The sequence below is a fragment of the Rhodococcus gannanensis genome (genome assembly GCF_042681175.1).
Lineage (GTDB): Bacteria > Actinomycetota > Actinomycetes > Mycobacteriales > Mycobacteriaceae > Rhodococcus_G > Rhodococcus_G gannanensis.
On record NZ_JBHUFB010000019.1, the window covers coordinates 205,589 to 261,200 of the forward strand.

Consider the following 55,612-nt stretch of genomic DNA (forward strand, 5'->3'; position numbering starts at 1 on the left):
CGCCGAGACCTTCCAGGTTCCGTCCTGCTCGACCGCCTGGCCGGTCTGGTCCGGGAGGACCGGGTTCCCGCCCATGAGGATCGTGTAGGTGACGTCGGCGTTGGTGTCGTCGACGGTTGTCACCTTCGCAACCGTGGCAGTGGTCGCCGAGGCCTGGGGATCGGCAGCCATTCCCTCCAGTGCGGCCTGGAAACTGGGGCCGTTCTCGACGAGTCCGACCCGGACGTCGACCGGCGACGTGCCGTTGAAGAAGGTGACGTACGCATTGGTGATCTCGTCGGTCACCGCCGGATCCGCGGCGGCTGCCGCGGCACTGGTCGTCGTCGCCACAGCGGCGGTCGTGGTGGTGGCATCCGCGCTGTCGTCGGAGTCGTCGCTGCTGCATCCGGTGAGTCCCGCGACAAGGACTGCAACGAAGCCGGAGGCGACAAGCGCCCGACGGGAGGCCGTAACTCGCATGACCAATCTCCTATCCGGTGAGCGGACCGTCCGCTCACCACTCGTGCCGAAAAATGGCGGAACACTTGTTCTTTCACCATCCGGGTACTACCGGAGCTTTTCCTTCATCTGTTCGAGGTTCACCAGGATCGGGTAGCCGCTCACGCTCAGCGCATTGCCGTGCCCGGTCTGGTGGACGTCGAAGACGGACTGGATCGCGGCGTAGAAGCCCTGCACGTCCAGCGTCTGGTTGACCGCCCGCTTGGCCTGCCGGAGACCGAACGGCGGCATCGACGCGATGCGCTCGGCGAGCGCCCGCGTCTCCGTGTCCAGCGCCTCGCGCGGAACCACCTTGTTCACCATGCCGACCTTCTCCGCCTCGTCGGCGGTGACGGGCCGGCCGGTGAACAGGATCTCCTTCGCCTTGCGGGCCCCGAGTTCCCATGTGTGACCGTGGTATTCGACTCCTCCGATGCCCATCATGACCACCGGGTCGGAGAAGGACGCATCCTCGGAGGCGACGATGAGGTCGCACGGCCAGCAGAGCAGCAACCCGCCTGCGATGCACTTGCCCTGCACCGCGGCGATGGACGGCTTCGGGACGTTTCGCCACCGCAGCGAGTACTCGAGGTAGCGGCGGCTCTCGGCCGCGATGATCCACTCGAGCGTGATCTCGTCCGATCCGGGCCAGTCGCCGTCGTTCAGATCGTGACCGGACGAGAAGTGCTTGCCCTCGGCGCGCAGCACGATCACCGAGACGTCGGGATCCTGTGCGGCCTGCATCCAGGCGGCGTCCAATTCGTCGAGGAGCGCACCGTTCTGGGCGTTCGCCGCCTCCGGCCGGTTCAGGGTGATGGTCGCGATCCGGTCGGCGACCTCGTAGAGAATGTACACGTCGGCTCCTCAGTGTCGGGGGAGGCCGAGCACCCGCTCGGCGATGATGGTGCGCTGGATCTCCGAGGTGCCGCCGGCGATGGTGCCGGCGAAACTCCGCACATAGCGCTCGAACCAGCTGGACGAGAAGTTGTCGAGATTCCACGGTGTGTAGGGCGCCGTTGTCGTCGGATGCACGAGCCCGTCCTCGCCCTCCGCCGACAACGCGTGCTCGGCGGCGGTCTGCACGGATTCCGACCCCAGCAGCTTCAGCACCGACAGCGCGGCGACGTCCTGCTCGCCCCGAGCTTCCCGCGCCAGTGCGCGCGAGCCCAGCAGGCGCAGCGCCTGGGCGTCCATCACCAGGGTCGCGTACCGGTCCCGATCCAGTTGGGTGACGGGACGGAAGTCCTCGATCAGGTCACCCAACCTGTCGGCGAAGCTGAGCCACAACAGTGTTCGCTCGTGCCCGAGGGACCCGGTCGCCACCTGCCAGCCCTTGTTCACCTCTCCGACGACGTTCTCGACGGGCACCCGCACGTCGTTGAAGAAGACCTCGTTGAAGTCCAGATCGTCGGGGGCGCACACGGACGGGAAGGGCCGGCGCGTCACACCCGGGGTGTCGGTCGGAATCAGCAGCACGCTGATCCCCTGGTGCTTCGGCGCGACCGGATCGGTGCGCACGAACGTCAGCAGCACGTCAGCGTCGTGCGCACCCGACGTCCACACCTTCTGACCGTTCACCACGAAGTGGTCGCCGTCGAGTACGGCGCGGGTCCGCAACCCGGCGAGGTCCGACCCCGCACCCGGCTCGCTCATGCCGAGTGCGGCCGTGATCTCGGCCCGCAGTATCCGTGCCGCCCACCGCGACTTCTGCTCCTCCGTACCGAAGGACAGCAGCGACGCCGCGATGATGCCGAGTCCCTGTGGGTTGAAGCTGTGGTAGATCCGCCGCTTGGACAACTCCTCGAGGTGCACGTACTGCTGCAGGATGGTCGCGTTGCGGCCCCCGAACTCGGGCGGGTTTCCCGGCAGCAGCCACCCGTTGTCGAACTGCACCCGCTGCCAGCGCCTGGCCCACTCGGGGACGTGTGCGCTCGACCGCGGTCGCTCGTCGGCTTCGGCGGCGTCCGGCAGGTGTTCGTCGAGGAAGGCCACGAACTCGGCGCGGAACGTCTCCACATCGGAGTCGAAGGTCAGTTGCACGCGTACTCCTCAGATCTCGTGCGCGTCGCGCGCGGCGGCGATCAGCGCCCGGTGCTCTGCCGCGCCGCCGAGCATCAGCTCGCCGGCCTTGGCGCGCTTGAGCGCGAATTGAAGGTCGTTTTCCCAGGTGAAACCCATTGCACCGAAGAGCTGTAGTCCGTTGCGGAACACCAGCGACTGGCACTCCCCGGCGGCGGCCTTCGCCATCGACGCGGCCACCCGACGCCGCGGGTCGTCGGCCGAGATCGCCAGCGCGGCGAAGTAGGCGAGTGCGCGTGCCCGTTCGATCGCGACGTGCATGTCGACCGCCTTGTGCTGCACGGCCTGGAACGATCCGATCGGCTGCCCGAACTGCTCCCGACCACGGATGTGTTCGATGGCGAGGTCGAGGATGCGCTGGCACGCCCCGACAGTGGTCATCGCGACACCGGTCAGCGCGATGTCGCGCGCTCGGGCCGGGTCGACGTCACTGCGCGCACCGTCCTCCACCACGACGCCGTTCAGCCGAACCTCGGCGAGGTGCAGCGTCGGATCGAAGGTCGGGCTCCGGACCGCATCGACGCGGTCGGCGGGCACCACGAACACACCGGCACCGGTGACCACCGCCAACCGCTCGGCACGGTCACCGTCGAGCACGTACTTCGCGCTGCCGTCGAGCACCCAGTCACCCCCGACCCGGTGTGCGGCGATGCCCTCGTGGACCGCGGTTCCGGACCGTTCGGGGTCGACGAACGCGGGCGCCAGCGGCGCGAACTGCGTCATCGTGGCGAGGTACGGGGTCGGGTCGGTCGCGCGTCCGAGTTCCTCCAGGACGATCGCCAGCTCGACGGCGGACTCGGCGTCGGTCAGCTCCGTCCACCCGAGTTCGACGTATCTGAGCCACGGTTGCCCCGGATCCGCGCCCGCGTCGACGACGTTCCTGACGAACGTGGGCGCGCACTCCTTCGCCACCACCTCGCGGACCGTGTCCTGCCACAACCGCTGATCGGCGTCGAACTCGAACAGCATCCCGACCTGCCTTCCCGCACCTGGGTCGAACAACTGGATCGCGGCCGGACGATGTCCCGGCCACCGCGCGAGAATAACATTCTCTGTTCAGGAAAGTAGCAATCTCTGGAAGGGAACACGGAACCGAGCTGGCTGCGCAATCGCGCGTCACGCTCCGGTACAGTGCATCCATGTTCGCCACCAACGAGTCAGCGCGGATCCGGCCATGACCGGCGTAAACGAAGAACCCGCCTGGAAGCAGCGCGCGGTCGAACGGTCCATCAAGACGGCCAAGCTCCGCGCCGAACAGCGCGTGCAGCGCTTTCTCGATGCCGCGCAGGCGATCATCACCGAGAAGGGGACCACCGACTTCACGGTCCAGGAAGTGGTCGACCGGTCGAAGCAGTCGCTTCGCAGCTTCTACCTCCAGTTCGACGGCAAGCACGAACTGCTGCTCGCACTGTTCGAGGACGCCCTCAGTCGGTCGGCCGACCAGATCCGAGCGGCCGCGGCGGGCCAGGACGAGCCGATCGAGCAGCTTCGGGTGTCGGTGGAACTGCTTTTCGAGTTCTGCCGCCCGGACCCGACCGCGCAGCGCCCGCTGTTCACCGACTTCGCGCCCCAGCTGCTCGTGTCCCACCCCGCCGAGGTCAAGGTTGCTCACGCTCCGCTGCTCGCGCTGTTCACCGAACTCATGGAGAAGGCGTACGAGGCCGGCGAGCTGCGCAAGGACGTCAACCCGCGACGCGCAGCGGCGATGACCATGCAGACGATCATGTTCATCGCGCAGTCGACGGGTGCGCCGGACGATGCGACAGCGAAGCCCATCACCGCCGACGAGGCGTGGCAGTTCTGCTCCACCGGCTTCGCCGGAAAGTAGCGCGAGAATAGTATTCTCATCTCGGGAGAGTAGTGATTACACTCGGGACATGTCCGAGTTGTGGAACGACCTCGTCTCCTGCCTCGCCCTGCACGCCGTCGCCGGTGACACTGCCGCCGACGGCGTGTACGAGGGCGGCAACCAGCGCCTCGAGTACCACCGCCTGTTCGGTGGGCAGATCCTCGGACAGTTGGTCCGAGCGGCGGCTCTCACCTGCCCCGACAAGGCACTGAAGTCGCTGCACACGACCTTCCCTCGGGAGGGTCGGGCCGACGAACCGGTGCGCTACGAGGCGATTCGGCACCACGAGGGACGCTCGTTCGCTACCCTGTCCGTCGTCGCGCGCCAGTCCAAGGGCCCCATCGCCGTCGCGACGGTGTCCATGCATGCTCCCGAGGCCGGCCCGGTGCACCAGTTCACGCCGACGGTTCCGTCGGTGCTGTCCGACGAGCATCGCGTCCAGTTCGACCTGATTCCCTGGGAGACGCGCACGACCACCGACCTCGACTCGCTCGGAACTGCATCGCCCGAGTTCGAGATGTGGATGCGCACACCGGAAGTCGACCCGGACTTCGGAACCGCCCTCGTCGCCTACGCGACCGACCTGAATCTGATCGGCACCGCGTTGCTCTCGGTCGAGGGTCTCTGCCAGCGCGGCAACGGCACCGCCTTCACCTCCGCGGTCACGTCGCACAGCCTCTGGTTCCACCGGCCCCTGCGCTCCGACGACTGGCTCCTCCTGCGCCAGCACAGCCCGCTGATCGCAGGAGGCCGCACCTTCGGCCGCGGCGACGTGTTCACCGCGAACGGCGATCTCGTCGCCTCGTTCGCCCAGGAAGCGCTCCTCCGCCTCCCATGACCGCGACGGACACGACCACCCCCGAGGACCAGCGCGACAGTCGCAATCTCCGTGTCGCGCAGTGGGCCACCGGCAACATCGGCACGCGTGCGCTGCGAGCGGTGATCGAGCACCCGTCGCTCGATCTCCGTGCCGTCCACGTCCACAGCGACGACAAGGACGGCGCCGACGCGGGTGCCCTGTGCGGACTGGAACCGACCGGGATGGCGGCGACCCGGAGCATCGAGGCGGTCGTGGAGGCCGACGTCGACTGCGTCCTCTACATGCCGCGCGCGTGCGACATCGACGAGGTGTGCCGGCTCCTCGCCTCCGGCGCCAACGTGGTGACCACCCGAGGCGAGTTCCACCATCCCGCAAGCATGGACCCCGAAGTACGCGCTCGCGTCGAGGCGGCCTGCGAGATCGGTGGCACCTCGATCCACAGCACCGGCAGCAGCCCCGGATTCGTCACCGAGGCGCTGCCGCTCGTCCTCACGTCCATCCAGCGTCGCCTGGACCACCTGGCGATCGACGAGTACGCCGATCTGTCACAACGTGATTCGCCGGGCCTGCTGTTCGACGTCATGGGCTTCGGCGGCGACCCGGCCGCGGTCGCGCAGCAGCGGGTCGACCACCTCCGAGCGAGTTTCGGCCCGTCACTGCGACTCCTCGCGGACGGACTCGGTGTCCCCCTCGACGACGTCACCGCCACCGGCGACCTCGCCCCCGCCCGCCGTACGATCACCATCGCCGCGGGCACCATCGACCAGGGCGCCGTGGCAGCTCAGCGGGTGACCGTATCCGGCGTGCGCGAGGGCCGGGAACTGTTGCGGTTCAGCGCAACCTGGTACTGCACCACCGACATCGACTGGGATGTCCGGGACACCGGCTGGCACGTCACCGTCGACGGGGACGCACCCCTCGACATCGACCTCCGCTTCCCCGTCCCTCTGGAACGAATGGCTGCGGTATCGCCCGGCTACACCGCGAACCGCGCCGTCAACGCGATCGCGGCGGTCTGCGCAGCGGAGCCGGGGATCCGCACGACACTCGACCTACCGCAGGTGGTCGCAGCCCTCTGACGGAGAGCACACGTCACTGTCGGAAGAACCCCACCTGGTAGTCGCAGGACTCGTCCACGATCACGGGCCCCTCGGCATACTTCCCGATCTGGGCGACGAGAGAGTCCGGCACGTCGTAGCCGAACACCTCCAGTTCAGGATCGATGCCGAGAAGTAGCTTCAGATCCGCGAGCTCGATACCGGTGAGTCGATACTCGTGTACTCGGTAACCGGATTCCTTGTCGTACGCCTCCAAGTAGTTCATTGTCATCTCCCTGGTTTCCGGCCTGGTTCTGGTGGCTTCGTCTGGGCACCCGTGTTCGCGTCAAACTCACCGAGATGCTTGCCGTTCTTGCTGTACTTCTCGACCGCACCGTGCTGATAGTCCCACTCATACGTCGTTCCGTCAGCGTCCTGCCACCGCTCCCTGTAGCGTGGGGCCATCTTCTTCAGAGGTTTCGCGTTCGGGAATCCTGGTAGGTCCTTCGGCGGTTTCACGTAGTGGTGGGCGCCACCGCCACCGCCGCTGGTATTTGCCCCGAACACAGTTGGATTCGCGTCGAGCAAGGGCTGCAATTCGGTTGCAACTCCCCCGACCGCCACACCTGCGGCCACCGTGGCTCCCACTGCCGCCGCGGCTGCGGTGTCGAATGCGACGAGGACGCCGACAATCGACGCTCCTGCCGCGCTACCCGTCGCACCCGTGACCGCAACCGTCCCGGTCCCAGCGGTGAAGAATCCGGCGATACCGCCGGCGATCAGACCGACACCGAGCGCGCCGGCCAGGATCGCGAGGACCTTGCCGTGAGCGTCCTCGATCTGGCCTGCCCACTCGTCACATGACGAGGCAAGGTTCTCGTACTGAGTTGCGACATGCTCTGCGTCGCTGAAGACGAGATCCATCTGGGCAAGGATCTGGGGAACCTCGCCCGACTCGATGTCCTCGAACTTCGCGAACAGGGATCCCGTGCCGTCGACCGAGGCCCGCAGCCCAGTCGCGGCTCCGCGCCATGCCGAGGCGAGTGCGCGAAGTTTGTCCGGGTCGCCGTTGGGCCAGGTATGGCCCTGCAACCAGCTGCTGATCAGACCCCAGCCGAAGGGCTCGTCTGCATCACCACCGAACGCGCCTTTGAAGGCTGGCGCTCCCATCGTCGGGAGCTCCGCTGGTGGCGATTCTGGAGGCTCTGGTGGATTGGTGTTGGCCCGCTCTGTGTTCGCGTGGTTGACAGCAGTGACCGCCAGGAGGTCGTGCATCTTGCCGAAGGCGTTGACGATGACGGTTCCCCCGGCGACGGCGTCGTATGCGGCCGGGTCGTATCCCTCGGCCCATGTCGCTCCGGCACTGTCGCTTCCGGCGCATCCCCAGTTCGAGTCCAGCGCTGCTGCCAGATCGTCGACAACTTTGTCAGCGGATGCCCGAGCCGTCTCGTACGTCACGGCTGCGTCGGTGAGTACGGCGGGATCCATGGAGATCGGTGCCATCAGGGCCACATTTTCACGTTGTGCTCGACGTTCGCGAGATACCCGTCGTGTGCATTCTGCGTGGATGCCTCGAGCGCCGCCAGGGCGGTCTTCATATCGCCCATCTCGCGTTGCCACGTGTCCGTGTGAGAGCGATGCGCCTCGGCTGCATCACCGTCCCATTCGACGTGCAGCGTGGCAACTTCCCTTTCCACCTGCGATATTCGCGTGTTGATCTGTTCACCGATCCGACGTGCCTTGTCGATGAGCGCAAGAATCTGCTCGGTATTCGCGACGTAACCTGCCATCAGGAATCGATACCCAGGCGAAGGCTTGACGTAGCCCCTGCATTGCGCTTGTCGGTGTTCGTGTACTCGTCGGCGGCCTGATGGAGGAGCCCGGCATCGTTGGTCAGCGCGGCAGCAACCCGGCGGGCCGAATCAACCCATTCCTCCCACAGTCGCGCGTGCGACTTGGCAGCGACACCGAGCCAGTCGCCCGACATCAGGTTCTCCACCTCCTTGCGGAGGTCCTCGATATCGTCCCAGAATTCTTCGGCCAACACGCTGATTCGATCGGCCGTCGAGTGCATCCGTTGCGGATCAACCCTCATCGTCGCCCCCTCGTACACGCACGCGCTCACTCCACCCCGCGGGCGAGGGTATCAGGGCCGAGCGATACAGATTCCGCCGGCGCGTGTGCCACCGTGCCAAGCGGCATCCGCAACAACACGCTGCTGACGAAGGAACTCCGCCTGGCACGTGCGGCTCAGGTGAGTCGCGCAGACCTGGCGAGCAGGTCCGCCGCCGCGGTGTAGACGTCCGTGTCGCCGGTGACGACCCTCTCCGCGAGGTCACCAAGGCCGGTGGCCCCACGCAGCCGGGACATGGCCAACGACAGGATCTGCGCCTGCGCCTTGGCGATTCGGCGCTCGCGCGTGTCGGCTTGATCGTGGGCGTCGATCGCGGCGACGACGTCGTCGAGGCCGTCGCCGCGCGACGCAACCAGCTTGAGGATCGGCACCCGTACCTCGGCGCGCAGGTCTCGCACCGTCTGGTCGGCGCCCTCACGATCCGCCTTGTTCACGACGACGATGTCGGCGACCTCGAGCAGGCCCGCCTTCGCCGCCTGAACGGCATCGCCCGCACCGGGGTTGAGGACGACGACCGTCGGCTCGGCGACCGCGGCGATCTCGATCTCCGACTGCCCGACACCGACGGTCTCCAGCAGGATCAGGTCGTAGCCGAGCGCGGCGAGGAGGCGGATCGCCGCGGGCACCGCGGCGGCCAGACCGCCGAGATGCCCGCGGGTGGCGACCGACCGGATCAGCACGTCCGGGTCGTTGATGTGCTGCGCCATGCGAATCCGGTCGCCGAGCAGCGCGCCGCCGCTGTACGGCGACGACGGGTCGACGGCGAGCACCGCGACCCGACTCCCCCGCTCCCGGTACGCGCCGACGAGTGCCGCGACCGTCGTCGACTTGCCTGCTCCGGGCGGGCCGGTCAGCCCGACGACCCGAGCCGTCGCCGGGCCGAGCACCGCGAGCACCTCGTCGCGTCGCGGGCTCTCGACCAGGCTCAGCAGCCGGCCCACCGCCCGCATCGAGCCGCTCCGCGCGGCCTCGACGAGGTCGGTGACGCCGACCGTCGTCGTCACGGTGCGGGCACCTCGATGACGGTCGCCGATCCCATGCCGCCGCCGGCGCACATCGCCGCCACGCCGACGCCCCCACCGCGTCGGCGCAGTTCGTGCACGAGGCTGACGAGCATCCGCGCCCCGGATGCGGCCACGGGATGACCGAGCGAGCATCCGCTACCGCTGACGTTGACGCGATCCGGGTCGATGTCGAGAAGTTTGACGGTGGCCACGCACATCGCGGCGAACGCCTCGTTGATCTCGAACACGTCGACGTCCGCGACGGACATGCCGGCCCGTGCCAGGGCCTTCGGGATCGCCTCGACGGGCGCGAGTCCGGTCCGCGCCGGATCGACCGCCACCGACGCCCAGGAACGGACGGTGGCGAGCGCGGGCAGTCCGAGTTCCGAACTCGCGACCGTCAGCGCCGCAGCGGCATCGTTGGCACCGCAGGCATTTCCGGCCGTGATGCTGAAACCTTCGATCTCGGGGTGCAGCGGCTTGAGGGATGCGAGCTTCTCCATGCTGGTCTCCCGCCGCGGATGCTCGTCCACCGCGAACACGCCGTGCGGGGTGTCGACGGGGACGATCTCCTCCTTGAACCGTCCCTCCTCGATGGCCGCGATCGCGTTGAGGTGCGAGCGGAGCGCCCACGCGTCCATCTCCTCGCGGGTGACGCCCGCCTCGACGGCGGCGTTCCACCCGACGGTGATGGACATGTCCCGGTTCGGGGCGTCCGGCCGGTCGGGATGGCTCGGAGACATCCACGGCACCCACTCCTCCCCGACCCGGGTCAGCGCCCGCGGCGCCGTGGACGCCGAGTTGACACCGCCCGCGATCACGAGTGAGTCCATTCCGGCGCGCACGCTCGCGGCCGCCGTCTGCACCGCACCCTGTCCTGCGGCGCAGTGCCGGTTGAGCGCGAGACCGGGCACCGAGAGCAGGCCGGCGGTGACCGCCGCATGGCGCGCGATGACGCCACCGCCGTGCAGACCCTCGGCGAGAATCAGGTCGTCGATGCGGGCGGGGTCGACATCGAGGCGTCCGAGTTCGTCGACGGTCGCCGTGACGATCTGGTGTGCGAGCTCGAACGCGGTGGTGTCGCGCAGGGAACCCTTGCCCGCGGTGCCGATGGGGGTGCGCAGCGCGGACACGATGACGGCTTCAGGCATTGGCATTCTCCAGTTCGGTGATCAGAGTGCGACGCAACAGTTTTCCGGTCTCGGTCTTGGGGAGTTCGGAGCGGAGGACGACGGTGTCCGGGGTCTTCGACGAACGCAGCCGCTCCCGGACCCAGTCCTTGACCGCGGCCGGATCGACGTCTCCGACGAGCACGGCGACGATCCGCTGCCCCCATTCGGCGTCGGCGACGCCGATGACGGCAGCCTCCACCACACCGGGATGAGCGAGCAGGACGTCCTCGATCTCGGCCGGCGCGATGTTCTCGCCGCCTCGGATGATCGTGTCGTCGGCGCGGCCGTCGATGTAGAGGTAGCCGTCGGGGTCTAGCCGACCGAGGTCACGGGTCGCGAACCAGCCGTTCTCGTCGAGGACGCTGCGGTTGCCGTACTCGCCCGAGATCTGTTCACCCCGAACGAAGACCAGTCCCGTCTCTCCGGTGGCTACGGGATCGTCGGACTCCGTGCGGATCTCGATCTCGATACCCGGCAGCGGCCGCCCGACGGAGCCGAGCCGGTCGCGCACGACGGCGTCGGTCGACCCGAACGCCTCGCGGTGGTCGTCGGGGGACAGCACGGCCACCGACGACGCCGTCTCGGTCAGTCCGTAGGCGTTGACGAACCCGGTGTCGGGGAAGGCGCGCAGGGCGTGCTCGAGAACCGTTCGGGGCGTTCGTGATCCGCCGTAGGCGAGCGACTGCAGGGTCGGGGTGCCGGCGTCCCCGTCCCCCAGCTCGGCCACGATCCGCGCGAGCATCGTCGGGACGAGCATCGCGTGGGTGACACGTTCGGCGCGGACGGTGTCGAGCCATTCGGCGGGATCGAAGGCGGGCAGGTAGACCACCCGGCGGCCCGTGTACAGGTTCGACATCAGGTTGGTCAGGCCCGCGATGTGGTACGGCGGCACGGCCACCAGTGCGGCGTCCGTCGGTTCGGACGCACCGAACTCCAGCGTGTTGAGGACGTAGGCGAGCAGGTGCCGGTGCCTCAGCACGGCCGGCTTCGGATCCGAGGTGGTGCCGCTCGTGTAGATGATCACGGCGACGGCGTCACCGTCCCAGTCCGGAAGGTCGACCGCCGGTTCCCCGTCGGGCAGGGCGCCGGCCACGAGTGCGTCGAGGTCGTCCTGTTCGAGAACGAGTGCGCCCTCGTGCCGTTCGCGCAGCGCCGTCAGCTGGGCGTCACCCAACCGGTAGTTGAGTGGCACGAACGGCACTCCGGCGAGGGCGGCCCCGAAGAGTGCGACCGGGTAGGCGGGATGGTTGGTGCCGAGATAGAGCACGGCGGGACGGTCCCGGAACCGGGCAGCGGCGAACCGGGCGCGCTCCAGCAGCTCTGCGGCGGACAGCGAACGTCCGGCACCCGTCACGACGATCCGATCGCCATCCGATGCGGCCATTTCTAGAATCATGCTGATGTTCATGAGAACATGATTCTCTCAGTAGGAGAGAGACGTTTCAAGAAGGGATTTTTCGCATGCAGATCACTGGCACGTCCGCCCTCGTCGTCGGCGGCACCGGAGGCCTCGGTGAGGCCACCGTCCGGCGCCTGCACGCGGGTGGCGCGAAGGTCGTCGTCGCCGACGTCGCCGACGACAAGGGCAAGGCACTCGAAGAGGAGCTCGGCGTGCGCTACGTGCACGTCGACGCCGGTGACGAGGACTCGGTGAACGCGGCCATCGCCGAGGCGGAATCCCTGGGTCCGCTGCGCATCTCCGTCGACTGCCACGGCGGCCCGGCGGGCGGTGGCCGGCTCGTCGGCAAAGACGGCAGCCCGATGCCGCTCGACGCCTTCCGCACCACGATCGACTCGTACCTCGTCTCGGTGTTCAACGTGATGCGACTGTCCGCCGCCGCCATAGCACGCACCGAACCACTCGAGGAGGGAGGCCGTGGCGTCATCGTGAACACCGCATCCATCGCGGCCTACGAGGGCCAGATCGGGCAGCTGCCGTACTCGGCAGCCAAGGGCGGCGTCGTCGGCATGACCCTCGTCGCGGCCCGCGACCTGTCACCGCTCGGGATCCGGGTGTGCACCATCGCGCCCGGTACCTTCCTCACGCCTGCCTACGGTCAGGCCGGGGAGAAGCTCGAGGCGTACTGGGGCCCGCAGGTTCCGCACCCGAAGCGGATGGGACGGTCCCCGGAGTACGCAACGCTCGTCGCGTCGATCGTCGAGAACGACTATCTCAACGGCGAGGTCATTCGACTCGACGGCGCACTGCGCTTCCCACCGAAGTGACCAGGCTCGACGGCAGGGTCGCCTTCGTCGCAGGCGCAAGCCGCGGCATCGGCGCGGCCGTCGCCGCCGCACTCGCCCAGGCGGGTGCGGCGGTCGCCGTGGCCGCACGGTCGGAGCACGAGGGCAGGGTCCCCGGCACGATCGGCGCGGTCGCGGACCGGATCACCGCAGCAGGCGGCCGCGCCCTCGCCGTACCCTGCGACGTCACCGACGAGCAGTCCGTCCAGTCGGCGGTGGACGCCACCGTCGCCGAGTTCGGCGGCATCGACATCCTCGTCGCCAACGCAGGCGTGCTGTGGCAGGGGCCGATCGAGTCGACACCGCTCAAGCGGTGGCAGCTCTGCCTGGATGTCAACCTCACCGGCGTGTTCCAGGTGACCAAGGCCGTCATCCCGCACGTGCGGGCTCGCGGCGGGGGATCGCTGATCGCGGTCACCACCATCGGCGTCACGATGACCGACCGCGGCTCGAACGCCTACTGGGTGTCGAAGGCGGCGGTCGAACGGCTCTACCTCGGACTGGCGTCGGACCTGCGCGACGACAACATCGCCGTGAACTGCCTCAGCCCGTCACGAGTCGTGCTCACCGAGGGCTGGCAAGCAGGAGGCAGCGGGATCGAGATCCCTCCGGAGATGGTCGAACCACCCGAGACGATGGGCGAGGCCGCGGTCCTCCTGGCTGTGCAGGACGCGAGCGGTGTCACCGGAACGGTGCAGCGATCGGAAACCCTCGTTCCTGTGCGCTGACCCGACGGGCCGTGGTTCGCCGCGGCCCGTCAGTCCGGGAAGTTCACCGGTACCCAGTTCGGTGGCCGCTTCTCCATGAAGGCCCGCATTCCCTCGCGGGGCTCGGGCGACGTCTCCAAAGCCGCGTTCATCGTCTGGTAGTCGACGAGTCCGTAGCGCTCGTTGAGCATCCGTTTGACCTGCACCCTCGCCTCGGGCGCGGTCTGCAGGATCTCCCGCGCCGCGGTCACCGCGGCAGCGCGCAGGTCGTCGTGCGGCACGACGCGCGAGATCACCCCGAGTCGCTGCGCCTCGGCGGCGTCGAAACGCCGCGCCGTGAGCAGCAGGTCCCGCGCGACCGCGATTCCCACGTGCGCGGGCAGCGCTGCCGCGAACGTCGCGTCGGGGATGCCGCGCAGCAGTTCGGGCACCCGGAACGTGGCGCGGTTGCTGGCGACGGCGACGTCGGCCATCATCGCGACGAGCAGCCCTCCGGCCTGGCAGATTCCGTTCACCGCCGCGATCACCGGCGCCCTGCTGTCCCGGATCGTCAGGAACGGCAGGATGTCGTGGCCGAGGCCGTCCGGCAGGCGGTCACCGGGCTCGGCGCGGCCACCGAGGTCACCGCCGGGGGCGAAGACGTCGTCGACGCCGGTGATGATCAACGCCGCCAGGTCGGGATCCGAATTGACGAGCCGGACAGCACGTCTGAGCCCGTAGTACATCGCCGGGGTGAACGCGTTGCGGGCGGCCGGGCGATCGATCACACACCAGCCGATCGGCCCCTCACGCTCGAAACGGAGGCCGGCGGCCCCCAGGTCGTCCGCGTCGACACGCGGAATCGGTTCCTCGATCTCGGCCACCTCACGACCTCCGTTGCGTGTCAGACACTCTCGGCTCGACTGGAAGAAACCGACCATACGGGTAACACTCGGGAAGTTCGCAGCGATTCACCAGCAACACCATGTGTTGCCCACGACCTCGAGGAGCGAGCATGAAACAGAAGCTGATTCGCGCCGTCGCCGCCGGAGCCGCTGCCGTCGGTATCGCCGCCGGAAGTGTTGTCACCGCGGCTCCCGCGCAGGCAGCGCCGGTCGGCCCCGTCGATCTCGATCTGGTCGGCGGCGTCTACTGCTCGTTCGGCAAGCCCGGCGATCCGTGGGTCGACTCCTGGTACATGGTCCGCTGGATGGAGGTCACCGCGTACGGGCGGGACTGGCCGAACGTGACCCTGCAGGAGTTCGGCGGCCAACAGCAGTTCAGCCCGCTCCTCAAGGCCGGTCAGAAGCTCCGGATCGAGACGAAGTGGTTCGGCTGCTTCCCCAGCTCGATCTCCGGATACACCATCTCCAGTGACGTCGACCCGTTGCAGAACAACATCGGATTCTGGGCGAACGTCGAGCGGCGCTGAATCCCCACCCCCGCGGCGGAATGCCGCGGGGGTTCGGCCCGTCATGCGGACGCGACCTGCATCAGCGCGTCCGCCACGGCGCGAGGCTCGGTGATCATCAGATCGTGACCGGTGTCGATCTCGAAGAATCGCCCTGCGGTCCGGGCTGCCGCCACCAGCTCCGGGTCTCGTGACGGCACAGTGGAACTGCAGACGATGTGCGACTGCGGTAACGCCCACAGCTCCGCCTCGTTCCGCAGGTCGAGAGCCTGCTCGAAGCATCGCCACGGATGCGGCGTCAACCGGTCCGCCATCCACGCGAGCACCTCGGGGTCGGTTACGCCATAGAACATCCCGGCCTCGGCGAAGGGATGAAGGACGAGTTCGACACCGTCGACGACCCGGCTGTCGAGGCGGGCCGCCGCCATGATGTCGCCTGCCACATCCACGAGCGACTGCCCATTCACCGGGGTCGCCGCGTCCAGATAGACGAGTTGACCGACCCGGTTCGGAGCGCGGTCCGCGGCACCCGTGATCACCATGCCGCCGTAGCTGTGTCCGACCAGGATCACGTCGGTCAGGTCCTCGTATCGCAGCACCCCGTCAATGTCACCGATGTGGGTGTCGAGGTCGACACCCGGGTGCAGGAGATGGGCACGTTCCCCTAGCCCGGTCAAGGTCGGCGTGTGGACCTCGTGCCCGGCTCCGCGCAGGATCTGCGCCACCGAGCGATAGCACCACCCGCCGTGCCCGCCACCGTGGACCAGCACGAAGGTAGCCATGCAGGTCAGGCCTTGACCGCGGTCAGACGTGCGATGTTGGCACGGAAGTCCTCGGTCTGGAAGGACTGGTCCTCGGCGGCGTTCGCGTAGTCGAGGGAGGCGAGGACGGCGCGTTCGATGTGCAGGTTCAGCATCCGCTTCGTGGCCTCGACCGCCTGCTGCGGGTGAGAGGCGATCTTCTCGGCGCAGGCGAGTGCCTCGGCGAACGGATCGGCCACCACGTGGTTCGCCAGCCCGAGCTCCCTGGCCCGTTCCGAGGAGATCCGGGTACCGGTGAGCGCGAACTCCTTTGCCAGCAGCAGGCTGATCTGCAGCGGCCATGTCAGGGGTCCACCGTCCGCCGCGACGAGCCCGACCTGCACGTGCGGATCGGCGAGGTACGCGGATTCGGCCATGTAGACGATGTCGCTGAGCGCGACGAGGCTGCAGCCGAGTCCGACGGCCGGTCCGTTCACGGCGGCGATCACCGGGACGCGGCAGCGTGCCATCCCCAGCACGATGTCGCGGCCGTGCGCGATCGTCTTCGCTCGCAGGTCCGGGTCCTCCGCGAGTTCGGCGAGGTAGGTGAAGTCCCCGCCGGCGGAGAACGCCTTGCCCGCGCCCGTCAGCACCGCGGCGCGGGCACCGCGGTCCGCGCTCAGTTGCGGCCACAGTCGCGCCAGCCCACTGTGCAGGTCGTCGTTGACGGCATTGAGCGCGTCGGGACGGTTCAATGTGATGATCCGCAGCGATCCCTCGGCGCGGACGTCGACTTCTTCGGGCATGTCGTACATGTCAGACTCCCAATCCGAGGATTCGTGAGGCGATGATGTTCTTCTGAATCTGCGAGGTCCCGCCCATGACGGACTGCGCCCGGCTGTACAGGTACGAGCCGAACATCTCCTCGTCGCGGGAACCGCCGACAGTGAGGGCCGCGTGCCCGACCGACTGGTCGACCCAGGTCATGAGGAGCTTGTCGAGCGAGCCCTCGGAGCCGTGCGTGACGCCGTCGAGTTGCTCGGACAACCTGCGTCGCACGTGCAGCCGCAGCATCTCCGACTGCACCGCCGCCCACGCCAGTTCCTCCGGCGCCTTGCCGTCCACGCGGGAGGCCAACTGACGCACCAGCTTTCCGTAGCGCGCGGCGTACCCGAGGGTGGACGGCTCTCGCTCGTGCCCGACGACGGTCATCGCGAGCTTCCAGCCCTCACCGGGCGCCCCGACCATCTGGTCGGCGGGCACACGCGCCCCGTCGAACAGCACCTGGCCGAACTCCTTGGTGACGCCGCTGATCATCTTGAGCGGCCGCTGCTCCACGCCGGGCTGCTTCATCGGCACGACGAATGCGGAGATGCCCTTGTGTCGAGGCACGGTCGAGTCGGTGCGAGCGAGCAGCAGGCACCAGTCCGCGACGTCCGAGTAGCTGGTCCAGATCTTGTGCCCGTTGACGACGTACTCGTCACCGTCGCGGACGGCCGTCGTGGTGAGCGATGCCAGATCCGATCCGGCTCCGGGCTCGCTGAAGCCCTGGCACCAGCGCTCGGTGCCGTTGATCATGCCGGGCAGGAAGCGGGCCGCGAGTTCCTTGCTGCCGTGGTGACCGAGGCCGGTCACCAGGTAGCCGAGGCTGGGACGCGGCGGAGCTCCCGCGATCGCGAGTTCCTCGTCGAGGATCACGTCGTAGACGGGGGGCAGTTCCTGGCCGCCGTACTCCTTCGGCCACGACAGGCCGAAGAACCCCGCGCCGTACAGCGCCTGGTGCCACTCCCCCTGCCGAGCCCAGTACTCGTCGCCGGAGGTCGGGAACTTCTTCGCATTGTCGGTCAGCCAGGCGCGCAACCGTTCCCGGAAGGCCGCCTCGTCCGGCGAGTCACGAAAGTCCAAGATCGATCTCCTCCAGGCTCACGGGGAACAGTTCGGTGGACGTCAGCGCCCGCCGCAGATAGGCATGCTCGAGACACTCCCAGGTGTTGCCGATGCCGCCGTGCACCTGAATGGCGTTCTCGCACACGGTGCGGGCGGCGCGACCGGCGTACAGCTTGGCGATCCGGCCGGCCCGGATCGCCGCGTCGACGGCCAGTTCGTCGACCGCCCAGGCCGCGTGCCGCAGGACGCTGATCGACCCCTCGATCAGGGCCTGGTTGTCGGCGAGCAGGTGTGCGACGGCCTGGTACGACCCGATCGTGTTGCCGTACTGCTCCCGGACCTTCACGTAGTCGAGGGCCGTGGCCTGCGCGCCGCGCATGACGCCGACCAGGTCCGCGCAGGTGGCCGCCAGCGCCAGCGCGTACCAGCGCTCGGCAGCGTCGCCCGGCAGGTCGCCCAGGGATTCCCGGGGACCGTCGAGTTCCGCGAACCAGCGCGTCAGGTCGGCGGTGGGTACCACCGCACCGACTCCGGCCGACTCGATCACCCTGTCCTGCAGGACGACCGCTCGGTCCAGGCCGCGGGAGTCGACGGCCTCCCCGGCGACGGCGACCGCCCACGACTGCTGCGTGTCGACGACGTGCCGGGTGAGGTCGTCGGCGAGCACCGGACCGAGGAAGGGGACGTCGACGAGCCCGCGGCCGAACTCCTCCGCGACGATCGCGACCTCCACACCGGAGGCGCCGTCTGAGCGCAGCGACCGCCAGCCGGTGGTCTCGACGGTCTTCTCCAGCCGGGCGACGCGGGCCTCGTCGTCGAGGTCCTGAACGGATCCGGGACCGAGGTCGTCGGCCAGTTTCGCGGCGGCGTCCCGCAGCTGCCGCTGCTCACTCGTCAGACGTACGTCCATGGCGCTCCTTGAGTTCTCGGCGCAGCACCTTGCCCGACGGCAGGCGCGGAATCTCGGGTACGAACACGACTCGTCCGAGCCGCTTGTAGGTGGCGAGCCGCTCCCCGACGTACTCGGTGAGCGCCTCCGCGGTGACGGGGTTCGCGGTGAGGACGGCGGCGACGACGGTTTCGCCGGAGGTCGGGTCGGGCTCCCCGAAAACCGCGCAGTCCGCGACGTCGGGGTGGCCGTGCAGGACCGCCTCGATCTCCGCGGGCGCGACCTGGAATCCCTTGACCTTGATCATTTCCTTGAGCCGGTCGGTGATCCGAAGCCAGTTGTCGGCGTCGAGGTAGCCGACGTCGCCGGTGCGGTACCAGCCGTCGACGAAGGCGTCCGCGGTCGCGTCCTCGGGGAGGTATCCGGTCATGAGCGATGCCGACCTGGTCTGGATCTCTCCGACCTCCCCGGCGCCGACCGGCTCGCCCGTGCCGAGGGAGGTGATCCGAACCTCCACTCCGGGAACGGGTTTCCCGACGCTGTCGAGTCGGGCGCCCTCGATCGGGTTACACGCGATGACGGGCAGTTCGCTGGCGCCGTAGGCGGGCATCCAGCCGACACCGGTTCGCTCGGTGACCCGCTCCGCGACACTCGGGGTCACCGGGGTGGCGCCCCACATGATGTATCGCAGCGACGACAGGTCGTAGGACTCCAGCTCGGGATGCGAGGCGATGGCCAGCGCGATCGGAGCGACCGCCATCTCGACGGTGATCCGGTCGGCCTGGATGTGGTGCAGCATCGCATCGAGGTCGAACCGGCGGTGCAGCCTGATCCAGGCGCCGCAGTCCAGCGCGGTGGCGATGTTGAGCAGGCCGAGGATGTGCGAGGGCGGTGTCACGATCTGCATGCGGTCGGCGGCGGTGAGGTCCAGCGCGACCTTCCAGTGCTCGACAGCCGCGGCGAACGAGCCGTGGGTGTGGCGGACGGCCTTGGGCAGCCCGGTCGTGCCCGAACTGAACACGAGAACGGCCTCGGCATCGGGATCCACCGCCCGCCGTGTCCCGGACCCGGGCGCGACGTGATCGTCGAGATGCAACATCGGCATCAGGTCGGCCAGTACCGGACTGTCACCGATCGCGAACACCGGTTTCGTCACGTCGAGCGCGTGCGCGACCTCGTCGCGCTTCCACGCCGGACTGACCAGCACGACCGCTGCGCCCAGCTGCCAGATCGCCCGGACTGCGACGACGAACTCGGGGCGGTTGGACGACATCAGCGCGACACGGTCGCCTGCGCCGACTCCGGACCGCTCCAGCACGCCGGACACACCGTGCGCGAGCGCGTCGATCTCCGCGAGCGTGAACTCGCGGTCCTCGAAGGCGAGCACGACGGAAGAAGGCGCCGGCGCCGTGTCCGCATCCTGTTCGGCGATCTCGGGGTTCCCCATTGAGAAGGTCCCATCTCTTCGCGAGAATAGTATTCTCTGTTTGATAGAACCTTAATACCAGGAGGTGCCGGTCCATGGCGAGACCCCCGTTGTTCCAGCGCGCGACAGTCAGCAGGATCGTGAAGGAGTCGGCCGACGCCCGTACGTACGTGCTCGCTCCGCACGACGGGCCGCTGCCCTACCGGGCCGGCCAGTTCTGCACGTTCAAGGTGACCGTCGACGGGCACGACCTGTACCGCTCGTACTCGATGTCGAGCGCACCCGAGGTCGACGGCGAGCTGATGACGACCGTCAAGCGCGTCCCCGGCGGCCGGGTCTCCAACTGGCTGCACGACAACCTCGTCGAAGGCGACGTCGTCGAGATGACGAGACCGGCAGGCACCTTCGTCCTGCGACCCGACACCACCCCGATCCTCGGATTCAGCGGGGGCAGTGGGATCACCCCGATCCTGTCGCTCACGAAGAGCGCGCTGGCCACCACCGATCGTCCCGTTCGTCTGCTGTGCGCGGACCGCGACGCGGACTCGATCATCTTCGGCGACGCGCTCGCCGACCTGCAGGCCCGCTACGACGGGCGGCTGACCGTGATCCGGCACCTCGACGACCACGCCGGGTTTCTCAGCGCCGACGCGGTCCGGGACTTCGTCGGCGAGGACGTCACCGCCGACAGCTACCTGTGCGGACCCGCCGCATTCATGGCCCTCGTCGAAGCGGCACTGCCCGACACCGGCCGCGTGGTCGCGGAGGACTTCGGTGCGGTGTCGACCCCGGAGGCCGAGACCGTCGAGGAAGCCGGCGCCGGGCCCGCCGACGCCGCGACGGACGAGTGCACGGTGAACGTCGTCCTGCGCAAGAGCAAGGCGACCGTGACGGCGAAGGCGGGTGACACGATCCTGGAGAGCGCCCGACGCGCGGGGATGACGCCGCCTTTCTCCTGCGAGGCAGGGAACTGCGGAACCTGCATCGCGACCCTCACCGAGGGCACCGCGGAGATGCGGGTGAACGACGTGCTCACCGACGACGAGGTGGCGGACGGATACGTCCTGACCTGCCAGGCGGTCCCCACCTCCGCCTCGGTGACCGCGAACTACGACGACGCCTGACGCCGGGACGCCGTCCGACTGTCGCTGCGACGGTCGGACGGCGTCCCGGATCAGTCCTCGGGCAGGGTCCCCTTGACGCGTGGTCGTCCCGCGCTTCGGCCTGCCGCCTTCTCCGCAGCGTCGACGGCCTGCCAGCGCGCCTTGTCCACGAACCCCGGCACCCGCTCGGCGACCAACGCGGTCAGCGCCTCACGATCACCCGTCGGCTCGGACAGTCGGCCGGCCTCGAAGTCCTCGAGCAGGGCGGCGACCGTCTCCGCGGAGTCGACACGGTTCGTCCCGATCACTCCGCGCGGTCCGCGCTTGATCCAGCCGGTCGTGTAGACGCCGTCGAGCCCCTCCACGCGACCGCTCTCGTTGGGAAGGACACCCCTGGCCTCGTCGAAGGGCAGACCGGCGACCGGAAGTCCGCGGTAGCCGACGGACCGGAACACCAGCGACGTCTCCACCACCTCGGTGCGGCCGGTGGGTACCGCGGCCAGATCGTTGCCCAGGGTGTTCGCCACCAGGGTGACCGACTCGACGCGACCGTCGCCGTCCAGCGACACCGGAGAGGAGAGGTAGCGGAACACGATTCGCTTGTCCGCGCCGCCGGAGGGGGCGTCGGCGTACTCGCGGGCGAGATCGACCTTCAACCGAACCGACGGGGCCGCGTCCGGATCGTCCGAACCCGTTGCCCCCGAGGCGCCGAATGCCGACTCCGGATCGTCGACGACGACGTCGATACCGGTGAGGCCACCGAGCGCGAGGAACTCCGAGGTCGAATAGGCGGCCTGCGCCGGGCCGCGCCGTCCGACGACGACGACCTCACGGATGGCGCTGTCGCGCAACGCCTTCAAGGCGTGATCAGCGATATCGGTCTTGGCCAGGACATCCGGGTCGAGCAGCAGGACCCGCGCGACGTCGAGCGCGACGTTGCCGTTTCCGACGATCACGGCCCGGTCGCCGGACAGGTCGAACTGCCGGTCCGCATGGTCGGGGTGCCCGTTGTACCAGGCGACGAACTCGGTGGCCGAGTGGCTACCCGCGAGGTCCTCACCGGGTACATCCATGCGCCTGTCACCGGAGGCCCCGGTGGCGTAGACGACCGCGTGATGGTGGGCGCGCAGTTCGTCGAGCGTGACGTCCGCTCCGACGTCCACCCCCAGGTACATGCGGGTGGCGTCGGCACGGAAGGCGGAGCCGAAGCGGTCGACGACCTTCTTCGTCTCGTGGTGGTCGGGCGCGACCCCGTTGCGGATCAGTCCCCACGGCGTGGGCAGCCGATCGAAGATCTCGACCTGGACGTTGCCGAGGCGCAACAACTGTTCCGCCGCATAGCATCCCGCGGGACCGGACCCGACGACGGCGACACGCAGCGGACTCCTGTCCGTCGGCAGCCGGCGCGGCGCGGAGGGCGGTGTCACCGCGGAGTTGTCGAGAGGATTCCGCTCGAAGTAGGCCTGGTTGATGTCGACGTACCGCTCCAGTTCCGGCGGGAGGTCGAAGTCCGAGTAGATCGCGTCCACCGGACACGCCTCGGTGCAGGCCCCGCAGTCGATGCACGTCGCCGCGTCGATGTAGAGCATCTCGGTGGTCGCGAAGTCCGGATCGTCCGGCCTCGGCCGAATGCAGTCGACGGGACACTCGGGGATGCAGCTGGCATCGTTGCAGCATCGCTGCGTGATGACGAAAGTCATGGTGGTCCTGTACATCTCGGGCGGCGGGCGGCCACGTTCCCCGACCACGGCGACACCCCCCGAGGACTCCACCCGAAAGATCACCGAGCTCGCGAGAATCATGTTTCCAGAAGGATAGAATACTGTTTCCATAGACGCAATGAATCGACTACGCTCTCCGCAACGTCCTTCTCGAGAGCGTGACCGACCACAGGGCGACATGCCAGGAACCGCCCGACCGTGCCGACGAATCGCGACAGCCAATCAACAGCGACAGCGCCGGATCGGGGAATCGAAACTTCAGCGGGAGGCTGCAGTGACCGACTTCGACACGATCGACTACTTCACGGACCCGACCCTCGTCGACGATCCGCACCCCTACTACGACCACCTGCGGCAGCAGTGCCCGGTCACGAAGATGCCGGTGTACGGCGTCGTCGCCGTCACCGGCTACGACGAGGCATCGGAGGTCTTCCGGGACGCCGACACCTACTCCAACGCCATCACCCCGACCGGCCCGTTCCCGGGCCTGCCGTTCGAGCCCGAGGGTGACGACATCAGCGAGCAGCTCGAGGCCCATCGCGATCAGCTGCCGCTGTCGGAACACCTCGTGACCTTCGACCCGCCGCAGCACCAGCGCACCCGCGCACTGCTCGGCAAGCTCTTCACGCCGCGCCGGATCAAGGAGAGCGAGGACTTCCTCTGGGGTCTCGCCGACCGTCAGATCGACGAGTTCCTCGCCGACGGCAAGTGCGAGCTCACTCAGGCCTACGCGCAGCCGTTCGCGATGCTGACCGTCGCCAACCTGCTCGGCGTCCCGGAGGAGGACTTCGACGTCTTCCGCACGCATCTCGGTGCGCAGAAGCCCGGCGCGATGAGCGCCGACGAGGCGATGGTGGCCAACCCCCTCGAATTCCTCGACAGCAAGTTCTCCGTGTACATCCAGGATCGCCGGGACAACCCCCGAGACGACGTCCTCACCGCGCTCGCGGAGTCGACCTACCCGGACGGTGAGGTTCCCGAGGTCCTCGCGCTGTGCCACCTGGCCACCTTCCTGTTCGGCGCAGGCCAGGACACCACCGCACGACTGATCACCTCCTCCCTGCGGCACATCGCGGACAATCCCGAGTTGCAGAAGCAGCTTCGTGAGGACCGGTCGCTGATCCCCAACTTCGTCGAGGAGGCCCTGCGCATGGAAGGGCCCGTGAAGAGCGACTTCCGGCTCGCGCGCCGCACGACGAATCTCGCCGGGGTCGAGATCCCCGCCGGCACCACGATCATGATCAATCCCGGTGCCATCAACCGGGATCCGCGCCGATTCGAGGACCCGCACGAGTTCGACCTGCACCGCCACAACGCCCGCGAACACCTCGCGTTCGGCAAGGGCATCCACTCCTGCCCGGGCGGTCCGCTCAGCCGCGCCGAGGCCCGGGTCACCATCGAGCGACTCCTCGACCGCACCGAGAACATCACCATCTCGGAGGAGCACCACGGACCGCAGGGCAACCGTCACTTCAGCTACGAGCCGACCTACATCCTGCGCGCGCTCGCCGAACTCCATCTGGAGTTCACACCGGCCGACTGACCGGACCGGCACACGATCTGCGGTGGCGCTCGTCCTGACCGGACGGCCTCGATGTCGCGAGGACAGGACGAGCCCGCCTGCACCCGATCCCTACCCGACGACTTCACAGGCGGTAGGTGATCCCGACACGGCCTGACGCGGGGAGCGGCATGCCAGTGCAGGGCACCCAGCCCGATCCGGTCGCCGACGGCGGTCGACCGACGAGATGTCCGAAAAACCTTGGGGGGCGTGGAGGATGGCGGTGACGACTCGATGTCGGATCTGAGCACCGGGACGGATCGTACGGGCGGATCGTCCGAGCCGCCCGAATCGTCGACAGCCGATCACGACGAGCGGCGCCCCACGGACGAGATCACCGGCTGGATGCGGGGATACGTACGGCGGCATCCGGTCGCCTCGCTCGAGACCGTGGGTGGTCAGTTCGCACTCGCGGTGCGCGCGATCCAGTACCTGGTCCTCGACATCGCGACGCTGCGATTCCCGTTCCAGGAGTTCGTGCGGCAGGCCGCGTTCATGGCCTCGGCATCGGCGATCCCGACGCTCTGCGTCGCCATCCCGATCGGTGTCACCATGTCCATCCAGTTCGGGCTGCTGGCCGGCCAGGTCGGCGCGACGTCACTCGCGGGCGCCGCGAGCGGCCTGGCCGTCATCCGCCAGGGCGCTCCGATGGTCGCCGCACTGCTGATGGCGTCCGCCGCGGGTTCCGCGGTGTGCGCGGACCTCGGCTCACGCAAGATCCGCGACGAGATCGACGCGCTGGAGGTCATGGGCATCTCGGTCGTCCGGCGTCTGGTGGTACCGCGACTGGCCGCCGCGATCGTCGTCGGCCTGGCCCTCACCGGCCTGGTGTGCTTCGTCGGATTCCTCGCCGGCTACCTCTTCAACACGTACGTCCAGAACGGAACGCCGGGAAGCTTCGTGACGACCTTCGCGTCGTTCGCCACGGTCGGGGACTTCGTGCTCACGATGATCAAGGCCGTCATCTACGGCGCGATCGTCGCCATCGTGGCCTGCCACAAGGGGCTGAGTACCCGGGGCGGCTCGGAAGGCGTCGCGAACTCGGTCAACGCGACCGTGGTCGCCTCGATCCTGCTGCTGATGATCGTCAACGTCGCCCTCACCCAGCTGTACGTGATCCTCTTCCCAAGGACAGGCTTCTGATGGCCTCCGGACACTTCCCGATCCCGGGAACAAGGGCTGTTCGCAACGCGAGCGCGTCTGTCGGCACCGTGTTCATGCGCCTCGGGCACATGGCCACGTTCCTGGCGCGCGCCGTCGCGGCGATTCCGTTGACGCTCCGCCACTACCGCAAGGAGTTCTTCCGACTCCTGTCGGATGTGGTGTGGGGCAACGGTTCACTCGTCGTCGGCGGCGGCACCGCGGGCGTGATCATCGTGCTCGGTGCGGCGGCAGGGGCGATCGTCGGCATCGAGGGCTACAACGCGCTGCACCTCCTGGGTCTGGAGCCGGCGACCGGCATGATCTCGGCGACCGCGACGACACGCGAGCTGGCACCGATCATGGCGTCGCTGGCGTTCGCCTCGCAGGCCGGATGCCGGTTCACGGCCCAACTCGGCGCCATGCGGATCTCCGAGGAGATCGACGCGATGGAAGCGCTCGGCATCCGGTCGATCCCCTACCTGGTGACCACACGGCTCATGGCCTCCGTGATCGCCGTCATTCCGCTCTACATCGTCTGTCTGGCAGTGAACTACCTGGCGGTCCGCATGGTGATCGGGGTGGCGAGCGGAATGTCCCAGGGCACCTACGACCACTACTTCACACTCGTCCTGAGTGGCACCGACGTCCTGTACTCGCTGCTGAAGACCGTCGTGTTCGTCGTCATCACGACCACCATCCAGTGCTACTACGGCTACTACGCGAGCGGCGGACCGCAGGGCGTCGGTGTCGCCGCGGGCCGGGCGATGCGCGCGAGCATCTCCACCATGATCGTCGTCAACCTGCTGCTCACCGTGGCGCTGTGGGGAATCGGAACCAGCGCAAGGCTGGGTGGCTGACCGATGCCCAACCGATTCGAGACCGACGGCCGTGGGCCGTCCGAGAGACGACTGATCGTCACGGGACTCGTCGCGACGGCTGTTGCCGTCGCACTGACCTTCGCCTCGATCGCGAAGATGAACGGCCGGTTCGACGAGGACGTTCCGGCGACCGCCCTCCTCACGGACGTCGGCGACGGTCTCCCCGCTCGCTCCGACGTGAAGTTCCGCGGAATCATCGTCGGCGAGGTGACGGCGGTCGAGCCGGGAACGGGCGGCGAACCGAACCGGGTACACCTGGCACTGGATCCGGAACACGCAGGGGGCGTTCCGGCTTCGGTGACCGCACGGGTGGTCCCCAGCAATGTGTTCGCCGTCTCCTCGGTGCAGCTCCTCGACAACGGTTCCGCTCCCCCGCTGACACCGGGAGCGGAGATCCCGCAGGACGAGAGCCAGCAGACCATCCAGCTGCAGACGGCCCTGACCAAGCTCCGTCAGGTCGTCGCGGCGACCGGCCGCATCGGATCCGAACGGACCGTCGGTGTGCTCGCGGCCGTCGCGGCGGCCACCGACCGCCGCGGCGACGACATCGTCGAGGCGGGAAGGCAACTGGATCGCATCACCCGCGAACTGGGTGCCGTCATCACCCCGACCGGAGGCCCGTCGACGATGTCCGCACTGAGCACCGCGGTACACGGGCTGCAGAACTCGGCGCCGGACCTGCTCGACGCGCTGCACCACGCGGTGGTTCCGATGCGGACGGTCGCCGAGAAGGAGGCCGCGTTGAACTCGCTGCTCTCCGCGGGGTCGGGCACCCTGTCCACACTCGGAACGGCACTCGAGAACAACACGGACCAGATCATCGGGATCACCACGAAACTCGCACCCGTGCTCGACGTGGTTGCTGCCGGATCCCCGTCGTTCACCCCGATCACCACCCGGTTCACCATCATGGGCCACAAGTGGTTCGACGAGTTCTGGCCGGAGAACGTCCAGCACGGCCGGGGCAAGTTCATGTTCCAGCTGACCCCGCACCGCATGTACACCCGGGCGGACTGTCCCCGCTACGGCGATGTCGAGGGACCGAGCTGCGCCACGGCACCGGAGTCGTCCACCGAGCCGTGGATCAAGGAAAACGCACCCGCACCGGCCACCGGCACCGGGGCGCCGGTGTCGGGAGGCAACGTGGGTCCCGTCGGCGGACCGGCGGAGAAGGAAGTTCTGTCGCAGATCCTCGGAGGCGACCTGACCAGTGCCGGCGAGCTCATCCTCGGGCCCCTGGCGCGGGGCGCGATCGTCGGAGTCACACCCGCTCCCGAGGAGGGTCCGTGAGTATCCGCAAACCCCTGATCGGGGTCAGCCTGTTCCTCGCGGTGTCGTTCCTCCTCGCCTCCACGGTCCTCGTCACCCTGGAGCGCGGAATCGGCGGGGACACCAAGTCCTACACCGCGGTGTTCACCGATGCGTCGGGACTGGGCACCGGTGACGACGTCCGGATGGCCGGGGTGCGGGTGGGCCGTGTGGACTCGGTGACCCTCGACGGCACCGTGGCACGGGTCGGGTTCCGAGTCGATTCCGACCAGCTGCTCTTCGGAAACACCAAGGCATCCATCACCTATCAGAACGTGATCGGTCAGCGCTATCTCGGGCTGTCCCTGGGCGACTACGGACAACCGCAGATCCTCGAGGAGGGCGGCGAGATCCCCGTCGAGCGGACGGAGCCGTCGTTCGACATCTCCGCGCTGCTCAACGGTTTCGAACCGCTGTTCCGGGTACTCGACCCGGAACAGGTGGACAACGTGACGAGCGCCCTGGTCAGCGCCTTCCAGGGCGACACCGGTTCGGTCGCCACCCTGGTGGCCCAGACCTCGAGTCTCGCCGAGTCCCTTGCCGGACCGGACAAGGTGCTCGGCGACATCATCGTCAACCTCGACCAGGTCGTCGGCTCGCTCGCCGCCAGGCACTCCGATCTCGACACCGTGATCAGCCGGTCGCAGTCGATAGTGTCCACACTGTCGGCGCGCCGCGACGAGCTCGGCACCCAGCTCGCTCGCCTCTCGACGACGGCGAACCGGATGTCCGAGCTGGCCGGTCAGGCGCAACCGGAGATCGACGAACTGGTCACGCGGAACCCGGGATTCGTGGACCACTTCCTTGCCAACAAGGACGAATTCGCCTTCTTCTCCTACAACCTGCCCCCGCTGTTGAAGGGACTCGCCCGGGTGAGCCAGGAGGGCTCCTACCTGAACACCTATCTCTGCAGCATCAACATGACCCTCATCCCCTCCCTGTCCACCGTGATCCCCACCGTCGTCGCCAACGCGACCCCCGGCGGCAAGGTCACCTACTCGCCGATCTGCAGGTGACCGACGTGGCCCGTCCCACCCAGTCCGGATTTCAGCGCACCCTTCGCCGCCCCATCGAGGAGCGAAGCCCGCTGGCGCTCGGGATCGCCGCCGTCGCCCTCATCGTCCTGACCCTGGCCGTGCTCCTCGGCATCTCCCGCTTCGGCGCCGGAACCGTCCGATACGAGGGCGAATTCGCGCAGGCTGCCGGTATCTCCCCGGGGGACATGGTCAGCGTCGCCGGAGTGCAGGTCGGTTCGGTCGCGGCGACCCGGTTGGAAGGCGACCGCGTCGTCGTCGCGTTCGACGTCGACGGGAACGTCGCGGTTGGCCCGCAGTCCCAGGCGTCGATCAAACTGACCACCCTGCTCGGCACCCGGTACGTGGAGCTGCGCCCGGCTGGCGCGGGCGAGCTGCCCGATCGACTGATCCCGTTGTCCAACACAGCTGTTCCCTATGACCTCCAACAGGTGCTGGCCGACTCGACGACCACCTTCGAGGAGGTCGACGCGGCCGGCATCGGTGACGCGATGACGACGCTCGCAACCCAACTCGAGGGCACCCCCGAACTCGTCCCACAGGTACTGGCGAACATGGAGAGTCTCTCTGCGATCCTCGCGGACCGGCGAGCGCAGATCGGAACCCTGCTCCAGAGCACCCAGACCCTGACCGATGCCGTCCACTCCCAGCAGGGTCAGCTCGGTGCGCTGATCCGCGACGGCAACGCGCTCGTCGAGGAGGTCGCCCTGCGGCAGAACACCCTCGAACGACTTCTGTCGTCCACGACAACCCTCGTGGACCGGCTGTCCACCACCCTCGTCGAGCACCGTCCCGAGGTGGATGCCCTGCTGGCCAGCCTGCAGAACCTGCTCGGCACCCTGAGCGCCAACGACGCACTGCTGCGGAACACCTTGGAGGTCCTGCCCGTGGGAATCCGGAACTTCACCAACGCCTCCGGCACCGCCAACGAGATCGACTTCACGGCGCCGTCGGGGCCCCTCATCGACTCGTGGATGTGCGCGATCAGCGGACACGCCGAATTGCGGGGACTGCCGCCCTACTTCCAGGATTGCCGTTGAGAGCGCGGAAGGCCGTCATCGGATTCGTCGTCGCCGGCACCGTGCTGGCCCTCGGGTCGTGGTGTGTCGGGAGCGCCGTGGCCTCCGAGGACTCGATCGAGGTGACCGCCCTGTTCGACAGCGGCGCCGGCCTGTACCTCGGCAACGACGTGTCGGTACTGGGCATGCCGGTCGGCTCGGTCACCCGAATCGAGCCGCAGGGAACACAGGTCGCCGTCACGATGTCGATCGACGGCGGTACCGACATCCCGGCGGACGCGACCGCGGTGACGGTGTCCACGTCGGTCCTCACCGACCGGCACGTCGAGTTCACGCCGCCCTACACGGGCGGTCCGACCCTCGCGGACGGTGACGTCATCGGGCTCGACCACACACGCACCCCGATCGAGTTCGATCGCCTGATCGCGATGGCCGACAACATGGCCGTCGAACTCCAGGGCGACGGGCAGGGCAGCGGCCCCGTCGCCGACCTGCTCGGTGTCAGCGCCGCGATGACCGTCGGCAACGGGCCCGCCATGTCCTCCGCGCTCTCCCGGCTCTCCGAGGCCCTGCGCCTCGGCGACGACCAGGGCGAGGCGACGGCGAACGCGGTCACCGACATCGTGGACAACCTGGCCTCGCTGAGCAGCGCATCGGCCGCGAACGAGCAGACGATCAGCGAGTTCGGTTCCACGATCGGACGACTCACCGACGTATTGGCCGCGTCGGAGCTCGGTGCGGGTGACACGGGCGCCAAACTCAACGAGGTCATCGCCCAGGCCACCGATCTCCTCCAGAAGAACCGGGACGGACTGCGCAGCACGGCGACCGATGCGACGACGGTGACGACGTCACTGGTCGACTACCAGCGCCAGATCGCGGAGTTCCTCGACCTCGCCCCGCTGCTGATGGACAACGCGTACAACGCGATCGATCGGCAGAACCGCACCGCGCGCGTGCACGCGCAGCTGGAGAAGGTGTTCTTCGACGGGCAGCTGGTCAAGGAGGTGTGCAACCTGCTCGGCATGCGGCAGTTGGGTTGCAGCACCGGAACACTCGCCGACTTCGGACCGGACTTCGGAATCAGCGGAATGCTGGAAGGGATTGCGGGGTTGCCGCGATGAGCACTCGACGCCTTCGACTTGCCGGTCTCGCCACCCTCACGGTGGTGTCGACCTCCGCCTGTTCGGTGGGCCTGGAAGATCTGCCGCTCCCGGCGCCCGGGGTCGACGGGCCCTCGTACACCCTCACCGCCACCTTCTCCAACGCGCTCAACCTGCCCGCCTCGGCGAAGGTGAAGCGGTCGGGCGTCGACATCGGCGAGGTGGAGTCGATGGCCGTGGACAACTACTCGGCGGTGGTCACCATGAGCATCCTGGACGACGTGCAACTCCCGGTCGGAACCACGGCCGAACTGCGTTCGGCGACCCCACTGGGCGACATCTTCGTCGCGCTCTCACCGCCCGCCGACGCTCCCCCCGACGCCGAGATGCTGGCGGACGGCGCCAACATCCCCGAGGAGTCGACCTCCGCCGCGGCCACCATCGAGGACGTGCTGACGACGGCCGCACTGCTGGTGAACGGCGGTGTCCTGCGGGACACCACGAAGATCGTCAACGGGCTCGGAGCCGCCGTCGGTGACCGCGGCGACGGCCTCACCCGCATCATCGACCAGTCGACGCAGTTGATCGGAAATCTCGCGGCCCGCAACGGCGAGTTGCAGAACGTGCTCGGCGAAACCGCCACCCTGACATCGACGTTGGCGGGTCAGCAGCAGACGATCGACGACGTACTGAGCGCAGCCGCACCCGCCGCCGGTGCGGTGGCCGTGAACACGGACCAGACCCTCGCGCTGGTCGCCGAACTGGACCGGATCACAACACAGCTCGAGCGGTACCCGTCGATCGCCGGAACCGCGCCGGGCGGACTCGTCGCGGACCTGAACACCATCGCCGACGAACTCGCCCGGGCCGCGAACAATCCCGACGCGGACCTGACGGCGGTGAACAAGATGCTCGCCCCGATCATCAAGATCACCAACTCGACGTCGGCGCATCCCCACGCCGATCTCGAGGACCTCGCGATCGGCGCCCTCGCCGACCCGAACCATCCGGGCGATCCCGGCAGCCGCGTTCCCGACGCCACCGATTCCGCCGCCTTCGCCGGAACCATCGCCTACACCCTGCAACGGCTGCGGGACCGAGTGTTCGGACCCGGCCGATGATCGGCCGCATGGGGAACGCCGCCGCAGGGGCCGTGGTGTCCTCGGTCCGGTTCGTCCACGCCCGGCGCCTCGCGGCGTCGGCGTGGGGTCTGGCCCTGATCCTCGTACTCGGACTCGGCTACCTGACGCTGGGCGTCTTCGGTGTTCGCCCGACCGAGTCCACGATGACCGTCCGGGTGCACCTCGCGGACAGCGGTGGTCTGCTGCCGAACCAGAACGTCACCCTCCGCGGTGTACCGATCGGCCGCGTGAACTCACTGGAACTGGCCGACGACGGTGTCGTCGCGGTGGCGACGATCGACGACTCGACCCAGATACCCGTCGGCGGCGAGGTTCGCGTCGCGGGCCTGTCGCTCGCCGGCGAGCAGTACCTCGACTTCCGGCCGACCACCGACGAGGCGCCGTACCTGACGGACGGAGCGGAGGTGGCGATGGAGGACACGGCCACGCCGGTTCCGTTGTCGCAGATGATGGGCAACCTCGACGGCATGCTCGCCCAGATCGATCCCGCCGACGTCGAGGCGATCGTCGACGAGCTCGGTATGAGCCCGGCGGGTCCGGAGAAGCTCGCCGACATCATCGACGGCGGCACCTTCCTCCTGAACACCCTCGACGCTGTGCTCCCGCAGACGGTCGATCTGCTGAACACGAGCAAGGTCGCCCTCGGAACCCTGGGTGACGGCAGCCGTATGCAGGAGTCGGCCGCGAACCTGCGGCAGGTGCTGGGTGGAATCGAGGCCAAGGACTCCGGTCTGCGCACCCTGCTCGACCGCACGCCCGGCGCCCTGCAGACCATCGACGCCGTCATCGCCGACAACTCACCGACCATGGTGAAGCTGCTCGGGAACCTCGCCACCGTCGCGCAACTCACCACCGTTCGGGTGCCGGCACTCCAGGAGTTCTTCTTCCCGAAGTACCGCGACGGCTCGACGCTCGAGGCATTGTCCGAGGTGTTCCGCGACGGCGGTGTCTGGGCTGCCGTCAACTTCTACCCGCGCGTCTCCTGCGACTACGACGTGCCGCGGCTGCCCCCGTGGCAGGCCGACTTTCCGGAGCCCTATCTGAATGTGGACTGCCAGAACCCGGATCAGTCCCTGCTGGTCCGTGGGGCCCGGAACGCCCCTCGCCCCGACGACGGGTTCGCGGGCCCCGATCCGAACGCGGACCGGCTCCAGAAGGCCAGTCCGAGTCCCGTCGGCCCGTACTCGATCCCCCTGCCCTACGCCGGACCCGACCTCGCCACCGTGCCTCTGCCCGGCACCACCGGAGAATGACCAAGGAGAGCGCCATGAGCACCGAAACCGACACGAACGCACCGACCACCGGACCCGACCCGGTCGAGCCCGACACCACCGAGACCGACGACATCAAGGCCGCCACCGACGTGGGAGGGGACGACGGTCCGGACGCCGACGACGTCGATTCGGCGGAGGCCGCGCGGGACCGAGGATGGTCCAGGAGGATCGGGATCATCGCGCTGATCGTGGTGACGGTCGCGTCGCTGGCCTGCGCGGTCGTCATCGGCTGGATGCTGAAGAACGCCCACGACGTCGACTCGGCCGCCGAGCAGGCGAGAGCGACCGCCCGCAACTACGCGGTGACGCTGACCAGTGTGGACTCGGGTGACCTCGACAAGAACTTCGACGACGTTCTGGCAGGCGCGACCGGCGAGTTCAAGGACATGTACAGCGAATCCAGTGAGCAGCTCAAGCAGCTGCTGGTGGACAACTCCGCCTCGGCCACGGGAACCGTCGTCGACGACGGCATCAAGTCCGCGACGAAGACCAAGGTCGAGGTACTCCTGTTCGTCGACCAGACCGTCACCAACTCGGTGACCCCGGAACCGCGCCTCGACCGGAGCCGGGTCGTGATGACGATGGAACTGGTCGACGGCCAATGGCTGGCCTCGAAGGTCGACCTGCCCTGACGACGGTGCGGTGCGGGCAGATCCGAATCGAGCCCTGCGGCGGCCGGCGGATCCACGGGACCCGACCGGCCGCCAGGGCGTTCACTTCCCGGACGACTCGCGGAGCGCAGCACGCGGGCACTGCAGGATGGCGTCACGCACCCGATCCTCCATCTCCGCCGGCACCGGTCCCGGCGTCAGGATCAGCTCCTCGTCGTCGTTCAGGTCGAACACCTGCGGGGCCAGGCCCACGCAGATCGCGTTCGACTCGCACAGGTCGTAGTCGGCCTCGACGTACATCACCCACTCCATCCTTGGATCGCGGTCGGCGACGGCTGCGCCGAGTCCGATGTTCTGATCGCGCGGTGTGCGCCGATGCTCACTGCTGCACCGGCTCCCGGTCCGGTTCACGATCGTGTCCGTGCTCGCCGAGGGCCGGCGGCGGTCCGTACCGGGGTTCGTATCCGGCGATCCTGATCGGGCTGGCGACCAACTCGTAGTCGCCCGCTCGCACCACCGCCCCCGGGGTCCGGCGCAGCGCCTCGGGAAGCGTGCGCACCGCCGCCGCCGGGACTCCCCGCGGCCTCAGTCGCGCTTCCCAGTTCTCCGCGGTGTCCGTCGTCAGCACCGAACCGACCACCGCCAGCAGTTCCTCGCGCCGGCTCACCCGTTCGGCCATGGTCTCGAACCCGTCGATCCCGGCCTCCGTCGCGAAGGCCCGCCAGAACCCGTCGTGGGTGACGAACAGGGCCAGGTGTCCGGCTTCCGTCGGGAACAACTGCGCGGGAACGTAATAGGAATGCGCACCGTTCTCCGCGCGACGGGGCTCGACACCGTCGTTGAGATAAGCGGCGGCACGGTAGTTCAGCTGCGACAGCATGACGTCGCGGAGGGAGACGTCGACCTGCCCGCCACGCCCCGACAGCAGGTGCGCGACCAGCCCGAGTGCCGCGGTCAGCCCCGTCGAGTTGTCCGCGGCGGAGTACCCCGGCAGCGTCGGCGGGCCGTCCGGAGCACCGGTGAGGGCGGCGACCCCGGTTTCCGCCTGCAGCACGTAGTCGAACGCGGGGTGGTCGCCGTCGTCCAGTCCGTACCCGGTGAGCGCCACGCACACGATCCGCTCGTTCCACTGCCGCATCGACTCGTAGTCGAGGCCGTACTTGCGGATGGCCGACGGCTTGAGGTTGACGATCAGCCCGTGTGCCTCCGACGCCAGCTCACCCAGCCGCGCACGTCCGTCGGCAGTACCGAGATCGAGACAGATGCTGCGCTTCCCCCGGTTGAGGCTCGCGAAGTACGAGTCGCTCACCTGCCGGGACAGGTCGCCGGTCGGGGGTTCGATCTTGGTCACCTCGGCACCGAGATCGGCGAGCATCATCGTGGCGTACGGGCCGGCGAGAATGTGTCCGACCTCGAGGATCCTGATACCCGCCAGGGGCCCCGACGACTGCGGACCGTCCGTCACCGCAGCTCCTTCACCAACTCGGCGACGACTTCCCGGGTCCGGTACTTCGACGCCACCAGTTCGTCCCGGGTGTCGCCGATCGGCAGCAGGCGCATCGAGATGTCGGTGGCCCCGGCCTCGGCGTACCGCCGGAAGCCCGCCATGATCGCCTCCTCGTCGCCCGCGATGCACAGGTCACCGACGTTGCGGACGTTCCCATGTTCGAGCAGTCGCTGGTAGTTGGGGGATACCTCGGCCTCCGCGAGGATGCGATTGGCCCGCTCGCGCGCCGTGTCGACCTCCGACGGCCGGCACAGGCACACCGGCAGACCCGCAACGATCCGCGGAGCGGGCTTGCCTGCGTTGGCCGCCGCCTTCCTGATGCGCGGCGCGATGTGCTCGGCGATGTTGCGGTCGTCGGCCATCCACAGCACCGTGCCGTCCGCCCGCTCCCCCGCGATGCTCAGCATCACGGGACCGAGCGCGGCCACGAAGACGGGCATGGGGCCGACCGGGGGCAGGTCGAGCGGGTTGTGCACCGTGAACGTGTCGTTCTCGACATCCACGCCGCCCGTCCCCGCGAGCGCCGCGTTCAACACGTCCAGGTAGTCGCGGGTGTACTTGGCCGGCTTCTCGTAGGGCAGGCCCAACATGTCCTGCACGATCCAGTGGTGAGAGGGGCCGACGCCGAGCGCGAGCCGTCCTCCGATCGCGGCGTGCACCGACAGCGCCTGCCGCGACAACGCGATCGGGTGCTGCGCCTGCAGCGGCACGACCGCGGTGCCGATCTCGATCGTCGACGTCCGCTGCCCCATCAGCGCGACCGCCGTCAGGGCGTCGAAGTCGTTGGGCACCTGCGGAACCCACACGCTGTCCAGGCCCGCGGACTCCGCCCACTCGACATCCGCCATCATCCGGGACACCTTCTTGGCGGAGTCCCCCCGCTCCGGCCCCACCATCACACCGATCCGCACGCTACCTCCAGATTGACGAGTTGAGTTGTCCTGCGCTTCGATTCACGACTCGCCGTCGCCGGTGAGCTTGCGCACCTCGGTGACCAGGACGTCGAGGGGAGTGCTCGTCGGGAACACCGCGGCGGCACCCGCGTCGAGCAGCTTCGGGACGTCGGCCAGCGGGATGGTCCCGCCGACGATCACGGCGATGTCACCGGCGTCGGCCTCCCGAAGGGCGTCGATCACCCGGGTGGTGAGCGCGACGTGCGCACCGGAGAGAATGCTCAGCCCGACGACGGCGACGTCCTCCTGCAGTGCGATGGAGACGATGTCCTCGATCCGCTGGCGGATACCGGTGTAGACGACCTCGAAGCCGGCGTCGCGCAGGGCTCGGGCGACGATCTTGGCGCCCCGGTCGTGTCCGTCGAGTCCGGGCTTGGCGACGAGGATGCGGGCGGTCATCAGAACACCACCGGCTGCTGGAACTCGCCCCACACGGCCTTGAGCGACGACACCATCTCGCCGACCGTGCAGTAGGCGTTGGCGCAGTCGATCAGTGAGTGCATCAGGTTGTCCGTTCCTTCCGCCGCGCGGGACAGGGCGGCGAGGGTGCTGCGGACCTGGTCCGGATCGCGTTCCGCCTTGACCTTCGCCAGCCGCTTGAGTTGGAGTTCGCGCCCCTCGGCGTCGAGTTCGTAGGTACCGATCTCGGGGGCGGGTTCGTTGGAGGTGAACTTGTTGACGCCGACGACGGGACGCTCACCGGATTCGATCTGCTTGTGCAGGGTGTACGCCTCGTCGGCGATCAGACCCTGGAGGTAGCCGTCCTCGATGGCGCGGACCATGCCGCCGTGCTGCTCGAGGTCGGCCATGATCTCGATGATCTTCTCCTCGGTGGCGTCGGTGAGCGCCTCGACGAAGTAGGAACCGCCGAGTGGGTCGGCGACGCGGGTGACCCCGGTCTCGTACGCGAGGATCTGCTGCGTCCGCAGGGCGAGCGTCGCCGACTCCTCACTCGGGAGGGCGAACGGTTCGTCCCAGGCCGCGGTGAACATCGACTGCACGCCACCGAGAACCGAGGCCATCGCCTCGTAGGCGACCCGGACCAGGTTGTTCTGGGCCTGCGGCGCGTAGAGCGAGGCGCCGCCCGCGACGCATCCGAAGCGGAACATCGCCGCCTTGTCGGTGGTGGCGCCGTACCGTTCGCGCACGATGGTGGCCCACCGGCGTCGTCCGGCACGGTACTTCGCGATCTCCTCGAAGAAGTCGCCGTGTGTGTAGAAGAAGAAAGAGATCTGCGGCGCGAACTCGTCGATGGTCATGCGGCCACGCTCGACCACGGTGTCGCAGTATGTGACGCCGTCCGCGAGCGTGAACGCCATTTCCTGCACGGCACTGGCACCTGCGTCCCGGAAGTGCGCTCCCGCAACGGAGATCGCGTTGAACCGCGGAACCTCGGCGGCGCAGAACTCGATCGTGTCCGCGATGAGTCGCAGTGACGGTTCCGGCGGCCAGATCCAGGTGCCGCGCGAGGCGTACTCCTTGAGGATGTCGTTCTGGATCGTCCCGGTCAGCTTCTCGCGCGGCACGCCCTTGCGTTCCGCGGCGGCGACGTAGAAGGCGAGCAGGATCGCCGCCGTGCCGTTGATGGTGAAGCTGGTGCTGATCTTGTCGAGCGGGATCCCGTCGAACAGCACCTCGGCGTCGGCAAGGGTGTCGACCGCGGCGCCCACCCGCCCGACCTCCTCGGTGACCTCCGGATCGTCCGAGTCGTACCCACACTGGGTCGGGAGGTCGAGGGCGACCGACAGTCCGGTTCCACCCTGTTCGAGGAGGTAGCGGTAGCGCCGATTCGACTCCTCGGCGGTACCGAATCCGGAGTACTGGCGGAACGTCCACAGCCGGCCTCGATAGCCGGAGGAGAAGTTGCCGCGGGTGAACGGGAAGGCACCCGGGGCGGGCGGGTCGACACCGATGTCGGTCGGCCCGTAGACCGCCTCCAGGGGGATCCCCGACGAGGTCTCAACGTTGTTGTCCACGACGGATACGATACTTGCAGAAAATGAGAATGCCAATATCATGCGTGAGAACGAGAGCTCAGCACGTGACAGGAGAACGATGTCCGGCCCACAGAACACCCTCGCCGACCGCACCCTGGTCGTCTCCGGCGCGAGCCGCGGAATCGGATTGGCGATCGCCGTCGCCGCAGGCAGGCAGGGAGCGAACGTCGTCCTGCTCGCGAAAACCGCCGAGCCGCACCCGAAACTGCAGGGCACCGTGCACACCGCGGTCGCCGAGATCGAAGCCGCAGGCGGCAAGGCCGTCGCCGTCGTCGGCGACGTCCGGAACGACGAGGACGTCGCTCGCACCGCCGCCACCGCCGTCGAGCGCTTCGGGGGCGTCGACATCTGCGTGAACAACGCCAGCGCGATCGCCCTCGACCCGACGGAAACCCTGTCCGGCAAGAAGTACGACCTCATGCAGGACATCAACTGCAAGGGCACCTTCCAGCTCACCCAGGCGTGCCTGCCGTGCCTGCGAGAGTCGTCGAATCCGCACGTGCTGACGATCGCCCCTCCGGTCAACATGAACCCGTACTGGCTCGGTGCGCATCCCGCGTACACCCTGTCCAAGTACGGAATGACCTTGCTGACACTGGGTTTCGCAGCCGAGTTCGCCGAGGCCGGAATCGCCGCGAACTGCCTCTGGCCGCAGACCTACATCGCCACCTCCGCCGTGGCCAACATGCGGGACGGGGAGACCCTGCTGTCCTCGTCGCGCAGCCCGGAGATCATGGCCGACGCCGCCGTCACGGTCCTGTCCCGGCCCGCACGAACGGCGACCGGACAGTGCTTCATCGATGCCGACGTGCTCACCGAGGCCGGCGTCGAAGATCTCTCGCGCTACGGCGGCGGCGACAACCCACAGCTCGACCTGTTCCTCGACTGACCACCCGGGGGTTTTCCATGTACATCTGCGTGTGCCGCGGCGTGACGCACGACATGGTGGACGACGCCGTGTCCGGCGGCGCCCGGACCTCCGGCGAGGTCGCCGCGGCGTGCGGCGCGGGGGCGGACTGCGGCCGGTGCCGACGGACTGTCCAGGCGATCATCGCCGCCGCATCCGCCGATTCCGAGGCCCGGTCGGCGCACGTCGTCGCCACCTTCGTGACGTCCCGGGTCCGGCACCGACAGGCCGCAGTCCGCACCTGAACCGGGCGGTACCCGTCGCACGCACGTGGGGTTGCCACGACGGGTACCGCCCTTCCACTCCGGTCAGCGGGTTCTGCTCAACACCCGGTCCGCGGCGGCCCAGTGCTCGTCGGCGACCCACAGTCGCGCGAACTCCGCGACAGCCTCTTCCTTCGACGCACCGCCGACGACACGCTTGATCGGCCCCGACGAGGGATTGGCGAGCGAGCGGGCGAGCTGACGCCAGCCGTCGGCGAACGACTCCCGGGGCAACACCCGATCGAGCAGTCCGAGCCGAGCCGCCTCGGCCGCGTCCAGCACATGCCCGGAGCCGGCGAGCATCAGCGCCCGACCCCGACCGACGATGGCCGCCAGCCGCTCGGCACCACCCCAGGCCGGCATGATCGCCAGTGCCACCTGGTTGAATCCGATCCTGATGTCGTCGGCCGCGATGCGGATGTCGGCGGCCACCGCGACCTCCGCCCCGCCACCGAGCGCGTGCCCGTTGAGGGCGGCGATCGTCGGCGCCGGGAAGTGCGCGATGCGGTCGCAGATCGACCGCATCCGCCACGCCATGTCCGCGGCCTGCTCCTCGGTCCGCAGCAGGCTCAACTCCTTGAGGTCGCCCCCGGAGACGAAGGCCTTGTCGCCGCCGCCGGTGATGACGAGCGCCTGTGCACCGGCGGCCTCGTCGAGCGCCTGGTCGAGTTGGTCCATGGTCTCCGGGGCGATGGCGTTGCGGGCGTGCGGGCGGTTGATGGTGACGACCGCCAACCCCTGATCCAACTCGAGATCGACCATGCTCTTTTTCTCCCAACTGATATTGGCATTCTCTTGCTGAGAGAATAATGTATCCGCTGCTGACACAGGGTCGGTCGGACGACCGCGTCGAGGCCGCCCCGGCCCGGCGCCGCGCCGTGACGGGAATTGGAGCATTCGGCATGCGGAACATCCCCCACGAACTGGTCACGCGGTACGAGACGGAAGGGTGGTGGACCGGGGACACGATCGGGGACATGCTCGCCCGCGGCCTCGCCGCCGCCCCGGACGCCGAGTTCAGGGTGCACTCGGCGACGCGACCGTGGTCCGGAACCGTCCGCGACGTCGAACTCGTCGCCCGCAGGCTCGCCGCCGGACTGCGGTCACGCGGCGTCGGCCCCCGCGACGTGATCGCCTTCCAGCTCCCCAACTGGATGGAGGCAGCCGCCGTCTTCTGGGCGTCGTCCCTGCTCGGCGCCACCGTGGTCCCGATCGTTCACTTCTACGGACGCAAGGAACTCGAGTACATCTTCGGCGCCACGGAACCGAAGGTGTTCATCGGCGCAGACGGGTTCGGCCGCACCGAGTTCCACGCCGACCTGTGCGCGGCGGTCCCCGTCGTCGGTGTCGTCGGCGGTTCCGCGGATGCGCCCGCCTTCGATGACCTGCTCGCACCCGAGCCGATGCCGGGACTGCTTCCGGTCGACCCCGCCGAGCCTGCGCTGATCGCCTTCACGTCCGGGACGACCAGCGCGCCCAAGGGTGTCGTCCACGACCACCGGACCCTCGGGTTCGAGACCCGCCAACTCGCCGGCAACTATCCGTCCGACCGAGGCCGCCAGCTCACCGCCGCTCCGGTCGGGCACTTCATCGGCATGGTGAACGCCTTCCTGATTCCGATCCTCGAAGGGTCCGACATCAATCTCGCCGACGTCTGGGACCCCGGAAATGCACTGGCGCTCATGCTGAGTGACGGACTGACCGTCGGCGGAGGCGCCACCTACTTCGTCACCAGCCTGCTCGACCATCCGGACTTCACCGCCGACCACCTGCCGCACATGAAGTACGCCGGCCTCGGCGGATCATCGGTACCGGCGGCGGTGACCACCCGCCTCGACAGCCTCGGCGTGACGGTGTTCCGCTCCTACGGCAGCACCGAGCATCCCTCGATCACGGGTTCGCTGCCGTCCGCACCCCGCGCCAAACGCCTCTTCACCGACGGCAACCCGCGCCCGGGCGTCGAGATCCGGCTCGCGGAGGACGGCGAGATCCTCAGCCGCGGACCGGACCTGTGCCGCGGCTACACCGACCCGGCCCTGACCGAGGCCGCGTTCGACGCGGACGGGTGGTATCACACCGGCGACATCGGAGTGCTCGACGAGGACGGCTACCTCGCCATCACGGATCGCAAGTCCGACATCATCATTCGGGGCGGCGAGAACGTCAGCGCACTCGAGGTGGAGGAGGTACTGCTCACCCTCGCAGGCGTCGCGGAGGCCATCGCCGTCGCCGTGCCCGACGACCGTCTCGGTGAACGCACCGCCGCGGTCGTCCGACTACGCCCCGGAGCGTCCGAGCCCACCCTCGGCGACCTTCGCGACCACTTCGCGCAGGCGGGTCTCGCCAAGCAGAAGTGGCCGGAGGAACTGCACGTCGTCTCCGACTTCCCCCGGACCGCGAGCGGCAAGGTCCAGAAGTTCGTGGTCCGCCGCACCCTGGCCGCGGAACGCCGCGAAACGATTGCCATACTCCCCTGAAGAGAATACGATTCTCTCAATTCGACAAGGAGGATTCCATGAGCAATGTCGATCTGCCGTATCAGCTCTTCGACGCCGACAACCACCTGTACGAGACCAAGGAAGCGCTGACCCGTCACCTGCCGAAGCAGTACGAGGGCGCGATCCAGTACGTCGAGATCAACGGCCGCACCAAGATCGCGGTGCTCGGCCAGATCAGCGAGTACATCCCGAACCCCACCTTCGAGGTGGTGGCCCGGCCGGGTGCGATGGAGGAGTACTTCAAGCACGGCAACCCCGAGGGGAAGAGCCGGCGCGAGATCTTCGGCAAGTCGATGAAGGCGATCGACGCCTTCCGTGACCCGATCGCCCGCCTGAAGGTCATGGACGACCTGCAGCTGCAGCGCGCACTCATGTTCCCGACCCTGGCGAGCCTGGTCGAGGAGCGCATGCGGCACCACCCCGAACTCATCCACGCGGTGGTCCACTCACTGAACCAGTGGATGCTCGAGGACTGGGGCCAGGACGGCAGTTTCGTGCACTCCGGCCGCATCTTCACCGTTCCGGTGATCACCCTGCCGATCGTCGAGAAGGCCATCGAGGAACTGAACTGGGCGGTCGTCGAGCACGGCGCCAAGGCGATCCTCGTCCGCCCCGCCCCGGTTCCCGGCTTGCACGGCATGCGCTCGTTCGCGCTCCCCGAGTTCGATCCGTTCTGGAAGCGGGTCGTCGAGCTCGACGTGCTCGTCACCATGCACTCGTCCGACAGCGGATACTCCCGCTTCGACGCGGAATGGGACGGCAACTCGCTCGAGATGCTGCCGTTCCAGACCAACACGTTCGCCATGACCAACCAGTGGCGTCCCGTCACCGACGCCGTCGCCTCCTGGGTGTGCCACGGCGCTCTGAACAGATTTCCGGACCTGAAGATCGCGGTCATCGAGAACGGCTGCGTCTGGCTCGAGCCGCTGATGCAGCAGCTCTCGGACGTCTACAAGAAGGCCCCGGAGGGCTTCGGCTTCCGGGACCCGATCGAGGCGATCAAGCAGAGCCTCTACGTCAGCCCGTTCTGGGAGGAGGATCTGCAGCGACTGTCCGACACCATCGGCGTCGACCATGTTCTCTTCGGATCCGACTACCCGCACCCCGAGGGCCTCGCCGAGCCGGCACGCTACATCCACGAGATCAAGGACATGCCGCTCGAGAACCAGGCGAAGATCATGGGCGGCAACCTCGCTCGACTGCTCAAGGTATGACCTGGCGGACCATTCCGCAGATGGTGCTCAGTACGGCGGACCGCTTCGGCGATGCCGAAGCGGTCGTCGACGGCCCCCTGCGGATCACCTACATCGAACTCGCCGACCGGATCCGCCGTGCCGCAGGAGCTTTCGCTGCGGCCGGCGTCCGGAAGGGCGACCGGGTGGCGATCTGGGCACCCAACTCCGCCGAATGGATCGTCGCCGCGTTCGGCCTGCTCACCGCAGGCGGAGTACTCGTCCCCGTCAACACCCGATACAAGGCGGACGAGGCCACCGACATCGTCCGGCGCAGCGGCGCGAAACTCGTCCTGGTCCAGAAGGGCTTCCTCGACCTCGACCACACGCTGGACGTGGACGTACCGACCATCGACGTCAAGTCCGACTTCCTCTCCAGCGGTGAGCCGTTCGAGTGCGAGATCGACGGCGAGGACATCGCCGACATCATGTACACCTCCGGGACCACCGGGCGCCCCAAGGGCGTGATGATGAACCACCTCCAGACGCTGAGGATGTTCTCGGAGTGGTGCGATCTCGCCGACCTGCGTCAAGGCGACCGGTACCTGATCGTCAACCCGTTCTTCCACATGTTCGGCTACAAGGCGGGACTGGTCGCATCGATGATCCGCGGCGCCACGGTGCTCCCCGTCGCCGTGCTCGATGTCGAGGACGTGCTGGACCTCGTCGAGCGGGAGAAGGTCACGATGCTGCCCGGCCCGCCGACCCTGTACCAGTCGCTGCTGTCCGCGCCGCGTGACCGGGACCTGTCCTCGCTTCGCGCGGCGGTCACCGGATCGGCGGACATCCCCGTCGAACTGATCAAACGGATCAAGAGCGATCTTCCGTTCGAGACGATCATGACCGGGTACGGGCTCAGCGAGGGCGGCACGGCCACCGCGTCCCGACCCGGCGACACCTTCGAACAGATCGCAACGACCGTCGGAACACCCTGCGACGGAATCGAAGTGCGCATCGCCGACGACGGCGAGGTGCTGATCCGCGGCTACAACGTCATGCAGGGCTACCTCGACGATCCCGTCGCGACGGCGGAGGCGATCGACGCGGACGGCTGGTTGCACACCGGCGACCTCGGTGAACTCGACTCGGGTGGCCGGCTGCGCATCATCGGCCGTAAGAAGGACATGTTCATCGTCGGCGGGTTCAATGCCTACCCCGCCGAGATCGAGGGGTTCTACCTGGAGCACCCGGACGTCGACCAGGTGGCCGTGATCGGTGTTCCCGACGAGCGGCTCGGGCAGGTCGGCAAGGCGTTCGTCGTGCCGAAGCGGCCGGTCTCCGCCGACGAGCTGATCGCCTGGGGGCGCGAACGCATGGCCGGGTTCAAAGCACCCCGGTACGTCGAGTTCCTCGACGCACTCCCACTGAACGCAACGGGAAAAGTCGTGAAAGACCAATTGCGGTAAACAATCTCCACTACAGTTCCGGACACCCGCCACACGAAGGAGGAACCCATGTCGACAGACGCGGCAATGCTCGAGCATGCAATGAAGTGGCGGCACTGGAACGGCGGGCCGGACGAGGACATCTTCGTCGCGTTCGGCATCCCCCCACAGCAGTACTTCCACCGCGTGCGCCGGATCCTCACCGGATCCGGTCGCGGCACCCTCGACCCCGCCGTCGTCGCGGAGTTGATGGACGTGTGCAACCGCCGCATTCACCCGCCGATGGCACAGGCCAGCTGACCACCGGCGCGACGCCACTCCCTCCAGCCACCCGTGCCGAGCACCGCACATGCGCTCGGCACGGGTCGCCGCACGGCTCCTCTGCTCGACACCGTGTCCGTCGACACGACGCCTACCGGGCCGGAGTGAACTCGATGTGGAGTTCGACGAGACCACGCAACAGGAACGTGGGCTCGTAGGTGTATCGGCGATTTCCCGCCGGGCCGTGCACCGACTCGCTGATACCGATGTCGCTCATCCGGTCGAGGAGCCGGTTCAGCGTCACGTGACCCTCCATGCGGGCCAGCGGCGCTCCCGCACAGGTGTGCAGCCCCCTGCCGAACGCAACATGATCGTGCGCGTTCCTCCGGTCGAGCCGGAACTCGTTCGGATCCTCGAACTTGCGCGGATCACGGTTCGCGGCAGCGAGACCCAGCATCACCACGGTTCCGGCCGGAACGTCGAGATCGCCGATCCTGGTGGACGTGCGGGCGAGCCGGAAGTCGACCTTCGTCGGGCTGTCGAAGCGAAGCGATTCCTCGACGAAGGCTCGGATGAGACCGCGATCCTCACGCAGGATCGATTGGTACTCCGGTCGGTCACCGAGAACCCGCAGTGCCGAACTGAGAAGCTTCGTCACCGTTTCCTGGCCTGCGGCGAACAGGAAGGTTGCGGGTCGCACCAGTTCCATCAGCTCCGGGGTGGATCCGTCCGGGTACGTTGCCGTGGCCAGTCCGCTGAGGATGTCGCCGACCGGTTCACGTCGGCGCTCGGCGAGGTAGCCGCGGAACCGGTCGTCCAGATAGTCGAGAGGGTTCGTCCCCACCGGCTCGTGGTCGAGCGCCCCGACCCGGGTGCCGGGCCGCTCACCCGCCCCCAGCACCCGGCGGAACTCCTCGCGATCCTGCGCCGGAACCCCGAGCAGGTCGGTGATCGCCAATGTGGCAAACGGTTTGGCGAACTCGCCGAGGAACTCGCACCTGCCGTTGTCGATGAACTCGTCGATCTGCTGGTTCGCCAGATCCCACAGGTACTCTTCGTTCTCCTTCAGTCGCTTCGGTGTGAGCATCCGGCCCAGCAGTGACCGCGCACGGGTGTGGTCGGGTGGATCCATCGTCACGATGTGTTCAAAGATCGGAAACCGGTGGCGGTGCGATTCGATCTGGGCGGTGATGTCGTCTCCCTCCGGTACGAACGGCAACGGAGGGAACGGTCCACCGATCGAGTTGACGGCCGAGAGTGCTTCGGTGTTCTTGAACGCCTCGATCACCTCCTGGTGGCCGGTGACCGCCACCACGCCGTAGTGCGGCTCACGGAAGACCGGGTTACGGCCCCGGAGGTGGTCGAAGTACTCGAAGGGATCCTGTGCGACGTTCCCGTCGGAGAAGAAGTCGACTGTGTCGAGATCGGTCATCTTGTCACTGCCTTTCGGATGACGGGGCTGACGTGGCGGGCGGGTCGACGATGCTGATGGCCTGGCGTGGGCATGCGCCGATCGCCGACTCCGCCAGAGGCCACGACGCGGCCGGCGGGTTCTCGTCGCACGTCGCGATCTCGTCGTCGCCGAGGCGGAAGATCTCGGGTGCGATCTCGACGCACAGTGCATGCGCCTCGCACGCGGCGCGATCGACATGTAGGCGTGTGGGCGATCCCGTCATCGGGCGCTCCCCAATCGTGGATTCGGATTCGACCGGCTGTACGTCCGCGCGTGCGGACCGCCGGCGACTCGAGGGTGAGTAACACAGTTACTGCCGGTACGATAACTGGGTTACTCCAATGCGGCAAGGGAATTGACACGAATGGACAGCAACACTCGAGCGCCGGTCGGCGTGAACCGGACCGGAGATCGGCTTCTCGACTCAGTCGTGGACCTCCTGGAGACCGACGGCTACGACGCGGTACAGCTACGCGAGGTCGCACGTCGTGCCCGCACGTCACTGACCACCATCTACAAGCGGTACGCAACGCGCGAGGAGCTGATCGTCGCCGCGATCGAACACTGGATGACGCAGAACCACTCCGGACTCGTCGCGCAGCCACGTGACCCGGACGAGCCACTGCACTCGGCGATGATGCGAGTGATGCGGGCGATCTTCGACCCCTGGGAGCGGCACCCGGCCATGCTTCTCGCGTACTTCCGGGTGCGAACCTCGGCGTCCGGCGGAGATCTCGCCTTCCGCAGCTTCGACCCTGTCGTTGCCGTCGGCATGGCAGTGCTGTCCGATCTGGACCCCGACTTCGTCGCGGATCTCGAATCGATCCTCTCGAGCCTCGTCTACGGCCTGGCGGGGCGCTACCGTGAAGGGCACATCGCGATCACCGACATCATGCCGACACTCGATCGAACCGTCTTCCTGCTGACGACCGGTTACGAGGCATCGCGCCGAGACGAGGAGGCGAGGTCGACGTCCCGACAGGTATGACCGGATGCGCTACGGCAACAGGCCCTGTCGGCGCGCCGCGAACACTGCTTCCTGCCTGCTGCTCACCTCGAGTTTCGCCATCAGGTTCCGCATGTAGGTCTTCACGGTCTCCACGCTGAGCGAGAGCCGGTCGGCGATCTCGGCGTTGCGGCATCCGAGCGCAACATGGGACAGGACGTCGAACTCCCTCGGAGACAACGCGATCCGACTCTCGGTGGGCGGGGAATCCGTCAGCGAGCGCAGCGTCTGTTCGACCGTACGCAGCTGCGCGGCGACGGACTCGTCGTCCACCCTGGCCGCCAGCTCACGCAGGGCCAGATAGCTTTCGGTGATCCGCTCGGACTCCGCCGTCGCTCGTTCCGACCGGGACGACGTGTTGGTCAGCAACCCGACGCGACGGTCGACCTCGTCGCGGATCTCGATCTCGCGAGCCAGCCGGGACGACGCCCGCAGCACCGGGGCGATCGTCACGTCGCCGATCGGCCGGCGGGCGCGCAACCCGCCGTACAGGGCGGCCCGCGTCACCCCACGCACCACCACCGGAACGGCGAGCAAGGACTCGATGCCCTCGCCCGCGACCTGGACGTCGTACTCGTGGGTGATGTGCTGGGAGGCGAAGTAGTCCGGCGCCACCTCGGGGCGCTGCTCGGCGACCGCCCGGCCCCCGAGACCGCAGTCGAAGTCGATGGTCAGTCCACGAAGAATCGTGCTCCGGGTGCCCGCGAATCCGGACAGCCGCGTCGCCCCGTCCGTGACCGCGCCGCCGAACAGCACCGGGAACGCACTCGACGTGCTCAGTGTCCGCAGTTCGGCACGCAGCGCGTCCTCGTCGCTCGGCCTCAGCACATCGTTCGTCGTCTCGTTCATGGCATACCCACTTCTTAGGGTAGCGACCGCGGCTGGGTGACCCCTAGCGTCGGTAGCACCCTTCGTAATGCCCGTCACACCCGGCGGACACCGCCCACCTGGAGATTCATCCGATGACGTCCCCTGTCGCCCAGCACCCGGCCGCCAACCACTCCGAACTGAGCCCCCTGCGGTTCCTGGAGCGGTCAGCCTCGGTGTTTCCCGACCGCACCGCGATCGTGCACGGCGACCGCCGGTACACCTACCGCGAGTTCGGTGACGAGGTGCAGCGGCTCGCACAGGTGTTGCGGTCACGCATCGAACCCGGAGACCGGGTCGCCTACCTGTGCCCGAACACCCCCGAGATGCTCATGGCGCATTTCGCGGTTCCGCTGGCCGGCGGCGTGCTCATCGCGCTGAACTCGCGCCTGGCGGGCCCGGAGCTGGAGTACATCCTCGACCACTCGGGCGCCACCATCCTGTTCGTCGACACTGAACTCCTCGGGTCCGCCGCCACCATCCAGTCCGCTGTCCCCACGGTCCGCGAGATCGTCGAGATCCCGGACTCCACGATCACGGTCGGCGAGCCCGTCACCGGCGTCGCGACCACGACCTACGCGGACCTGCTCGCCACCGCGGTCGACACGACTCCACTGCCGTGGACGGTCGCCGACGAGCAGACCCCGATCGCGATCAACTACACCTCCGGAACCACCGGCAAGCCCAAGGGCGTCATGTACTCGCACCGCGGCGCCTACCTGAACTCGCTCGGAGAGACCTTCCACAACGGCTTCACCGGCGACACCAAGTACCTGTGGACGTTGCCGATGTTCCACTGCAACGGCTGGTGCACACCGTGGGCGGTGACGGCCGCCGGCGGCACCCACGTCTGCCTGCGCGCGGTCCGCGCCGAACCGATCTGGGAGGCGATCGACACCCTCGGCATCACCAACCTGTGCGGCGCCCCGACCGTGTGCTCGACCATCGCCGACGCCGCCGAGGCGCACGAACTGACGACGCCGCTGCGCATCACCACCGCGGGCGCGCCGCCGTCACCGACGATCATCGGGAAGCTGGAGGCACTCGGCGTCAGCGTCGTGCACGTGTACGGCCTGACCGAGGTCTACGGGCCGTACACGATCTGCGAGCCGCAGGAGTCGTGGGCCGAACTCGACCCGGCGGAGCGGGCGGTACTGATCTCCCGGCAGGGCGTCGGCATGCTGCAGGCGGAGACCGCGAGGGTGGTGGACCCCCAGATGAGGGACGTCCCGGCGGACGGGATCAGCCTCGGCGAGATCGTCCTGCGCGGCAACAACGTGATGCTGGGCTACTACCGGGACGAGGCGGCCACCGCGGAGGCCTTCGCCGGCGGCTGGTTCCACACCGGCGACCTCGGCGTCATGCACCCGGACGGATACATCCAGCTCAAGGACCGTGCGAAGGACATCATCATCTCCGGTGGCGAGAACATCTCGACCGTCGAGGTCGAGCAGGCGATCGTCGCGCATCCGGCGGTCGCGGACGTCGCCGTCGTGGGTGTCCCCGACGAGAGGTGGGGCGAGCGGCCGAAGGCGTTCGTACTGGTCAGGGCCGGTGCGACGGTCACCGCGGAGGAGCTGATCGCACACACCCGCGGACTGCTCGCCGGCTACAAGGTCCCCCGCGACATCGCGTTCGCGTCGGACCTGCCCCGCACCCCCACCGGCAAGATCCGGAAGAACGAGCTGCGGGCGGGCGGCAGCGAAGTTACCGGCTCGTAGCAGAATGACCTACGACAACACGACAAAATCCCAGGTTTGGAGATGACTGTGCAGCTGATCGGAGTGATCGGTGGCGGCACCATGGGTGCCGGAATCGCCGAGGTGTGCGCGAAGGCCGGGAGCGACGTCCTGGTACTCGAGACCAAGCAGGAGTTCGCGGACGCCGCGACCGCGCGGATCACGTCGTCGATCTCCCGCGGCGTCGCCAAGGGCAAGATCTCCCAGGAAGACGCCGACGCCGCCATCGCCCGCGTCCGGGTCACCCTCGACATCGAGGAATTCGCCGACCGCGACCTGGTCATCGAGGCCGCCCCCGAGATCGAGTCCTTGAAGTACGAGATCTTCGGCAAGCTCGACAAGATCGTGAAGCCGTCCGGCATCCTCGCGACCAACACCTCGTCGATCCCGGTGATCAAGGTCGCGGGCGCCACCGAGCGCCCCGAGCAGGTCGTCGGCGTGCACTTCTTCAACCCCGTCCCGGTGATGCCGCTGGTCGAGATCATCTCGACGCTGGTCACCTCCCCGGAGACCGCCGCCGCCGTCACCGACTACGCGAAGAACACCCTCCGCAAGACCACGGTGCAGGCCGGTGACCGCTCCGGGTTCATCGTCAACGCGCTGCTGATCCCGTACCTGTGCCAGTCGGTGCGGATGCTGGAGTCGGGCTACGCGTCGAAGGAAGACATCGACGCCGCGATGAAGGGCGGCTGCGGCTACCCGATGGGCCCGCTGACGCTGCTCGACACCGTCGGCCTGGATGTCGCGCTGGCCGCGGCGGAGTCGCTGTACGCCGAGTTCGCCGAGCCGCACTACGCGCCACCGGCGCTGCTGCGCCGCATGGTCGACGCGGGCCGGCTGGGCCGCAAGACCGGCCGCGGCTTCTACGACTACAAGTAGGCAGCTGCGCTGCCTGTGCGCGTTTTTGGTAGTTCCCACTACCAAAAACGCGCACAGGCGCGACAGGCGCTCAGCTGAGCGCCGAGACTGCGCCGACGACGGTCAGGACTGCGCCGAGGCCGCCGACGATGGCGCCGACACCGGTCACGATCGGCTGGATCTGCTTGATCAGCGCGAGGTCCTCGTCGGAAATCGAACCGGCGCGGGTTGCACGTGCTACTGCCATGGGGGTTTCTCCTTGTGTGAGTGGGTGAGCGGGGACGATGTAACCGCACGATTCACACCGGATTTCGCCGTCGTGACCTGACGGAGACCGAATCCGCTGGCAGCGAATTTGAATCCCACTGCCCCGAACGTCGAGGCGTAGCGTCACACCCATGACTGTCGCGCTGCGGTCGCAGACAGGTCGGGCGGTGGTGCTCACCACCGTCCTCGGCTCCTCGCTGGCGATGCTCGACTCGACGGTCGTCAACATCGCCCTCCCCCGCATCGGCGAGGACCTCGGCGCCTCCGTCGCGGATCTGCAGTGGGTGGTCAGCGGATACACCCTCACCCTCGCCTCGCTGATCCTGCTCGCGGGCGCACTCGGAGACCGGCTGGGTCGCCGTCGCGTGTTCGTCTGGGGGACAGTCTGGTTCACCGTCGCATCGGCGGTCTGCGCACTCGCACCGAACGTCGAACTACTGATCGCCGCCCGCGTCGTGCAGGGCGTGGGCGCGGCGCTGCTCACCCCCGGCAGCCTCGCGTTGCTGTCCGCGACCATCGACTCCGACGACCGCGGCGCCGCGATCGGACTGTGGTCCGGACTGGGCGGCGTCGCGTCGGCGGTGGGCCCGTTCCTCGGCGGCTGGCTCGTCGAGATCGCGAGCTGGCGGGCGGTGTTCTGGCTCAACGTCCCCCTTGCGGCCGCGGTGGTGTGGGTCGCGGTGCGCCATGTCCCCGAGAGCCGTGACCCGGACGCACACGGCCGACTCGACCTGCCCGGCACGGGCCTCGGCGTCGTCGCACTCGCCGCCCTGACCTACGGACTCATCGCCGGGGTGACGGTCCCTGTCGTGGTGGGAATCGTCGCGTTCGCCGCCTTCGTCGTCACCGAACGGCGTTCCGCGAATCCTCTGGTGCCGCCGGCGCTGTTCCGGTCGAGGGTGTTCACGGCGGCGAATCTGGTGACTGCGGTCGTGTACGCGGCCCTGGGCGGCGTGTTCTTCCTGCTGGTACTCCAGCTCCAGCTCGTCGCCGGGTACTCGCCCATCGCGGCAGGGGTGGCGACGCTGCCCATCACGGTCCTGATGCTGGTGCTGTCGTCCCGGGCCGGCCGCTGGGCCCAGCATCACGGTGCACGGTTGCCGATGACGGTCGGGCCCCTGGTCGGTGCGGTCGGCCTGCTGTTGATGCGCCGGATCGGGCCCGACGCTCCCTACCTCACCGTCGTGCTGCCCGCCGTCGTGGTGTTCGGACTCGGACTGTCCGCACTGGTCGCACCGCTGACCGGGGCCGTGCTGGGATCGGTGTCCACGGATCGCGCCGGCATCGCGTCCGGGGTGAACAACGCCGTCGCACGCACCGCGCAGCTGCTCGCCGTCGCCGCGCTTCCCGGGCTGGCCGGCATCACCGACTACGCGGACGCCACGGTCTTCGACTCGGGGTTCCGGGTCGCGATGCTGATCTGCGCCGGACTGATGATCGTCGGCGCCGTGATCGCAGCCGCCCTGATGCCGACTACGAAACCCGCTGTGGAACATCCCGATTCGATCGCATGTCAACCACACTGCGACATGTCCGCTCCGGCGCTGTCACCGGAGCTCGATTCCGCTCACGGTGATCGCTGACCTCGTCCGGGGCGCGGCCCGTCCGTAGGCTCGACGGAGACACCGCAGCAGAGCACTTGGAGGTACACCATGGGTCAGCAGTTTCCCGACACCGTCTCCGTCGACTGGCTCCGCGAGCACCTCGGCGACCCAGGAACGGTCGTCGTGGACTCGAGCACCCACCTGGCGCTGCCGAAGGACGGGCCGTACACCGTCGAGCCCGGCCGCAGCACCTTCGATGCCGAACACGTCCCCGGCGCCGTGTTCGCGGACCTGCTCACCGACTTCGCCGACCCCGAGTCCACGGCCGCCTGGACCGCGCCCGACTCCGACCGCTTCGCCGCCGCGGCAGGTGCCCTCGGCATCGGTGACGGCGTCCGGGTCGTCGTGTACGACCAGCACGACGGCTACTGGGCGACCCGCTTCTGGTGGCAGCTGCGGCTGGAGGGTTTCGACGACGTCGCCGTCCTCGACGGCGGGCTTCCCGCGTGGAAAGCGGCGGGCGCACCGGTCACCGACGTCGCCTCGACCCCTGCTCCGGCGACGTTCACCTCCCGCCGCCGCGACGACCTGATCCGATCGACGCAGCAGATCGTCGACGCCCTCGACGACGCCAAGACGATCCTGGTCAACGTGCTCGATCCGGCCACGTACCGCGGGGAGACGAGCACCTACGCCCGCCCCGGCCACATCCCCGGGAGCATCAACCTTCCCGTCGCGCAGATCCGTGACCCGGAAACCGGCACCCTGCGGCCGGTCGAGGAGTTGCGGGCCCTGTTCGAGGCGGCGGGGCTGCTCGACCCGGGCATCACCCCCGTGACCTACTGCGGCGGTGGCATCGCCGCCACCGGGATCGCCCATGCACTCGCGCTGGTCGGCCGGGACGACGTCGCCGTCTACGACGGTTCGCTCACCGAGTGGACCGGCGACGCCTCCCTCCCGCTGGTGACGGGCGACACTCCTCGGTGACGGCATCGGCGACGTCTCGATAACGCGGCTCCACTTTCCAAACACGCCGCGGACTGGAAGCGTGGATGCAGATCTCCGCCCATGAGGTCGTGGGTGGCGATCCGCAGGACCGAATTTCCACGCGAAAGGACGTCGCCATGCCCACCCGCTCGCACTACCCGGAGGGTGTGCCCTGCTGGGTCGACCTGGCCGCGAGCGACCCCACCGTGGCCGAGGACTACTACACCCGACTGCTCGGCTGGGAGTTCGAGGCGATGCCGGACCCCGACGGCGGGGTCTATTCGATGGCGTACCTGCGCGGGCAGCCGGTCGCGGCGGTCGGCGGGCAGCCGCCGGGTACCCCGCCCGGGACGCCGTCCCACTGGAACACCTACCTCGCCGCGAACGACGTGACGGCGACGACGACCAAGGTGGCCCCTGCAGGCGGCCAGGTGCTGATGGATCCGGCGGACGTCGCCGACGCCGGGCGGATGGCGTTCGTCGCCGATCCCACCGGGGCCGTCGTCGGACTGTGGGAAGCCGGAGGCCACATCGGCGCGGGCATCCGGGGTGAGTCGGGGACGCTCGTCTGGTCGGAGCTGGTCACCACCGATCCCGCTGTCGCGCTGACCTTCTACGAGACCGTCCTCGGTGTCACGTCCACCGCGATGCCCATGCCGGGCGGCACCTACACCGTGCTGCACGCGGGCGGCGAGGACGTCGGCGGGTGCGCCACACCGCGGGTCGCGGGCGCCCCGGCGCACTGGCAGACGTACTTCGCCGTCGACGATCCCGATGCCACGGCCGAACAGTCGGGAGCGGCAGGAGGATCGACGCTCGTCGCCCCCTTCGACGTCCCCGGCGCGGGCCGCATCGCGGTCCTGTCCGACCCGACGGGCGCCGTCTTCAGCGTCATGCTCCCCATTCCCCCGCAAGCCGAGGGGTGAGCCGGTGGCCCTCGAATGGCTGGCCCTGCTGCGCCGCGCACACCACGAGTTCTCCACACGAATCGAGACGATCACCGACTGGTCCGCACCGACACCGGACACCGCGTGGACGGTCGACGCCCTGGTCCGGCACGTCGTCGTCGAACAGCAGTGGGTGCCGCCACTGCTGGGCGGCCTGACGATCGACGAGGCCGAGGAACGGATCCGGCCGCTCGACGACGACCTCGTCTCCGCCTGGCACCTGTACTCGGGGCTGGCGACCGCCGCCTGGGACGTCGCACCCGTGTCGGCACCCGTGCACCTGTCGTATGCGGTGGTCACCGTCGAGCACTACCTGCGTGAGCAGGTGAGCGACGTGACGATCCACGCCTGGGATCTCGCCCGCGCCACCGGCGCCGACGAGACCCTCGACCCGGCACTGGTCACCGCCGTCTGGGAAGTGTTCGACGAGCAACGCGACATGCTCGGCGCCAGCGGACTCTTCGCGACGCCGGTGTCCGTGCCCGACGACGCACCATTGCAGGACCGACTCGTCGCGCTCACCGGGCGCGATCCCCGACCGGCCGAGGGAGACAAGTCATGACGAACGAACCCGACGTCACACCACGCGACGGCGTTGACGTCAAACCGCGCAGTCGTGACGTCACCGACGGGCTGGAGAAGACGGCCGCCCGCGGCATGCTCCGCGCAGTCGGGATGGGGGACGACGACTGGGGCAAGTCGCAGATCGGGGTCGCCTCGTCCTGGAACGAGATCACCCCGTGCAACCTGTCCCTCGACCGGCTCGCGCAGGCCGTCAAGGACGGGGTCCACGCCGCGGGCGGCTACCCGCTCGAGTTCGGCACCATCTCGGTCTCGGACGGCATCTCCATGGGGCACGAGGGAATGCACTTCTCGCTGGTGTCGCGGGAGGTCATCGCCGACAGCGTCGAAACCGTCATGCAGGCGGAACGACTCGACGGCTCGGTGCTGCTCGCCGGCTGCGACAAGTCACTGCCCGGGATGCTGATGGCCGCCGCCCGGCTGAACCTCGCATCGGTGTTCCTGTACGCGGGATCGATCCTCCCCGGTACCGCGAAACTCTCCGACGGCACCGAGAAGGACGTCACCATCATCGATGCGTTCGAGGCCGTCGGGGCGTGCGCCCGCGGGCTGATGAGCCGCGAGGACGTCGACGCCATCGAACGCGCGATCTGCCCCGGCGAGGGCG

General features: G+C 68.3%; 59 protein-coding genes (1 of these 59 only partly in view). 31 read left to right on the plus strand and 28 right to left on the minus strand.

Annotated elements, in window-relative coordinates:
* The 4 genes from ACFSJG_RS20335 to ACFSJG_RS20350 all read right to left on the minus strand — a co-directional run.
* Window positions 1-459 (minus strand): MTB12 C-terminal domain-containing protein (locus ACFSJG_RS20335; protein ID WP_378487049.1); only part of this gene is annotated, 459 nt, incomplete at its 3' end.
* An 87-nt stretch (window positions 460-546) separates the two neighbouring features.
* Window positions 547-1,332, minus strand: coding sequence for an enoyl-CoA hydratase (locus ACFSJG_RS20340; protein WP_378487050.1), 786 nt, complete (start codon window positions 1,330-1,332; stop codon window positions 547-549).
* A 9-nt stretch (window positions 1,333-1,341) separates the two neighbouring features.
* Window positions 1,342-2,517 (minus strand): acyl-CoA dehydrogenase family protein, encoded by a 1,176-nt coding sequence (locus ACFSJG_RS20345; RefSeq protein WP_378487051.1) that lies wholly within the window; start codon window positions 2,515-2,517, stop codon window positions 1,342-1,344.
* A 9-nt stretch (window positions 2,518-2,526) separates the two neighbouring features.
* Window positions 2,527-3,525, minus strand: coding sequence for an acyl-CoA dehydrogenase family protein (locus ACFSJG_RS20350; RefSeq protein WP_378487052.1), 999 nt, complete (start codon window positions 3,523-3,525; stop codon window positions 2,527-2,529).
* A gap of 205 nt (window positions 3,526-3,730) precedes the next feature.
* Here ACFSJG_RS20350 and ACFSJG_RS20355 point away from each other — a divergent pair, with 205 nt between their 5' ends.
* The 3 genes from ACFSJG_RS20355 to ACFSJG_RS20365 are packed head-to-tail and all read left to right on the plus strand — an operon-like array spanning window position 3,731 to window position 6,304.
* The gene (locus ACFSJG_RS20355) at window positions 3,731-4,384 is read left to right on the plus strand and encodes a TetR/AcrR family transcriptional regulator (protein WP_378487053.1); all 654 of its coding nucleotides are present in this window, start codon (window positions 3,731-3,733) and stop codon (window positions 4,382-4,384) included.
* 49 nt (window positions 4,385-4,433) lie between these two features.
* Entirely contained in the window at window positions 4,434-5,243 is an 810-nt protein-coding gene (locus ACFSJG_RS20360) for an acyl-CoA thioesterase (protein WP_378487054.1), read from the plus strand.
* Window positions 5,240-6,304: an NAD(P)H-dependent amine dehydrogenase family protein gene (locus tag ACFSJG_RS20365; protein WP_378487055.1), complete on the plus strand. Its 1,065-nt coding sequence runs from the start codon at window positions 5,240-5,242 to the stop codon at window positions 6,302-6,304. Before ACFSJG_RS20360 ends, ACFSJG_RS20365 begins: the two co-directional genes overlap by 4 nt.
* A 13-nt stretch (window positions 6,305-6,317) precedes the next feature.
* Here the strand turns inward: ACFSJG_RS20365 and ACFSJG_RS20370 are convergent, their stop codons facing one another.
* The 7 genes from ACFSJG_RS20370 to ACFSJG_RS20400 form a co-directional block, all read right to left on the minus strand.
* Entirely contained in the window at window positions 6,318-6,548 is a 231-nt protein-coding gene (locus ACFSJG_RS20370; protein WP_378487056.1) for a DUF7683 domain-containing protein, read from the minus strand.
* 2 nt (window positions 6,549-6,550) lie between these two features.
* Complete coding sequence (locus tag ACFSJG_RS20375) at window positions 6,551-7,765, minus strand: colicin E3/pyocin S6 family cytotoxin (RefSeq protein ID WP_378487204.1); 1,215 nt, start codon at window positions 7,763-7,765, stop codon at window positions 6,551-6,553.
* A complete protein-coding gene (locus ACFSJG_RS20380; RefSeq protein ID WP_378487057.1) occupies window positions 7,765-8,052 on the minus strand; it encodes a WXG100 family type VII secretion target in 288 nt (95 codons plus the stop codon). Before ACFSJG_RS20380 ends, ACFSJG_RS20375 begins: the two co-directional genes overlap by 1 nt.
* On the minus strand, window positions 8,052-8,387 hold the full coding sequence (locus ACFSJG_RS20385; RefSeq protein WP_465270028.1) for a WXG100 family type VII secretion target: 336 nt from the start codon (window positions 8,385-8,387) through the stop codon (window positions 8,052-8,054). Before ACFSJG_RS20385 ends, ACFSJG_RS20380 begins: the two co-directional genes overlap by 1 nt.
* A 125-nt stretch (window positions 8,388-8,512) precedes the next feature.
* Complete coding sequence (gene meaB / locus ACFSJG_RS20390; protein ID WP_378487205.1) at window positions 8,513-9,346, minus strand: methylmalonyl Co-A mutase-associated GTPase MeaB; 834 nt, start codon at window positions 9,344-9,346, stop codon at window positions 8,513-8,515.
* 50 nt (window positions 9,347-9,396) lie between these two features.
* On the minus strand, window positions 9,397-10,551 hold the full coding sequence (locus tag ACFSJG_RS20395) for a thiolase family protein (RefSeq protein WP_378487059.1): 1,155 nt from the start codon (window positions 10,549-10,551) through the stop codon (window positions 9,397-9,399).
* Entirely contained in the window at window positions 10,544-11,980 is a 1,437-nt protein-coding gene (locus ACFSJG_RS20400; protein ID WP_378487060.1) for a class I adenylate-forming enzyme family protein, read from the minus strand. Before ACFSJG_RS20400 ends, ACFSJG_RS20395 begins: the two co-directional genes overlap by 8 nt.
* 53 nt (window positions 11,981-12,033) lie before the next feature.
* On the opposite strand from ACFSJG_RS20400, the gene ACFSJG_RS20405 reads away from it, so the two are divergent.
* Both ACFSJG_RS20405 and ACFSJG_RS20410 read left to right on the plus strand, forming a co-directional pair.
* Complete coding sequence (locus ACFSJG_RS20405; RefSeq protein WP_378487061.1) at window positions 12,034-12,798, plus strand: SDR family NAD(P)-dependent oxidoreductase; 765 nt, start codon at window positions 12,034-12,036, stop codon at window positions 12,796-12,798.
* Window positions 12,795-13,544, plus strand: a complete 750-nt coding sequence (locus tag ACFSJG_RS20410) for an SDR family NAD(P)-dependent oxidoreductase (RefSeq protein ID WP_378487062.1) — start codon at window positions 12,795-12,797, stop codon at window positions 13,542-13,544. The genes ACFSJG_RS20405 and ACFSJG_RS20410 overlap by 4 nt, the downstream gene beginning before the upstream one ends.
* 29 nt (window positions 13,545-13,573) lie before the next feature.
* Here ACFSJG_RS20410 and ACFSJG_RS20415 read toward each other — a convergent pair whose 3' ends face one another.
* A complete protein-coding gene (locus tag ACFSJG_RS20415; RefSeq protein WP_378487063.1) occupies window positions 13,574-14,386 on the minus strand; it encodes an enoyl-CoA hydratase/isomerase family protein in 813 nt (270 codons plus the stop codon).
* Between the two features lie 131 nt (window positions 14,387-14,517).
* Between ACFSJG_RS20415 and ACFSJG_RS20420 the strand changes: the two genes are divergently transcribed.
* Window positions 14,518-14,934 carry a hypothetical protein gene (locus ACFSJG_RS20420; protein WP_378487064.1) on the plus strand — a complete coding sequence of 139 codons (417 nt, stop codon included), beginning with the start codon at window positions 14,518-14,520 and terminating at the stop codon, window positions 14,932-14,934.
* Window positions 14,935-14,975: 41 nt separating this feature from the next.
* Here ACFSJG_RS20420 and ACFSJG_RS20425 read toward each other — a convergent pair whose 3' ends face one another.
* The 5 genes from ACFSJG_RS20425 to ACFSJG_RS20445 are packed head-to-tail and all read right to left on the minus strand — an operon-like array spanning window position 14,976 to window position 19,876.
* Window positions 14,976-15,695 (minus strand): alpha/beta fold hydrolase, encoded by a 720-nt coding sequence (locus ACFSJG_RS20425; protein ID WP_378487065.1) that lies wholly within the window; start codon window positions 15,693-15,695, stop codon window positions 14,976-14,978.
* Window positions 15,696-15,700: 5 nt separating this feature from the next.
* Window positions 15,701-16,468: an enoyl-CoA hydratase/isomerase family protein gene (locus ACFSJG_RS20430; protein WP_378487066.1), complete on the minus strand. Its 768-nt coding sequence runs from the start codon at window positions 16,466-16,468 to the stop codon at window positions 15,701-15,703.
* A gap of 1 nt (window position 16,469) precedes the next feature.
* Window positions 16,470-17,558, minus strand: coding sequence for an acyl-CoA dehydrogenase family protein (locus ACFSJG_RS20435; protein WP_378487067.1), 1,089 nt, complete (start codon window positions 17,556-17,558; stop codon window positions 16,470-16,472).
* A complete protein-coding gene (locus ACFSJG_RS20440; protein ID WP_378487068.1) occupies window positions 17,545-18,450 on the minus strand; it encodes an acyl-CoA dehydrogenase family protein in 906 nt (301 codons plus the stop codon). Before ACFSJG_RS20440 ends, ACFSJG_RS20435 begins: the two co-directional genes overlap by 14 nt.
* On the minus strand, window positions 18,428-19,876 hold the full coding sequence (locus tag ACFSJG_RS20445; protein WP_378487069.1) for a class I adenylate-forming enzyme family protein: 1,449 nt from the start codon (window positions 19,874-19,876) through the stop codon (window positions 18,428-18,430). Before ACFSJG_RS20445 ends, ACFSJG_RS20440 begins: the two co-directional genes overlap by 23 nt.
* 74 nt (window positions 19,877-19,950) lie before the next feature.
* Here ACFSJG_RS20445 and ACFSJG_RS20450 point away from each other — a divergent pair, with 74 nt between their 5' ends.
* Entirely contained in the window at window positions 19,951-20,979 is a 1,029-nt protein-coding gene (locus ACFSJG_RS20450; RefSeq protein ID WP_378487070.1) for a 2Fe-2S iron-sulfur cluster-binding protein, read from the plus strand.
* A 50-nt stretch (window positions 20,980-21,029) separates the two neighbouring features.
* On the opposite strand, the gene ACFSJG_RS20455 is transcribed toward ACFSJG_RS20450, so the two are convergent.
* Entirely contained in the window at window positions 21,030-22,658 is a 1,629-nt protein-coding gene (locus tag ACFSJG_RS20455; protein WP_378487071.1) for an FAD-dependent oxidoreductase, read from the minus strand.
* Between the two features lie 295 nt (window positions 22,659-22,953).
* Between ACFSJG_RS20455 and ACFSJG_RS20460 the strand changes: the two genes are divergently transcribed.
* The 10 genes from ACFSJG_RS20460 (at window position 22,954) to ACFSJG_RS20505 (ending at window position 33,773) form a co-directional block, all read left to right on the plus strand.
* The gene (locus ACFSJG_RS20460) at window positions 22,954-24,222 is read left to right on the plus strand and encodes a cytochrome P450 (protein ID WP_378487072.1); all 1,269 of its coding nucleotides are present in this window, start codon (window positions 22,954-22,956) and stop codon (window positions 24,220-24,222) included.
* 363 nt (window positions 24,223-24,585) lie between these two features.
* On the plus strand, window positions 24,586-25,383 hold the full coding sequence (locus ACFSJG_RS20465; protein WP_378487206.1) for an MlaE family ABC transporter permease: 798 nt from the start codon (window positions 24,586-24,588) through the stop codon (window positions 25,381-25,383).
* A complete protein-coding gene (locus ACFSJG_RS20470) occupies window positions 25,383-26,240 on the plus strand; it encodes an ABC transporter permease (protein ID WP_378487073.1) in 858 nt (285 codons plus the stop codon). The genes ACFSJG_RS20465 and ACFSJG_RS20470 overlap by 1 nt, the downstream gene beginning before the upstream one ends.
* Window positions 26,241-26,243: 3 nt before the next feature.
* A complete protein-coding gene (locus tag ACFSJG_RS20475; RefSeq protein WP_378487074.1) occupies window positions 26,244-27,551 on the plus strand; it encodes an MlaD family protein in 1,308 nt (435 codons plus the stop codon).
* The gene (locus tag ACFSJG_RS20480; protein ID WP_378487075.1) at window positions 27,548-28,585 is read left to right on the plus strand and encodes an MlaD family protein; all 1,038 of its coding nucleotides are present in this window, start codon (window positions 27,548-27,550) and stop codon (window positions 28,583-28,585) included. Before ACFSJG_RS20475 ends, ACFSJG_RS20480 begins: the two co-directional genes overlap by 4 nt.
* A 5-nt stretch (window positions 28,586-28,590) precedes the next feature.
* Entirely contained in the window at window positions 28,591-29,643 is a 1,053-nt protein-coding gene (locus tag ACFSJG_RS20485) for an MCE family protein (RefSeq protein ID WP_378487076.1), read from the plus strand.
* On the plus strand, window positions 29,634-30,746 hold the full coding sequence (locus ACFSJG_RS20490; RefSeq protein WP_378487077.1) for an MlaD family protein: 1,113 nt from the start codon (window positions 29,634-29,636) through the stop codon (window positions 30,744-30,746). Before ACFSJG_RS20485 ends, ACFSJG_RS20490 begins: the two co-directional genes overlap by 10 nt.
* Entirely contained in the window at window positions 30,743-31,846 is a 1,104-nt protein-coding gene (locus ACFSJG_RS20495) for an MlaD family protein (protein WP_378487078.1), read from the plus strand. Before ACFSJG_RS20490 ends, ACFSJG_RS20495 begins: the two co-directional genes overlap by 4 nt.
* A gap of 8 nt (window positions 31,847-31,854) precedes the next feature.
* Entirely contained in the window at window positions 31,855-33,120 is a 1,266-nt protein-coding gene (locus ACFSJG_RS20500; RefSeq protein WP_378487079.1) for an MlaD family protein, read from the plus strand.
* 14 nt (window positions 33,121-33,134) lie between these two features.
* Window positions 33,135-33,773 (plus strand): flagellar basal body-associated FliL family protein, encoded by a 639-nt coding sequence (locus tag ACFSJG_RS20505; protein ID WP_378487080.1) that lies wholly within the window; start codon window positions 33,135-33,137, stop codon window positions 33,771-33,773.
* An 81-nt stretch (window positions 33,774-33,854) separates the two neighbouring features.
* On the opposite strand, the gene ACFSJG_RS20510 is transcribed toward ACFSJG_RS20505, so the two are convergent.
* The 5 genes from ACFSJG_RS20510 to ACFSJG_RS20530 form a co-directional block, all read right to left on the minus strand.
* On the minus strand, window positions 33,855-34,052 hold the full coding sequence (locus tag ACFSJG_RS20510) for a ferredoxin (protein ID WP_378487207.1): 198 nt from the start codon (window positions 34,050-34,052) through the stop codon (window positions 33,855-33,857).
* A gap of 79 nt (window positions 34,053-34,131) precedes the next feature.
* Window positions 34,132-35,217, minus strand: coding sequence for a CaiB/BaiF CoA transferase family protein (locus ACFSJG_RS20515; protein ID WP_378487081.1), 1,086 nt, complete (start codon window positions 35,215-35,217; stop codon window positions 34,132-34,134).
* Window positions 35,214-36,170: an LLM class F420-dependent oxidoreductase gene (locus ACFSJG_RS20520; protein ID WP_378487082.1), complete on the minus strand. Its 957-nt coding sequence runs from the start codon at window positions 36,168-36,170 to the stop codon at window positions 35,214-35,216. The genes ACFSJG_RS20515 and ACFSJG_RS20520 overlap by 4 nt, the downstream gene beginning before the upstream one ends.
* Window positions 36,171-36,212: 42 nt before the next feature.
* Window positions 36,213-36,611 carry a cobalamin B12-binding domain-containing protein gene (locus tag ACFSJG_RS20525; RefSeq protein WP_378487083.1) on the minus strand — a complete coding sequence of 133 codons (399 nt, stop codon included), beginning with the start codon at window positions 36,609-36,611 and terminating at the stop codon, window positions 36,213-36,215.
* Window positions 36,611-38,188, minus strand: coding sequence for a methylmalonyl-CoA mutase family protein (locus tag ACFSJG_RS20530; RefSeq protein WP_378487084.1), 1,578 nt, complete (start codon window positions 38,186-38,188; stop codon window positions 36,611-36,613). The genes ACFSJG_RS20525 and ACFSJG_RS20530 overlap by 1 nt, the downstream gene beginning before the upstream one ends.
* A 79-nt stretch (window positions 38,189-38,267) precedes the next feature.
* On the opposite strand from ACFSJG_RS20530, the gene ACFSJG_RS20535 reads away from it, so the two are divergent.
* Entirely contained in the window at window positions 38,268-39,098 is an 831-nt protein-coding gene (locus ACFSJG_RS20535) for an SDR family oxidoreductase (RefSeq protein ID WP_378487085.1), read from the plus strand.
* Window positions 39,099-39,115: 17 nt separating this feature from the next.
* Window positions 39,116-39,361 (plus strand): (2Fe-2S)-binding protein, encoded by a 246-nt coding sequence (locus ACFSJG_RS20540; protein ID WP_378487086.1) that lies wholly within the window; start codon window positions 39,116-39,118, stop codon window positions 39,359-39,361.
* Window positions 39,362-39,424: 63 nt separating this feature from the next.
* On the opposite strand, the gene ACFSJG_RS20545 is transcribed toward ACFSJG_RS20540, so the two are convergent.
* A complete protein-coding gene (locus tag ACFSJG_RS20545; protein ID WP_378487087.1) occupies window positions 39,425-40,141 on the minus strand; it encodes an enoyl-CoA hydratase/isomerase family protein in 717 nt (238 codons plus the stop codon).
* Window positions 40,142-40,281: 140 nt separating this feature from the next.
* On the opposite strand from ACFSJG_RS20545, the gene ACFSJG_RS20550 reads away from it, so the two are divergent.
* From ACFSJG_RS20550 to ACFSJG_RS20565, 4 genes are read left to right on the plus strand one after another with little or no spacing between them, the layout of a single operon-like run.
* A complete protein-coding gene (locus ACFSJG_RS20550) occupies window positions 40,282-41,856 on the plus strand; it encodes an AMP-binding protein (protein ID WP_378487088.1) in 1,575 nt (524 codons plus the stop codon).
* 38 nt (window positions 41,857-41,894) lie between these two features.
* Complete coding sequence (locus ACFSJG_RS20555) at window positions 41,895-43,091, plus strand: amidohydrolase family protein (RefSeq protein ID WP_378487089.1); 1,197 nt, start codon at window positions 41,895-41,897, stop codon at window positions 43,089-43,091.
* A complete protein-coding gene (locus ACFSJG_RS20560; protein WP_378487090.1) occupies window positions 43,088-44,515 on the plus strand; it encodes a FadD3 family acyl-CoA ligase in 1,428 nt (475 codons plus the stop codon). Before ACFSJG_RS20555 ends, ACFSJG_RS20560 begins: the two co-directional genes overlap by 4 nt.
* Window positions 44,516-44,563: 48 nt before the next feature.
* Window positions 44,564-44,794: a hypothetical protein gene (locus tag ACFSJG_RS20565; protein WP_378487091.1), complete on the plus strand. Its 231-nt coding sequence runs from the start codon at window positions 44,564-44,566 to the stop codon at window positions 44,792-44,794.
* Between the two features lie 112 nt (window positions 44,795-44,906).
* On the opposite strand, the gene ACFSJG_RS20570 is transcribed toward ACFSJG_RS20565, so the two are convergent.
* Both ACFSJG_RS20570 and ACFSJG_RS20575 read right to left on the minus strand, forming a co-directional pair.
* Window positions 44,907-46,187, minus strand: a complete 1,281-nt coding sequence (locus ACFSJG_RS20570; protein WP_378487092.1) for a cytochrome P450 — start codon at window positions 46,185-46,187, stop codon at window positions 44,907-44,909.
* Window positions 46,188-46,191: 4 nt separating this feature from the next.
* Window positions 46,192-46,431: a ferredoxin gene (locus ACFSJG_RS20575; RefSeq protein WP_378487093.1), complete on the minus strand. Its 240-nt coding sequence runs from the start codon at window positions 46,429-46,431 to the stop codon at window positions 46,192-46,194.
* Between the two features lie 141 nt (window positions 46,432-46,572).
* On the opposite strand from ACFSJG_RS20575, the gene ACFSJG_RS20580 reads away from it, so the two are divergent.
* The gene (locus ACFSJG_RS20580) at window positions 46,573-47,196 is read left to right on the plus strand and encodes a TetR/AcrR family transcriptional regulator (RefSeq protein WP_378487094.1); all 624 of its coding nucleotides are present in this window, start codon (window positions 46,573-46,575) and stop codon (window positions 47,194-47,196) included.
* Window positions 47,197-47,205: 9 nt separating this feature from the next.
* On the opposite strand, the gene ACFSJG_RS20585 is transcribed toward ACFSJG_RS20580, so the two are convergent.
* Complete coding sequence (locus ACFSJG_RS20585) at window positions 47,206-48,063, minus strand: LuxR C-terminal-related transcriptional regulator (protein ID WP_378487095.1); 858 nt, start codon at window positions 48,061-48,063, stop codon at window positions 47,206-47,208.
* A 113-nt stretch (window positions 48,064-48,176) separates the two neighbouring features.
* Between ACFSJG_RS20585 and ACFSJG_RS20590 the strand changes: the two genes are divergently transcribed.
* Together ACFSJG_RS20590 and ACFSJG_RS20595 are read left to right on the plus strand one after the other, a co-directional pair.
* Complete coding sequence (locus tag ACFSJG_RS20590; RefSeq protein WP_378487096.1) at window positions 48,177-49,802, plus strand: long-chain-fatty-acid--CoA ligase; 1,626 nt, start codon at window positions 48,177-48,179, stop codon at window positions 49,800-49,802.
* Window positions 49,803-49,850: 48 nt separating this feature from the next.
* Window positions 49,851-50,699 (plus strand): 3-hydroxybutyryl-CoA dehydrogenase, encoded by an 849-nt coding sequence (locus ACFSJG_RS20595; RefSeq protein ID WP_378487208.1) that lies wholly within the window; start codon window positions 49,851-49,853, stop codon window positions 50,697-50,699.
* A 70-nt stretch (window positions 50,700-50,769) separates the two neighbouring features.
* Here the strand turns inward: ACFSJG_RS20595 and ACFSJG_RS20600 are convergent, their stop codons facing one another.
* Window positions 50,770-50,925 carry a hypothetical protein gene (locus ACFSJG_RS20600; RefSeq protein WP_378487097.1) on the minus strand — a complete coding sequence of 52 codons (156 nt, stop codon included), beginning with the start codon at window positions 50,923-50,925 and terminating at the stop codon, window positions 50,770-50,772.
* 151 nt (window positions 50,926-51,076) lie between these two features.
* Here ACFSJG_RS20600 and ACFSJG_RS20605 point away from each other — a divergent pair, with 151 nt between their 5' ends.
* From ACFSJG_RS20605 to ilvD, 5 genes are all read left to right on the plus strand, one after another.
* Window positions 51,077-52,528 (plus strand): MFS transporter, encoded by a 1,452-nt coding sequence (locus ACFSJG_RS20605; protein ID WP_378487098.1) that lies wholly within the window; start codon window positions 51,077-51,079, stop codon window positions 52,526-52,528.
* Between the two features lie 69 nt (window positions 52,529-52,597).
* Window positions 52,598-53,476, plus strand: a complete 879-nt coding sequence (locus ACFSJG_RS20610) for a sulfurtransferase (RefSeq protein WP_378487099.1) — start codon at window positions 52,598-52,600, stop codon at window positions 53,474-53,476.
* 137 nt (window positions 53,477-53,613) lie between these two features.
* Window positions 53,614-54,402, plus strand: coding sequence for a VOC family protein (locus tag ACFSJG_RS20615; RefSeq protein WP_378487100.1), 789 nt, complete (start codon window positions 53,614-53,616; stop codon window positions 54,400-54,402).
* Between the two features lie 4 nt (window positions 54,403-54,406).
* Window positions 54,407-54,985, plus strand: a complete 579-nt coding sequence (locus ACFSJG_RS20620; protein WP_378487101.1) for a TIGR03086 family metal-binding protein — start codon at window positions 54,407-54,409, stop codon at window positions 54,983-54,985.
* Window positions 54,982-55,612, plus strand: the beginning of a protein-coding gene (gene ilvD, locus ACFSJG_RS20625; protein ID WP_378487102.1) for a dihydroxy-acid dehydratase. Its footprint extends 1,091 nt past the window's final position; the window shows 631 of its 1,722 coding nt (coding positions 1-631); the start codon lies at window positions 54,982-54,984; its stop codon lies beyond the right edge, outside the window. Before ACFSJG_RS20620 ends, ilvD begins: the two co-directional genes overlap by 4 nt.

Coding starts and splice junctions, on each gene's coding strand:
- ACFSJG_RS20350 (WP_378487052.1), bottom strand. CDS start 3,525: ATGCTGTTCGAGTTCGACGCCGATCAGCGGTTGTGGCAGGACACGGTC.
- ACFSJG_RS20355 (WP_378487053.1), top strand. CDS start 3,731: ATGACCGGCGTAAACGAAGAACCCGCCTGGAAGCAGCGCGCGGTCGAA.
- ACFSJG_RS20360 (WP_378487054.1), top strand. CDS start 4,434: ATGTCCGAGTTGTGGAACGACCTCGTCTCCTGCCTCGCCCTGCACGCC.
- ACFSJG_RS20365 (WP_378487055.1), top strand. CDS start 5,240: ATGACCGCGACGGACACGACCACCCCCGAGGACCAGCGCGACAGTCGC.
- ACFSJG_RS20370 (WP_378487056.1), bottom strand. CDS start 6,548: ATGAACTACTTGGAGGCGTACGACAAGGAATCCGGTTACCGAGTACAC.
- ACFSJG_RS20375 (WP_378487204.1), bottom strand. CDS start 7,765: ATGGCACCGATCTCCATGGATCCCGCCGTACTCACCGACGCAGCCGTG.
- ACFSJG_RS20380 (WP_378487057.1), bottom strand. CDS start 8,052: ATGGCAGGTTACGTCGCGAATACCGAGCAGATTCTTGCGCTCATCGAC.
- meaB (WP_378487205.1), bottom strand. CDS start 9,346: ATGCGGGCGGTGGGCCGGCTGCTGAGCCTGGTCGAGAGCCCGCGACGC.
- ACFSJG_RS20395 (WP_378487059.1), bottom strand. CDS start 10,551: ATGCCTGAAGCCGTCATCGTGTCCGCGCTGCGCACCCCCATCGGCACC.
- ACFSJG_RS20400 (WP_378487060.1), bottom strand. CDS start 11,980: ATGAACATCAGCATGATTCTAGAAATGGCCGCATCGGATGGCGATCGG.
- ACFSJG_RS20405 (WP_378487061.1), top strand. CDS start 12,034: ATGCAGATCACTGGCACGTCCGCCCTCGTCGTCGGCGGCACCGGAGGC.
- ACFSJG_RS20420 (WP_378487064.1), top strand. CDS start 14,518: ATGAAACAGAAGCTGATTCGCGCCGTCGCCGCCGGAGCCGCTGCCGTC.
- ACFSJG_RS20425 (WP_378487065.1), bottom strand. CDS start 15,695: ATGGCTACCTTCGTGCTGGTCCACGGTGGCGGGCACGGCGGGTGGTGC.
- ACFSJG_RS20430 (WP_378487066.1), bottom strand. CDS start 16,468: ATGTACGACATGCCCGAAGAAGTCGACGTCCGCGCCGAGGGATCGCTG.
- ACFSJG_RS20440 (WP_378487068.1), bottom strand. CDS start 18,450: ATGGACGTACGTCTGACGAGTGAGCAGCGGCAGCTGCGGGACGCCGCC.
- ACFSJG_RS20445 (WP_378487069.1), bottom strand. CDS start 19,876: ATGGGGAACCCCGAGATCGCCGAACAGGATGCGGACACGGCGCCGGCG.
- ACFSJG_RS20450 (WP_378487070.1), top strand. CDS start 19,951: ATGGCGAGACCCCCGTTGTTCCAGCGCGCGACAGTCAGCAGGATCGTG.
- ACFSJG_RS20455 (WP_378487071.1), bottom strand. CDS start 22,658: ATGACTTTCGTCATCACGCAGCGATGCTGCAACGATGCCAGCTGCATC.
- ACFSJG_RS20465 (WP_378487206.1), top strand. CDS start 24,586: ATGCGGGGATACGTACGGCGGCATCCGGTCGCCTCGCTCGAGACCGTG.
- ACFSJG_RS20470 (WP_378487073.1), top strand. CDS start 25,383: ATGGCCTCCGGACACTTCCCGATCCCGGGAACAAGGGCTGTTCGCAAC.
- ACFSJG_RS20475 (WP_378487074.1), top strand. CDS start 26,244: ATGCCCAACCGATTCGAGACCGACGGCCGTGGGCCGTCCGAGAGACGA.
- ACFSJG_RS20495 (WP_378487078.1), top strand. CDS start 30,743: ATGAGCACTCGACGCCTTCGACTTGCCGGTCTCGCCACCCTCACGGTG.
- ACFSJG_RS20500 (WP_378487079.1), top strand. CDS start 31,855: ATGGGGAACGCCGCCGCAGGGGCCGTGGTGTCCTCGGTCCGGTTCGTC.
- ACFSJG_RS20505 (WP_378487080.1), top strand. CDS start 33,135: ATGAGCACCGAAACCGACACGAACGCACCGACCACCGGACCCGACCCG.
- ACFSJG_RS20510 (WP_378487207.1), bottom strand. CDS start 34,052: ATGTACGTCGAGGCCGACTACGACCTGTGCGAGTCGAACGCGATCTGC.
- ACFSJG_RS20525 (WP_378487083.1), bottom strand. CDS start 36,611: ATGACCGCCCGCATCCTCGTCGCCAAGCCCGGACTCGACGGACACGAC.
- ACFSJG_RS20535 (WP_378487085.1), top strand. CDS start 38,268: ATGTCCGGCCCACAGAACACCCTCGCCGACCGCACCCTGGTCGTCTCC.
- ACFSJG_RS20540 (WP_378487086.1), top strand. CDS start 39,116: ATGTACATCTGCGTGTGCCGCGGCGTGACGCACGACATGGTGGACGAC.
- ACFSJG_RS20545 (WP_378487087.1), bottom strand. CDS start 40,141: ATGGTCGATCTCGAGTTGGATCAGGGGTTGGCGGTCGTCACCATCAAC.
- ACFSJG_RS20550 (WP_378487088.1), top strand. CDS start 40,282: ATGCGGAACATCCCCCACGAACTGGTCACGCGGTACGAGACGGAAGGG.
- ACFSJG_RS20555 (WP_378487089.1), top strand. CDS start 41,895: ATGAGCAATGTCGATCTGCCGTATCAGCTCTTCGACGCCGACAACCAC.
- ACFSJG_RS20560 (WP_378487090.1), top strand. CDS start 43,088: ATGACCTGGCGGACCATTCCGCAGATGGTGCTCAGTACGGCGGACCGC.
- ACFSJG_RS20565 (WP_378487091.1), top strand. CDS start 44,564: ATGTCGACAGACGCGGCAATGCTCGAGCATGCAATGAAGTGGCGGCAC.
- ACFSJG_RS20570 (WP_378487092.1), bottom strand. CDS start 46,187: ATGACCGATCTCGACACAGTCGACTTCTTCTCCGACGGGAACGTCGCA.
- ACFSJG_RS20575 (WP_378487093.1), bottom strand. CDS start 46,431: ATGACGGGATCGCCCACACGCCTACATGTCGATCGCGCCGCGTGCGAG.
- ACFSJG_RS20580 (WP_378487094.1), top strand. CDS start 46,573: ATGGACAGCAACACTCGAGCGCCGGTCGGCGTGAACCGGACCGGAGAT.
- ACFSJG_RS20585 (WP_378487095.1), bottom strand. CDS start 48,063: ATGAACGAGACGACGAACGATGTGCTGAGGCCGAGCGACGAGGACGCG.
- ACFSJG_RS20590 (WP_378487096.1), top strand. CDS start 48,177: ATGACGTCCCCTGTCGCCCAGCACCCGGCCGCCAACCACTCCGAACTG.
- ACFSJG_RS20600 (WP_378487097.1), bottom strand. CDS start 50,925: ATGGCAGTAGCACGTGCAACCCGCGCCGGTTCGATTTCCGACGAGGAC.
- ACFSJG_RS20605 (WP_378487098.1), top strand. CDS start 51,077: ATGACTGTCGCGCTGCGGTCGCAGACAGGTCGGGCGGTGGTGCTCACC.
- ACFSJG_RS20610 (WP_378487099.1), top strand. CDS start 52,598: ATGGGTCAGCAGTTTCCCGACACCGTCTCCGTCGACTGGCTCCGCGAG.
- ACFSJG_RS20615 (WP_378487100.1), top strand. CDS start 53,614: ATGCCCACCCGCTCGCACTACCCGGAGGGTGTGCCCTGCTGGGTCGAC.